The organism is Streptococcus sp. 2022WUSS083 (assembly GCF_044427155.1).
Classification (GTDB): domain Bacteria; phylum Bacillota; class Bacilli; order Lactobacillales; family Streptococcaceae; genus Streptococcus; species Streptococcus hashimotonensis.
Map to the genome: position 1 here is coordinate 230,687 of NZ_JAOTGK010000002.1, position 57,671 is coordinate 288,357.

Consider the following 57,671-nt stretch of genomic DNA (forward strand, 5'->3'; position numbering starts at 1 on the left):
TTTTTGCATCTTAGTATCCTGGTACTCTCTTGCTGACTGAAATGGTAAGTATGAACGGTCAATCATTTTAATCCCTCCAATCCACCAGCGGAATGACCGCCGATAAGTTTACTACGTTCAATATTTCTGGAACCTTCAGTTAGGACGGTTCCTTTTTGTATGGCTAAAAAGCCAAACTGTTCTCTGACAACATCAATAGCTGTCTGAAGTCTATTTTCTTTTTCAATTTGTTCTACATCATCAAATAGTGATAGTAGGGTATAGTTTTCATCTACAAAGCCGCTATAAGAGACACCGATTTGTCTCACTGCACCAGAGGTGTATTTCTTCCGGAATAACTCAAGTACATGACCAATCATTGTTTTTGGAAGATTTGCGGGGTCAATTTTTTTCTGAGCATTTATAGATTTTTTCATCTCAGTCCTAGAATAGCCAATATGAATTGAGACGACAGTAGCTTTCTTATGGGCTGAACGCAGTCGATTAGCAACCTGATCAGCCATTTCAGCTAATACGATTTCAATTTCTTTTTGGGTTCTGTAATCTCTAGGAAGTACTTGTGAGTTACCCAATCCTCGTGATTTTGGTTTATAGGGTTCATGGACGTTGCTCTCATCAACACCGTTTGCGTGAAACCATAGCTGAACACCAACTTTGCCGAATTCTTTTTTGAGAATATCAGGATTGAAATTGGCCAGTTCTTTGATTGAATGAATACCAAGTTTTTGTAAATGAATCTCGGTTTTACTACCAATCCCCCAAAAGTCTGTTAAATTTGGAATGGCCCATACCTTGGTTTCTACATCTTCGTATGACCAGTTCGCTCTCATTGTAGCAGTTTTTTTAGCTTCATTATCTAGAGCTAGTTTAGCTAGAAGTGGATTGGAATTGCTCATTCCAACAGTTGAGATAATACCTGTTTTACGGTAAATATCTCTTTGAATCATAGCCGAAACATTATCTAACTTATCTTTCCTTGACATTGACTTATCAGAAATAAAGTAAGAAAGTGAGCTAGTAAGGTCAATAAAGCCTTCATCGATTGAATAGGGGAGAATGTCATCTGGAGCAGCATAGTCTTGAAAGATATGTTGAATCTCTAAATTCTTCTCAATATATCTGTCCATTCTAGGAGGAACGATGAGTGTACGCTTTGCCCAGTGTTCGATAAAAGATTTATACCTCGGTGTTACCTCAATTCCTTGTTTCCATGCATTTTGATAGCTGAATTTTCGAGTGTTGATATCAAATGGCAAGTCGTAGGAACGACCTACATTTGCTTTACCGAAGACTTTCTTAAACATAGGAGAGGAAGCAAGTATTAATCCTGCAGAGTTATCTGCTCGGCTCATGACGCATAATGATGTATAGAGCGGATGTAAACCTCTATCTACACACTCAACCGAAGCGTAAAATGACTTCATATCGAGGAAGGCTATGTCACTTTGAGGTTCTATAGAGTAGTCAATATAGCCCATAAGATTATCTCCGTTTGAGTTTCTCTAGCTCTTCGATAAGTTCACCGATGTAATCAGTGATGTCGTATTCGAACTTATCAGGAGTGAAGATAATGCGTTCATCCTTTATGTAAATCATTTCTTTAACATTCATTGGAATTGTCATCCTCCTCAGTCATTGCAATCAAAATAGAATCCTCTATTAAAAAAGCGTAGGGATAGATTTTGGCATCCTCATTTTGAGGAATCAGAATCTCATCGAATCCTTCATTCTCTAGTCGCTCTTCAAAGTTGTCCATATTGAATATTTCAACTTTACAATCATGGTTGAAGCCATACGTTCCAAGTTCTAAAATATCTTTTAATTTCATAACTATACTCCCTCGACAGGCATAAAATGACCTACAACGAGACCGACAATTCTTGGTTCATCCTCATAAGGGATGAACTTTTCAGGATAGTCCTTATTCAAGGAAACCATTCTGAACCCATTTACTTCACGGTAGAGTTTTTTGATATAAACTGAGTCATTCCATGATAATGCATAGACAGCCCCATCGTAGTCGAAACCGTTCGAGCGTATAAGTGCGACTTCACCGCTCTTATAGACAGGCTCCATAGAATCTCCATCGATCCATGCGGCAATATCGTAGCCGTATTGTTCCTCATCAGAGTAGACAGTTTCAGTTTCAAACTCATCAAAGAATCCTTCTCCTAGACCAGCAGAAAGCTGAACATCTGCCAGCACTTGTACTGAGAAGAGGGGAGTGACATTTGTGGTTTGTTCAGAAAGTAGAAGCCCCTCAACATATTCCTCTGCCTTTACCTGATTATCAGGAGATAACTGAAGATAGTTATTGACGATATTGTATTCAGATTCAAAATAAGTGACTGGGACATCTAGGATTCTTGCTAGAGAGGTGAGGTTTTTTTGATTAGGTATATTTCTTCCGTTTTCCCAATTATGGTAAGCGGAACGATGAACATTTAATTGATTAGCGATTGCAGTCTGTGATAACTTTATTTCAAGTCTTCGTTGTTTTAATCTTCTGTGAGAAAACATTTTGTCCTCCTTTTTGTCTAGTTATAACTCAACAAAATTATATCAGAATATTTATATTTTGCAACTAGATTAAAAAAAAGCCTATCAATTCAATTGATAGGCTTTATATATTAACTGTTTTTGAGGACAGCCAGTATTTGTTTAGCGATTTCATGAATTGCTGGTACACATACAGAATTTCCAAATTGTTTGTAGGCTTGTGTATCAGAAACTGGAATTATAAACTCTTCAGGGAAACCTTGGAGTCTAGCAGCTTCTCGTGGAGTAATTTTACGTGGGTTTTTTCCTTTTTGTTCTATTAAAATTTCACTTCCATCTTTGTAGTATCGAGCTGAAAGTGTATTTGTATACGGACTATCAACGTTAAAAAGTGAGTAACCAAATCCATTTCCTTTTGTTTTATGTTCAGCTTTCCTTCTTTGATGACCTTCCCAAAGTTTATCGGAGATAGTATACTTTTCATCAACATCAGTTTGTAGAATATTTCCTAGTTTAGTTTCTACATGAAACGGTTCAGGGAAACGGAATTCACTAAAATTATTCACACAAGTTTTATCAAATCCAACTATATAAATCCTTTCTCGATTTTGAGGTACACCAAAATCTCTGGCCTTAAAAAGTACAGTAGATGTACTATATCCTAAATCCTCAAGAGTTGAGATAATTATCTTGTATGTTTTACCTTTATCATGTGTCTTTAGGTTTTTGACATTTTCAAGTAAAAAAGCTTTTGGACGTTTAGCTTTTATTATTCTAGCAACGTCAAAAAACAAAGTCCCACGAGTATCTTCAAATCCTAGACGTTTACCTGCTTGGGAGAAAGCCTGACAAGGAAAACCAGCAACGAGTATATCATGATCTGGTATAGTATTTTCATCAATCTGTGTGATGTCACCTTCTGGAGTATCTCCAAAATTAGTAATGTATGTTTTTTGAGCAAATTTATCCCATTCACTTGTAAATACAGTCTCTACTTCATTTGTTAATTGGAAACCTAATCTAGTTCCACCTATTCCAGCAAAAAGATCAATCATTTTGAACGGAAGATTTTCACTAATAATAAAAGGCGGATTCTTTAGAGAATTAAAAAAAGACTGAATACTGGACTGTTCGAGTTTTGAAGGATGTGTTTCTTCTGCTTCCCAACGTCTAATGGTTCTATCTCCAAATTTTTGAAGACCGAGTGCATCTGCTAATTCTTTTTGAGTGAGATTATATTTTTTTCGTAGATATTTTATATCATTTCCCGAAAGATTTTCTGCAATTGGAGTTTTTTTTGATAAAATATTGGTAGTAGTCAATTTTCTATTACTTTCTAAAATGTGTCTGTTAAAGGTCAAATTGTCCTGTAATTGACACTCTAACATATTTTATAATATTAGTCAATCTAGGAGGCCTAATTATGCTAAATGATTTAGGATTTATTTTTGATGAACAAAGCAGAATAGCATCGGAATTTCTATCAAAAAATGACACTGAGGTAATTCTCTCTAATGAATTTAAAGAGAATTATAAAGAACATATTGATACGGTAGGTGATGAAATTTATTTTGAACAGTATAATTCAAAATATCACACTAATGGTAAGTTTATAATAATTCCGAATCAATGGTTTTATCTTGCTTTTATAGCAGCTCCATATTACAAAGAATTTCTTAAATATAAATCCATCCTGTTGGACGGACTATCTGGCGATGATTTTAAAGAATTTTGCCAATCAGCTAGAAATGGTGAATTAGATGAAAATGTATTTGATACTATCTCAGTAGGTCTATCTGAAACTGAAACGTTATTTCTAAAGAAATTTGTTACCGATTATCATTGGTGGCATGGAGGGAAGGAAATCCACAGGGGTGATAGTTATATATCACCAATTTTAGCTTTATTAAAGTTAATTAATGCTTCCTCTGAACATGTAGCAATAATTGTAAAGAATCTAGTTGATGCAGATTTTGATTTAAGTGATGTGAATAAGTACTTTGAACTTGTTGAAATGGAAAGCCAAAGTATAGTTACTACCACTCATGACAATAGAAACCTTGTGGGTGATAATATTCTTCTCTATGGGGTTCCTGGATCCGGAAAAAGTTATAAAATTGCTACTGAATATTGCAATGATGAAAATAGAATGGAGCGATTAGTCTTTCATCCAGACTATATGAATACTGACTTTGTTGGTCAAATAATGCCTACTGTAAAAGATAATGGAGATATTACCTACCTTTTTTCACCAGGGCCTTTTACAAGAATTGTGAAAAAAGCAATTGCTAATCCTAGTGAACATTATTATCTTGTAATTGAGGAGTTAAATCGAGGTAATGCTCCCGGAATATTTGGAGAAATCTTTCAATTATTGGATAGAAGTGCTAGTGGTGAGAGCGTGTACGGTATTAACAATTCAATACTTGCTACGGAAATTTATGGTGATAAGTCTCATCAAATTAAAATCCCTTCTAACTTAACGTTACTTGCAACAATGAATACCGCAGACCAAAATGTATTCACTCTTGATACAGCATTTCAACGTCGATGGACAATGGAAATGATTGAAAATGATGTTGATTTATCGGAATATGGTAATTATTTTATTGCTGATACACAATATTCTTGGAAAGTATTCAACAAAGTTATCAATAAAAAAATTCTTGAGACTAGTAGTCAGACTCTAACTTCCGAAGATAAGCGAATGGGAGCATATTTTATTTCCGGTAATGTATTGAATATTGAAAGGATACGCCAAGTACCAGCAGGTGATTTTGGTAAAGAATTCAATAAAAAAAATAAACGCTTTGCTGAAAAAGTTTTGAAATATCTTTGGGATGATGCCTTCAAATTTAATCGTGAAGATATCTTTGATGTTGCTTTGTATCCAAGTTTAGAGGCAATTATTAAGCGATTCACGGATAATGATAATCCTGAAAATGGGCGTTTTGATGTTTTCGCAAAAGATATCAAAGAGGAGTTAGAAAATCTTAGGGAAGCAACTTTAATAGATAATAACATCGACACAGGAGAAGAAGATGCTGACAGTACCGAATAAATCCTTACTGGATATGTGTCGTGTTGCAACAAATATGGAAGGTGATACGTTTGTTGGTATTAAAGCTGAGATAATAGAAGGTGTACAAGAAGTTACTGTCAATTTTCCATTAGGTTTTGAGATTGCAAAAGATGCAGAATCAGCAAGAAGAGATATAATTGCCCTTGTTTCCGTCTTACAAGCTCATAATGATGAAGAGTCTCGCCTAAGAACTGTAGACGTGAATCAAGCTCTAAAAACGTTAAACTTTCCAATGGAGGCTTATACATTTGTTATACATGATTTTATTAATCGTGGTACATATTATAAGGAGACTGAAGAGTACTATATTCAAACTTTGGGAGGCCGAATTAACTGGTCGAGGACTATAAAACGTGTTCAACCAGTTGTTCAAGGAAATGGATTCAAATTTTTGAAAATGGAATCTAAAAAGCAAAGTGATACTGACATTACTCTTTTAACGGAAATAAACAAATTCTGTGTATATGAAGCGTTTCTAAATATGGGGTGGCTGTATCAGCTTCCTCTACCTGAAAAAGCTCGTATAAACTATAATAGATCTCAGTTTGAGTCTATTATCAAAAAAAAGATGGCTACAACTTTTAATGATATGGAGAGAAGACTTTTCCAAAGTATGATTGACATACTTAATTATAAGGATAGGCAAGAGGAACCGGATAAGTTTTATTTTGGAACTAATAATTTCCAATTTATCTGGGAAAATCTAATAGATTATACATATGGAATTGCCAATAAAACTTCATATTTTCCTAGAACAAAATGGGATTTAGTTTTTGAGACAAAAACTTCAAAAGGGTATGCACTAGAACCGGATACTATTATGGTTTACAATGATAATGTTTTTGTATTAGATGCAAAATACTACAAGTTCGGTCAAACTAACTTAATGAAAGATTTGCCTCCGTCAACAAGTATTAATAAGCAAATTACATATGGTGAGTATGTGGCAAATCAAGATTCGTTAAAAAAAATACATGGACATAATTCAAAAGTATATAATGCATTCTTAATGCCATTTTCGAAGAGTCACGAAATTTTTCAAACAGACGGAATGTATCAATATATCGGTGAAGCTCTTGGTGAGTGGAAGGGTCAGGATAAAACTTATGAGCGAGTTCAAGGTATTTTAGTCGATGTAAAAACTTTGGTACATAATTCTGCTAGAAATCGGACTCAGTATATCCAAGAATTATCCGATTTAATCTCCGAGAAGGTTGATGAAAAATTAGCAAATATGTAATAAGACTTTCAGTGATAATTTTCACTGAAAGTCTTTTTGTTTATTTCTATATCTTCTCTGAGAAGAAGCGTTCTTACAACTTTCAGAGCAATATTTTTTTATTGTATTTGACCTTTGAACATAAAATGGGGTGTTACATCCTATATTCTCGCATATTTTATACATAGCAATTTTAGGGTTTGAGTAAAATAAAGTGAAGTAAAATGCTGAAATTAAATCTGGTAAATTCCAATCAGGTAGTAAAGTATCTAAATTTATTTTAGGTTGGACTTTAGCTAATCCTCTATTAATTTCCAGTGCAAGTATTTCCTTTGACAAGATTAATAGTGCATTTTTCAAATCACTTGATTTCATAAAATTTGATAAGTCATCATCTTCAAAATTTAAATTCGCATTTGAAATATCGCAAATACCAACTTTACTGAAGAACAAATAAATGAAGTCAATAATGTGTGCAGTTATAGGTTCAAGATTTGCAGGCTTGTTTACATATAGATAAAAAATATCTTTTATAAAATCATCGTATTCTGAATTTTCAATTATGTCTTGATAAAATAAAAAATCTAAATCACATGTGTATCCGTTTTCGGAAAATTTATTCTCCACTTTTATGTACGTTGTTATTTTACCATTTGAAGAGGTATGTCTGGTTGTCATATCACTTAAGTTTTTTTCTGGTATTGAATTGCGAAGCACATGAAATGGAAACAAAGAGGGGAATATGAATTTACTTTTTCCAAGATTTAGCTCTAATTGTGGCTTACCAATTAATAAGAATGTACTTAATAATAATTCTTTGTATTCAATCGATTTGGCGATATTGTTAAAGATTGATAAAAGAAGTTTAAGTCTGCTTTGAAATTCAAGAATGTAATTAAACTCAATGCTATCAAAATTTTCACTACTTTCCCAATCAAATAAAAATCCATATTTATTTAAATAATCTACAAAGGTACTTTTGTTAATGGACAAGAACTCACCAAACGGATTATTTTTTTTTGAGTCTACATTACTTGTAACAAGACCTGTTAAGCTATCAAAATTATACTTTGCATAATCAGGTTTAGGTAAATGTGAGCAATATAATGTAAGTATCTCTTGACCAGAGTTCGGATCAAAAGTGTCTGTTAATGAATATTTTTCAATCTTATTTTTGAATGTAAATTTACTTTCCATTTATAGATTACTTTCTGGATTATTATAAAGTAATTCTAACCTAAAATAATTAAAAAAACAATAACGAGTTGTAATAATAATCGTTTTAATCGTGAACTTCAATTACGGGCTGTTTTCTATTACAATTTAGCTATGAGATGAGATATCTCTAAACGATCATCATTACTAAAACTGAGTCGTGACGACGACCATAATTTCAGACGTTTTGGTATTGATTACTTTTTCAGCTTGTGAAATTGGCTGACCGATAACATAGAGGAAAGTAACTATGCGGTCAAGAATATTTTTTGCATGCCTTGATTTGTCATGTGTACTTTCGGTATTAACTGGAAAGCCAATCAATCATGACAATCAATGTCAACTTTTTCAACTACTGCCAAGCTCAATCTTCATCGACTGGGGTACATCCAACTGAAGGTGAAGTACTAGCTCCCATGTTCGTACAGGATTACTACATGACTTCACATCATTCAGGTTTGCTACGTGGTACGTTTCGTCAATGTCGAATTATGGGTATTCCAATATTAACTGCCTTTGTTCCAGTCGCAGAAGAGGAATATGAACAGATGGTCTGGTGGTATAACAACTCAGTTAATGATTATCTCAAAGATTTTCGTAAGCCAAGTAAAAATGCTCCTAAGATTTCATCTTGGGAAGCATTCACAGAGAAACAAGATTTACCAGTTATCGATGATGGGATTGAGCTTTATCTATTCATGGATCAATTTGAGTTTTTGAAATCAAAACTTGCAGAATCAAACTTTCAAGCACCAGAAATTTTGGAAATGCTATTTGATGGTTATGAGAATAAGGAAATCTTTGAAAAACTAGGAGTACAGAAATCAGCAGGCTATAAAAAAGTCAATAATACTAAGAAAGAAGGGATTGAGCTTTACAAAGAATTAAATAAATAACAGAATCGCCATCTCAATTGTGAGGTGGCGATTTTTTGCTAATCTTTCTGATAGAAAAAGCATTCGTATCCATCGGCACGAAGGTTGATATCAGACAACCAATCTGGTGCAATTCCCATCAACGATGCAATCTCATCGAGTTTTTGTTCCCTTTGGCATTCGATTATTACTTCATCGTGGACATGGCCTACAATTTTAAACTCTTTTAGTTGCTTCAAAGAGTAAGCAAGGATGTCACGGCTGATAGCTTGTACAATGTTCTCCACAAATTTTGGACCGTAGCTTTCTAGCCTTTCCCAACGTTTGGCAGTTCCAGTTCCTTCGTAAGTGACGGACTCTCCACCGAACTGGTTCTCGCCAATTCTTGGCTTGATATACGCTAGTTTGCGACCAGAAGGAAGGGTGATGAACAATATGCCACTTTTGACTTCAAATTGAATACCGTGAGTAGATGTTGGAATTAGTTCCTTTACAGCAGTCTTTACAGCATTATCGACATCCCACCATAGGAGAACGATATTCGGATTAGCTAGTCGCCATGAGTTTACTAGTGGTTGGAGTTCTTCCTCTGAAAGTCCCATATCAAGTGCTCCCATGGCTTTAAGTGCACCAACTGACCCGCCATAGCCACAAGCCAACTCGGCAATCTTTCCTTTCTGACGCAGGTCGGAGTTTTGTCCATGCTTCTCAACTGGAACTCCAAACATCTGGGAAGCAGACATACAGTAGATGTCTTTGCCTTGTTCAAAGACTCTGCTCCGCCATTTCTCACCAGCTAAGTGAGAGAGCACTCGAGCTTCAATGGCAGAGAAGTCACACACAATGAATTTCTTTCCTTTACTAGGGACAAAGGTCGTTCGGATAAGTTGAGATAAGGTATCTTGTGTGTCGTAGAGTAGCTCAGTAGCTTCTAAGTCACCTGTTCTGAAAAGTTCTCTAGCTTCCTCTAGGTCAGGAAGATGGTTCTGTGGTAAATTCTGAAGCTGTACCAAACGGCCAGCCCATCGACCTGTACGGTTAGCTCCGTAAAATTGAAACATCCCCCTTGCTCGACCGTCCTTACAAACACAGTTCATCATGGCTTGATATTTGGATACACTTGATTTGGCGGCTTGCTGACGAAGTTTAAGAACTTGAGCAGTCGTATGATCAACCATTTTGAGAAGTTCTTTCACCGCTTTTTTGTCGAGTGAATCTGTAGTTACTCCATGTTCACGTAGCCAGCCAATCATCTGTAGAACAGAGTTGGGATTTTCAAGATCTGTTAATGCTTTTAGTTCTTCTTGGATTTTAGCTTTGCTTTCTGAATCAATTTTTATAGCAGCTTTGACAAAATCAATATCTATGCCAATACCACGGTCATTGATAATCTGATCCTGGTGGTACTCATCCCAAACAAAATCTGGTACTGGGAAGTTTTTTATCCTCTCCTTGATGGCCAATTCGACCTCAACATCACGTCTGTTGTAATCGATAAAGGTAGACCACTTGTGAGGTGCGTGACAAGGGAAGTTGCGAACTCTCCCTCCATTGATCTTAGTAGGCTTACAAGGTACGCAGAAATAGCGAATGAGGTCAGCCCCCTCTCTCATTTTTTGGTCTTTGAGTTTGAGAACTGTTCCAACTCCTTCAAGGGAGAGGGGAAGTCCTAGATAGGCTGACCAAATCATGCTACACCGCCATGAATTAGGCGAGAGAAATCCATCTGATAAGAATTCAGGATGATATTTCTTGAGCCAGTTGGATAGGCAAATTCGCTCAAATGAAGCGTTGAAAGCCCATTTGATGACTCTATCATCCACCAAGGTCTCAAGAATATCTTGTGGTAATTTCTCCTTAGTTAAGTCGTAAACAGTCACTGGTCCATTATCGACAGAAACCGCAAACAAAAGGATTTCAAAACTGTTATCTTCCGCATAGCGATAGACACCAGATTTGCGTAAGTCAATTTCGCAATAGGTTTCGATGTCAATACTAAGTTCTTTAATCGGCATAGTTTGTCCTTTCTGAAAAAGGTGACAGAAGTACTGCCACCTAAAGTTTTATTTATTTTTCCGACTGAGTGGCGTTTGGCTAAGTTTTTCTTTATTTTGCTTTGCCCTACGATCAATTTCATTTCGAATGTCATCTCTTATGGTCATATACCCGAAGTATAGTCCGATTAGCACCCAGAGGCCCATAATAGTACAAGTTAAAATAGTATACATCATCAATTTAATTCTCTCTTTCTAGTTCAAAAAGTCATCATCGTCTTCTGTCGCAAAATCATCCTCAGCACGAGTGCGTCCTCCGAGGGGTTCACCATCACGCAATTTTTGCAAGTTATTCAAACCGCAAGCAATACCTTTGTTGCCGTTAGAATTGAAAGCATAGAAGGTAATAGAAGCACGACCATAGATACCAGAGTACAATTCTGAAGTATCAATAATTTCTTGACGATTGCCATCAACCACACCAGGTTTATGCGGAGAGTTAGCATTTACGAAGTAAGCATTTTTGTACGCTTCATCATCAGGGCGTTCAAGATCACCGTCACGTAGAGGAGTTTTTAGAGTAGATAATGCAGGTACAGATTTGCCATTGCCTTTGAGTTTTGACTCACCTTCTTTGTAAGCTTGCTCAATGGCGGATTTGATTTTGTTAATGGTGACAGTATCCTCTTTTGGGATGATGAGTGAGGCACTGTACTTGGGAGTGCTACCGTTAATTGACTTTGGCTCATTGGCATTTAAGTAGCTGAAGCGCGTGTTTGGTCCTGTAATTACTTTAGTTGTCATATAGTTAATCCTCTTTAAATTCATGTTTTGCTAGGTTCATCTCTTGACGGCTATCGTCAATTGGAACGAGTGTTGGTTTTCCACTTGGTTTTATTACGAGACCACCAAGTAGGTCGTTAAAGGTTTTCTTGCCGAGGAGTTTGGTCATGGCAGTGATAGTCAAGAGTTTCTTTTCGTAAGGGTCATAGCCAGCATCCATCACAGCTTGACTCACGGCTGACTCATCTGAGAATTTACGAATAGAGCGACCTTCAACCAGTTTGTATCCTGGGATGTGATGTCCTTCGGTAGCTTCTTTCAAAGCATAGGCTTTGACATCATTTGCCCACGAAACTAGCAAGTCCAGTTTAGGCAAAATCTCTGCAATGTCCTCGTTATCAAGAGTAGCTGGATTCGCAAACTCCATCTTGGCAAGAGCCAAATTATCCTCCGAACGTTTGCGACAGATATTCTTTAGTTTACAGAATTGGCAGTGTTTACCAGACTGCATATCCCCCTCACCTTTGAATGCAAGTTCAGCTTTTGGAGCGAGTTCATTTTCAGCCCATTCAAGCAACTCAGTCTTTTCTATCTCAAAGGTAGATATGTTATGTTTTCGTGGTTGAAAGATGGTCATGGTGACTTTATCAAAATCATAAAGCCCATCAAACATCTCAAGAGCACCGAGGGCATAACACATCATTTGTGGGTTATGGTCTGCATCAACTAGAACACCAAGTCCGTGCTTATAATCAATAACCTGAAGAAGTCCATCTGCCACAATAAGGCAATCTCCAGTTCCAAATCCTTCAGGTACCCACTTAGAAAAGTCCAGTCGTTGTTCGATAAGAACTGTAGGGTCACGAGAGTAGCCTCTGGCTTTCTCGACTTGTTCCATGACATAGTTGCGGTATTCTTCAGCGCAATCCTGCATTTCATTGTTATAAAATGCTAAATCCTCTGTCGGATCACGCGCATTCCGACCTAAAGCTTTCTCGACTAGATAAGCACATAACTCGTGAGCATCCGTACCTTCAAGGGCAAACTCAGAGTTTACATCTGGCATATCTTCTGTTAATCGAACGGAAGGTGGACAGTTCAACCAACGATGTGATGCAGATGCGGATAGAATGGCGTGGTTAGTCATTACCAATCCCTCCAGCTTCTTCAAGGACTGCCGCAAAGTGTTTAGGGTCAAGAGTTGATAGAGAAGAAGCACCGTAGGCATTTAGCAGAGAACGAACCTCATTCTTAAAGCCATCTTTTGCCTTTGTAGCAAGGACTGCACGGACATCCTCCAATTGAATTTCCTTTTGTGGTTCATTTTTTGGTGGATTTGATTTAGGTGCTGTTTCCTCCTCAGTAGTGAGGAGTTTCTTGAACTCATCCACCAAGCGAAGGTAGTACTTTGCGGTTTCTTCCATATCATGAATTAGTCTATTCAGTTCTTTCATTTTGCTCATTGATTTCTTCCTCCTTTATTTTACGAGCGAGTTGCTTTGAGATGACGCTGATGGCGGTGAGTGTATCGACCAGTTCATCATTGTGATTCACAGTTATTTCTTTAGTCATTTTGTGACCTCCTATCTTATTAGGTAGAGATGTGAACAGAAATTCCGGTTTTTAATAAAAATTTTTTGAATCGATGTTTTTCATCTCTTACACCTATATAGGTAATACTGGGGTGAAATTTTCCGCTTTTTTATAAAATTTTTTTTATTTGGTAAACATGAAAATAATCTTCCTCTAGCTATATAAAGGAAGATTATTTTTTTTTGAAAAAAATTTTATTAAGGTGCGGAAAAATGAGCCGTAGTTCTACCTAATAAGGTAGGAGGGAAAAATCTCCACACATCATTAATTACATTTGGAGGGTGCATAATGCAATTTACCTTATCTCATTCTGGACAGACTGGGGTTCAGACAACCACGGTTTATCCCAATCAAGTAACTGTTACAGATGAAATATCGCTACAAACTGTTGCGCAATTCGACCATGTGGCAGGGCTGTTTTTAAACAATACACGCTCAAATACCAATTTCATCCAGTCGGACGTTTTGGTCATGGATATTGATAATGACCATTCTGAAAATTCAGATGAGTGGATAACTGTAGAGCGATTAAAAGAAATCTTTGCGGATTATAACTTCGCTTTGGTGACAAGCCGTAGTCACATGCAGACTAAGGCAGGAAAAGCACCTAGACCCAAGTTTCATATCTACTTCCAAATTAATGAGGTAACAGATAAAGACATCTATGTAGCAATGAAGGAAGAACTCTGTAATCAATACAAGTTTTTTGATGATAATGCCAAAGATGCGGCACGTTTCTTCTTTGGAAATCCGCAAGCAGAGGTAGTTTGGCATGATTCATGGCTAACTATTGATGAAGATATGTTTCAAGCTGTGTCTATTGATGACGAGGAAGATTTCGATGCAGACTTCTATACTCCTCCAAGTGGACCGATCCAGCAAGGGAGTCGTAATTCAACGATGTCTGTATTTGCAGCTAAGATTGTCAAACGGTTAGGCGTGACCCAAGAAGCTAGGGATGGTTTTGATGAGCAGGCACAGAAATGTGTACCACCACTTGATATAGCAGAGTTAGATTCCATCTGGGGAAGTGCAGTCCGATTTTACAATCGAACCATTAAGCAGTCACAAGATTATGTATCACCTGAGGCCTATAACCGAGAAGCCATGCGACCTGATGACTATACCGATATTGGTGAAGCAGGACTGTTAGCTCGTGAATATGGAGACCGAATTGCTTTTACTCGTGAGACTGACTATCTTGCTTTCAATGGGAAACACTGGGTGGAGGATGAGCAATTGGCCATGCGACAGGTTCATGTTTTCTTGGATGAGCAACTAGCAGTGGCAGATGCCAACCTAGAGGATAAGACAAAACGGCTCATCCAAACAGGTATTTCAGAGGAACTGATTTTTAAGGGGGTTAAAGCCATTGAAAAAGCCCTTGATGGACCAAGTCAATTATCAGCCTTTAAGGAGTACAAGAAAGCATTTGACTTCCATAAATTTGTCATGAAATATCGTGATTATCGCCATCTCTCAGCTATCGTTAAAACCGCTAAACACATGGTTCGGATGAGTGTGTCTGAGTTTGATAACAATGAAATGTTGCTGAACACACCTAATGCCACAATCGACCTGTCAAAAGGACTAGCTGGTGTTAAAGACCATGTGTCATCAGATTATTTGACTAAAATGGCGACAGCCTCTCCAAGTGATAAAGGAAAAGGTTTGTGGTTGGAGACGCTTGCCACCTTCTTCTGTGGGGATCAAGAATTGATTGACTACGTTCAGATGGTGGTTGGTATGGCAGCCATCGGTAAGGTTTATCAAGAGCATCTCATTATTGCTTACGGCAGTGGTGCGAACGGTAAGTCTACCTTCTGGAACACTATCGCAAGAGTGCTTGGGAACTATTCAGGCAAACTGTCTGCCGATGCGCTTACTATGAGTGTTCGTCGTAATGTCAGTCCAGAAATGGCTGAACTAAAAGGCAAACGCCTCATCATTGCATCAGAGATGAGTGAGGGCATGAGGTTAAATACCTCCATGGTGAAACAGCTCTGTTCTACTGATGAAATCTTGGCTGAGAAGAAGTACAAAGCACCGTTTCATTTTGTCCCATCTCATACGCTAGTGCTTTACACTAACCACCTTCCTAAAGTTGGAGCGAACGATGATGGGATTTGGCGACGTCTGATTGTCATTCCTTTCAATGCCAAGATTACTGGTCGTAGTGATGTCAAGAATTTTGCGGACTACCTTTACGATGAAGCAGCACCAGCCATCATGACTTGGATTATTGAAGGGGCAGAAAAATCCGTCAAAGCTCACTTCAAGTTTACTTTGCCAAAGGTCGTTCAAGAATCGGTAGCTGCCTACCGTGAAGCAAACGATTGGATGGGGCAGTTCTTGTCAGATTGTTGCGATGTTGACGCTACTTTCACGGAGAAGTCGGGAGAACTATACTCCACTTACCGTACTTATTGCTTAAAGGTAAATGAGTACACGCGCAGCACAACAGATTTTTATACTGCCCTAGCTAACGCTGGTTTCACCAAGAAAAAGACAAGTAAAGGAATGATTGTTCAAGGTTTACGACTGAAAGAAGACGATGATTTTCTTAATTAAGGCGTGACAGTCGGTGCAGATCGTCATACTCACCCAAGGAATAGTAGTGACGGTCGTGATAGGCGAAAAGTAAACTCATTTCAAAATCTTATTTTTATTCTTTTTGAAAACTGTAGAGAGTTTTGAAATGGATTGTCACGACCTGCATTAATGGTCAAAAGTGCAGGTCTAGAAGGTCACATACAAAAGTTGCCATAGGGGATTTTCAAAGTGCAGGTCTAGAAGGTCATTTCTATAACTTGTATATAAGAAAAAATAAAAAGAATAAAAAAATATATAGGAAAGTTAAGGAACTGACTACCTTGACCTGCACTTTTACCTTGGCGATGTTTTGACGAAAGGATCAGTTATGAGAGAAAAAATTGTTGAACAGAAGTTAGTAATTGAAGTGAAAAAGCGTGGAGGGATTTGTCCTAAGTGGGTATCACCATCCTTTTCTGGTGTGCCAGATCGCTTGGTGTTTTTACCCAATGGCAAGTTTGGCTTGGTGGAAGTAAAAGCTCCTGACCAAAAGCCAAGGATGTTGCAAGTGTCAAGGCATAAACTGTTCGAGCGGTTAGGTTTCAAGGTTTACGTTATTGACCGAATTGAGATGATTGGAGAGGTGCTAGATGAAATTGACATTACATAACTATCAGGTAGTCGCCAAGGACTTCATCATAGGTCACCCTTATGCAGCAGTCATCCTAGACATGGGGATGGGAAAGACAGCTACAACCTTGTCTGCAGTGAACGAGTTGATGTTTGATCGGTTTGAGGTGACAAAGGTTTTGGTCATTGCCCCACTTCGTGTTGCAAACACGGTCTGGAGTGACGAGATTGAGCAATGGGCGGAGTTGCGTCACTTACGGTATTCGAAAATTGTGGGAACTCCCAAGCAACGAAAAGTAGCTCTTCAGAAAGATGCGGATATCTATATCGTCAATCGTGAAAACCTCCCTTGGTTGGTGGAACAATGCAGTCCCTATTTCAAGTGGGATATGGTGGTGATTGATGAATTGAGTTCCTTCAAGTCATGGCAGTCCAAACGCTTCAAAGCCTTTATGGCAATGCGACCTTACATGAAGCGAGTGGTTGGACTAACAGGAACACCAAGCTCGAATGGACTGATGGACTTGTTCGCAGAGTTTAAAGTCATTGACGGAGGAGAACGTCTTGGTCGCTTCATCGGTGAGTTTCGTAGTCGCTACTTTGAAGAAGGTCGTCGCAACGGAAACATTGTCTATGAATACATCCCCATGGACTATGCGGAGTGTCAAATTCAAGACAAGATTAGTGATATTACCATTTCCATGAAAGCATTAGACTATCTGGATATGCCTGAATTGATTTCAACCAAGAAACTGGTGCGTATGTCAGAAAAGGAAAAAGAAAAGTACAGTCAGTTTAAGAAAGAGTATGTATTGTCAGAGTTAGATGGACTAGAAGTAACTGCCGCAAATGCTGCAAGCCTTACGAACAAGTTAGTTCAGTTATCTAATGGTGCTGTATATTCTGATGATCATACAGTCGTGCCACTTCATGAACAAAAACTAGATGCCCTTGAAGATATCCTTGAATCCGCAAATGGAGAGCCGGTTTTAGTTGCCTATTGGTTCAAACATGACTTGACTCGGATTATAGGTCGTTTAGAAAAACTCAAGGTAAAGTGTCGGGTATTGAAAACAGAAGAAGATATTCGTGAATGGAACAAGGGCAATGTACCAGTTGGCTTACTTCATCCAGCTGGAGCAGGTCATGGTTTGAACCTCCAAAAAGGTGGTCACAACTTGGTCTGGTTTGGTTTAACGTGGTCTTTGGAACTATACCAACAAACCAATGCTCGTCTGTGGCGACAAGGTCAGGAGGCTGAGACTGTTGTTATCCAACACATTGTAACTGAAGGAACGATTGATGAGGAAATCCTTAAGGCATTAGAAAACAAAGATGCACAACAAGAACGGCTGATTGCAGCTGTTAAAGCACAAGTAGGAGGGGCAGATGGATAAGGCAGAGCACATACTGACGAATTACAATGAACTCAAAAGTGACTTGGAGATGTTAAAGTATCGTTTGGAACATTTCAAACCAGTGACAGAAAATGAGGTTATTGGTTCACTCGTTTTTGAAAAATATGATGAACCTAGAGTTAAAAGTACACCAACTAATCAACGGTCAGAGATGATTGCGCTGAATTTTCGTGAGAAGATGATACAGGAAAATGAGGAACAATTGGCGGATTTATCGCAACGGTATATCCGATTGGCTAATGACCTTGATAATTTTGAGATGGCTTTAAAATTTCTAAAGGGAGATTTGTATGATTTTGCGCAATCCATGCTTAAGACAGATAGTAATTGGGATAGTTTGATGAGAGAGTTTCATATTAGTCGAAGTACTGTTAGAAATTGGCGTCGTAAGGTCTTAGACCATGTTAGGGAAGTGTATATGAAAATGGGATTTTCTTTGGAAAAGTAACCTCTCCCTGACCTACCCTTGACCTACCAGTAACCTACCCCTGCACTAAGTGTGACCTAACATTGACCTCACTTTGTCAAAATTTGTGGTAGAATTGTAAGTGTCAAAAAAGATAAAAAATATCCAGTAATGACTGGATATATCTCCTTTTTAGAGTTAATATGTACACAACAAAAGAAGAGGAGAACAATACAATGACAAAACGCCAAGAAGAAAAACTCAATGCACTTTTAACAGAGATTGCTAAAGAAGAACTACTAGTTGAAACCTTGGAAAAACGTTGGAGTGACAACCTCGATTTCTACGATGTTTCGGTTTGGGGAATCAAAAGAGCATTGGAGAGAGCCTACGAAGCAGGCCGACAATCAGTAAAATAAACCAAAGCCTAGCCCGAGGGTTGGGCTTTTTGCGTGGAGGAATTATGATTATTACTAGTGAACAAGTGTCGGTTGGACACCCAGATAAAATCTGTGACCAGATTTCAGATGCTATTGTGACGGAGTGTCTCAAGTATGACAAATCAAGTCGAGTGGCAGTTGAGACTTTAATAAAGGATAACCATATTGTAGTAGCTGGTGAAATTTCGACAAGACATTTCTTTAATCTCGAGGACATTGTACGCCAGGTTGTCGAGCCACTTGGTTTGAAGAATGTTCGGGTAACTAACCTACTTGGACTCCAAAGTTCTGATATTGCCCAAGGTGTTGATAATGGTGGTGCTGGTGACCAAGGAATGATGTTTGGTTATGCGACAGATGAAACACCTGAGTACCTGCCACTTCCTTATGTCTTAGCAACTCGAGTCCTTGAGAAACTGATGTCACTCGGTCACCCCTTACTTGGAAAGGATGCAAAAGCACAGGTATCCTACGACTATGAGAAGAATCGAATTGATACATTTTTAGTTTCCATCCAACATACCGAAACGGCTGACCTTGCCAAAGTGAAACGAATTGTGACTGAAGCTATGATGGCTGTAGCTCTTCGTTACCGTCAGAATCTAGATTTCAACGTTCTAGTCAATCCAACTGGTCGATTTGTTCTTGGTGGCTCATTTGCGGATGCAGGAGTGACTGGACGTAAGATTGTGGCGGATACCTACGGTGGTTTCGCACATCATGGTGGAGGTGCCTTCTCTGGAAAAGACCCAAGCAAGGTGGACAGATCCGGTGCCTACATGGCACGAAAGATTGCAAAGGATATTGTTAGAGAAGGCTATGCGAAACGATGTGAAGTACAATTAGCCTACGCCATTGGAGTTGCAGAACCTGTGTCGGTGTATGTAGAAACCTTTGGTACCAGTCGCTACACCACAAAACAACTGGAAGGAATGATTCGTGAGCGATATGATTTAACACCACGAGGTATCATTAAGGAACTTCATCTCTTGAATGTAGACTACACCAAAACATCTTGCTTCGGACATTTCACGAAAGAAAATCTTCCTTGGGAGAAGTAAAATGCCAAGAAGACCAAGCACACCTTGTAAACAAAATGGTTGTCCTAACTTAGTATCCTATGGTCACAAGTATTGTGACAACCATAAGGGAAACCATCAACTGGATGCCAAGTCAACCAAAGCCAAAGGATACAATGCCCAGTGGAATAAAGCACGACTTCGTTACTTAAAAGTTCATCCACTCTGTGTTGAATGTAAAGTCAAAGGTCGATTAACCAAAGCAACAGTGGTTGACCATATCACACCCCACCGAGGTGACCAAGAACTCTTTTGGAATCAATCAAACTGGCAAGCACTTTGTAAGTCTTGTCATGATAGGAAGACCATGACGACTGACCGATATGTGGAGTATACGTATCGATTTTAGTCTTGGAGTTTCGTTACAATAGTATCCAATTTTTAACCCTTTGGGGGAGGGGGGATGGAATCTCTAAACCCTTGGGAGACTAAGACCGACGCCCCCTCAAACGTGCAATTTCGCAAAATTCGCAAGCGGGTACATTAAAATCGCTTCATTTTGACGTTCCTTCCCACCGTTATCACGTTTCTAATGTGGGGATGTAGCGTTCCCAAGTATGTCATTTTGGTAATAAAATAGTGAAAAAGGCTAGAAACAATGTAGAAAATAGTTGTTTTTAGTCCTTTTTTGCTGGAAAGGAAAACAAATGGACGAAAGTCAACGCAAACAAATCTGGAAAATGCGAGCAGAAGGTCTTGGCTATGGCTTAATCGGTAAGGCTACAGGACTGTCTAGAGATTCTGTTAAAAAATACTGTAAACGAAATCCAGCATTGCTTGGTCATGGAGCGGCGACAAAGCAAATGGCAAAAGCCGACCAGAATGACGGACTCCGTTGCCCACAGTGTTATCAAACACTTAAAATTCATAAAATAGGAAGACCAAAGAAGTTCTGTTCGGATAAATGTCGTAAAGTCTGGTGGGCCACTCATTCTGACGAACACGACAAATCAAAAACTGCATATGAAGATTTGACTTGCCAGCAATGTGGCAGGTCATTTTTATCTTATGCCAATCCAAATAGGAAATTTTGTAGCCATTCGTGTTACATTCAATCACGCTTTTATAAAGGAGAAACCAATGACAAGCCAACCAACAATGGAAATTAGAGAGATTCGATTATCTGAACTACACCCAGCCTCTTACAATCCTCGGAAAAAACTCAAAAAGGGTGACAAGGAGTATGAAAAGATTAAGCAAAGTCTACTCAAGTTTGGCTACGTTGACCCCATCATCGTCAATAAAGACTTGACGGTAATTGGTGGCCATCAACGATTAACTGTATTGAAGGACTTAGACTATGAAACCGCCAAATGTGTCATTGTCGATTTATCCAAAGAAGATGAAAAGGCACTGAACATTGCCCTTAACAAAATCACCGGTCAATGGGACGACCAACTTTTGGCGGACTTGCTTTTGGATTTACAGGAATCGGATTTCAATCTCGACCTGACTGGTTTTGAACCACCAGAAATTGACGATATCCTGTCGAATGTTCATGATAAAGACCTATCAGATGATGACTTTGATGTTGAAGAGGAATTGAAGAAACCCACCTTTTCAAAACGAGGGGACATTTGGCAACTTGGTAAGCATCGAGTGATTTGTGGAGACTCTACGAAAGCTGAAACTTATGACCAACTTTTAGGTGATAAAAAGGCAAATTTGGTTGTGACAGACCCTCCCTATAATGTTGATGTAGAAGAAACAGCTGGAAAGATTCTCAATGACAATATGCCTGATAGTGACTTTTACCAGTTTCTTTTTGATATGTTCACTCAAGTAGAAAAACATATGGAGTCTGATGGTTCAATCTATGTATTCCATGCGGATACAGAAGGACTGAACTTCCGAAAGGCATTTAAAGAGGCGGGATTCTACCTCAGTGGGTGTTGCATTTGGAAGAAGAACTCCTTAGTTCTTGGACGTAGTCCCTATCAGTGGCAACATGAACCATGTCAGCCAGCAGGTACGATTGTTCAAACTATAAATGGTCCCGTTCCAATAGAAGACTTAAAGGATGGTGATAGGGTCATTAGTTACAATTCCTATTCAGGAACAATTCTGGGGATGCGTAATGGTGGCTATGAGATAAAAACAGCTTCTCGATATTATAATGGCACCTTATACGGTATAAAAATTGGAAATAAAATAACGTGGGCTACGGATAACCATCAGTTTTCGGTTCGTTTTAATGAATCAACAAAAAACAATTATTGTACCTATCTTATGCGTAAAGGAGACCGTTGGCGTGTAGGGATTACTGAACTCTATAACTCGAGGGGATTTGGTTTGAAAACGAGACTTCGTGGAGAGAAAGGTGAAGAGGCTTGGGTCATTGATGTATTTGATGATAAAGTAACAGCCCAGTGCCACGAACAGTTATTAGCCCTCAAGTACGGTATTCCTTATACTCATTGGGAAATGGATAGAGGACTTCCAAAGAAAGAAACTCAACGCACATCTCATCATGTCGATATGATTTATGATAACTTGGATAGCCAAATTCAATTAGATAATGCTAGACGTTTGCTTGTTGACTATGGTCGAAATATCAAATACCCACTCATTCACAAAGGAAATGGACATGAGGCATTTAGTAAACGAGTAACTGCTCGCATCAATGCTTGTAATCTGATCCCTCAAATTATGCAAGTTCCAATTCCAAAAACTTATGAAAAGGAAACGAGAGAAAATTTTTACTGGGGCGTAATTGATGAGGTTCTTACAAAAGGATTCAGTGGACCTGTTTATTCTCTTGCTGTTGAAAAATATGAACATTATATTGCAGATGGAATTGTTACTCATAACTGTCTTTATGGCTGGAAACAAAAGGGAAAACATCAATGGTTCAGTGACCGTAAACAAACAACCATTTGGGAATATGACCGTCCAAAATCTAGTAAAGACCACCCAACAATGAAACCAATTCCGCTCATGGCCTATCCTATTCAAAATTCATCCATGCGTGGGACAATTGTTCTTGATCCATTCCTTGGTTCTGGATCAACCCTAATGGCCGCAGACCAAACAGGTCGGGTTTGTTACGGCATTGAGTTGGATGAAAAATTTGTGGATGTTATTGTCAAACGTTATGTAGAGTCAACAGGAAATGACAACGTGACGGTATTGCGCGATGGACAGACTTTGACCTTTGATGAAGCCTATTCAATGATGGAGGAGACGGTATGACCTTAACCTTTCTTGACTTCTTCGCAGGAGTGGGTGGTTTTCGTCGTGGTTTGGAACTAGCAGGTTTCAAATGTATCGGTTACTGTGAAAAGGATAAGTTTGCACGAAAATCTTATGAAGCAATGTATGACACGAAAGGAGAATGGTTTCATGACGACATCACAAGCATTGATCCAACACAACTTCCAAAAGCAGATCTCTGGTGTGCGGGAAGCCCTTGTCAAAATGTGTCTATCGCAGGAAAGCGAGCAGGCCTATACGGTGAGCGAAGTGGACTCTTTTTTACATTTGTTGACATCATCCAAAGCCAAGAGGAAGAAGATAAACCCGAGTGGATACTCCTTGAAAATGTTAAGGGACTTTTATCAAGTGGCGGGGGACGAGATTATCTCGACTATCTCTCTATCCTGGATGAAGCAGGGTACGACCTTGAGTGGCAAGTGTTCAATTCAAAAGACTACGGAGTTCCCCAAAATCGAGAACGCATCTACACTATCGGACATCTTAGAAGTAGAGGTCGACGAAAAGTACTACCTATCAGCGGAGAAAGCGGTAGCCATCTTAAGCAACTTGTAGGTGGTATGCAAAGCTATCGTGTCTACGACCCTAGTGGAATTGCCACAACCCTTGTTGGTGCGGGTGGTGGACTGGGAGCTAAGACTGGTCTTTATTTGATTGACCAATCTTTGACAGAACCAAAGTTGACAGATGAGGCACGTTGTATCACTGCACGATATACTGCTGGAGCTACAAAGCGGACGGCTATGAATTCTGGAGTACTCGAAATTCAACCTATTCTGACACCCAATCGAATCAATAAGCGTCAAAATGGACGTAGGCTCAAGGAACAGGATGAGCCAATGTTCACATTGACCTCTCAAGACCGCCATGGTGTTCTTGAAGGTATCAAGGTCAGAAATGGTACAAAGCAAGGTTATCAAGTTGCTAAGGTTGGAGATTCAGTGGATTTATCTTATCCCAACTCTCCAACGAGGCGAGCAAGAGTTGGGAGAGGAATCGCCCATAACCTCTCCTGTGGTGGTCAAATGGGTGCTGTGGTTTGGAATGATCGAGTGGTGAAAATTAGACGTTTAACCCCTAGAGAATGTTTTCGACTACAAGGTTTTTCGGATGATTTATTCGAGAAAGCTCAGGCGGTGAACTCGGATGCTCAGCTATATAAACAAGCTGGAAATGGAGTGACTGTAACAGTTGTCTATGCCATTGGATGTGCCATTCTAGCAAGTGAAGAATTATCGAAAATATCTTCAAAATAATCGAGAAATGACTGGATATAAGTCTCCTTTAGAGTTAATATGTACACAACAAAAGAAGAGGAGAACAAAACTATGACAACAACACTTGAAAAACTTTACGAAATCTATCCAGCAACCGCAAGCATCATTCCTTACAAAGATTGGGTCATCGTTGCATCCAAAGGAAACAAAGAAACAGTAGTTGAGATTTACGAAATCGTTGATAGCCTTGAAGAATTTGAAATATTTGAATGCCGACTTAACCTAATATACAAGGAATCAATAATTGTTACGGATCTTGGTCACGCTGTCAAGTGGGCATTCGATATGTTTGGAGAATAACATGGACGCAAAAATTTTCGACAACCTAAAGACAATCTATCCGGTCGGTACAAAGGTTAGATTAGTAAAAATGGATGATCCACATCCAGTTCCTAAAGGAACACTTGGTACAGTTATTGGAGTGGATGACATTGGTTCACTCTTAGTTAAGTGGGAAAACGGCAGTTGTCTGAATGTTTTGTATGGAATAGATATCGTGGAAAAGGTAAAGTAAGATGTGGGAAATAATGACTCGAACGGTTGGAGAAAGACATTACGTTTGTGAGTTTCTCCGTGAAGACACAACAGACCCAAGGAATATAGACGGTGCTTGGATTAGAATACTGACTATCAAGCGGGATGGTAACTATATTTACCAATACCGATACGGAAACGAAATAGATAACATGGACGACATTGACAGAACTGTCTGTCAGGCTGTACTTGATAACTTTAATGAACTGTAAGAAAGAACTCGAATTGAGTTCTTTTTTCTTACACTAAAGGAGGTGAGACTGTGGCAATCAGGGGGCGAAAACCAAAGCCTACGAATATGAAAATACTTGAGGGAAATCCTGGTAAGCGACCACTTCCTACGAATGAAGTCAAACCCAAACAAAAAGCCCCACGTTGCCCTCAGTGGCTTGAAGATGATGCAAAGAAGGAGTGGAAACGGATGGGAAAAATTCTCGAACAGATGGGAATTTTGACCGAAATGGACATGACTGCATTTGCAGGTTATTGTCAAGCATACGCTCGATGGAAGGAGGCGGAAGAGTTCCTATCCAAGCATGGCTCCATTATCAAAACTCCGAATGGCTATCTCCAACAAGTCCCTCAAGTCTCTATCAGTCAGACCAACCTCAAAATCATGCTTAAATTCTGTGAACAATTTGGTTTGACACCTTCAGCACGAAACCGTCTAGCAACGATGGATTCAGAAGTTGGTACTGGTAATGAAATGGAAGATTTGTTAGGAGGAATTTTATGAGGTATCATTATGAACCAAGTCCATTCATGCTTCCAACCTCACACTATGATAAGGCAAAGGCTGATAGGGCAGTAACATTTATCAATAACCTCTCCCACACCAAAGGCAAGTGGGCAGGAAAGCGATTTGATTTGTTGCCGTGGCAGGAACAGATTGTCCGTGATCTATTTGGAATTGTCAAGGAAGATGGTAATCGCCAATTCTTAACAGCCTATATAGAAATTCCAAAAAAGAATGGCAAGTCTGAGCTAGCGGCAGCTATCGCTCTTTATCTACTATATGCGGATAATGAAGCTAGTGCAGAAGTTTATGGTGCCGCTTGTGACCGAAACCAAGCGTCAATCGTGTTTGATGTAGCCAAGCAAATGGTGCAGATGAGTCGCCCTTTGGAAAAGCGATCAAAGATAATGGGAGCAACCAAGCGTATTGTAAATTATTCTAATGCGGGGTTTTACCAAGTTCTTTCTGCAGAGACTGGGACAAAACATGGATTAAACGTATCTGGCTTGGTCTTTGATGAAATCCACGCTCAGCCTAATCGTCATTTGTATGATGTATTAACCAAGGGGTCAGGAGACGCAAGGGAACAACCCCTCTTTTTTATTATCACGACAGCTGGAACGGATAGAAACTCTATCTGTTATGAGTTACATACCAAAGCATTGGATATTCTGAATGGTAGAAAGAAGGATACGTCTTTCTATCCTGTGGTTTATGGTTTATCTGATGAAGATGATTGGAATGATGAAGCCAACTGGCTCAAGGCCAACCCTTCACTAGGGCATACAATTGGGATTGACCGTGTGAGAGAAGCCTACCAACAGGCACTTGACAATCCTGCAGAAGAGAATGTCTTTAAGCAGCTCCGTCTAAATATGTGGACAAGCTCAAGTGTTGCTTGGATTCCAGAACATGTTTATGCGAAGGGAAATGATCCTATCCAATATGAAAGTCTCAAGGGTCGTAGCTGTTATGCAGGTTTAGACCTTTCTAGTACGTCAGATATAACGGCTTTTGTTTTGGTATTCCCTCCTAGATTTGAAGAGGAAAACTATATCGTTCTGCCTTTCTTTTGGCTACCTGAAGATACATTGGAACTGAGATGTCGACGTGACCATGTTCTATATGATGTTTGGGAGCGTCAGGGATACATCAAAACTACAGAGGGGAATGTTGTTCACTATGGGTTTATCGAAAAGTTTATTGAAGACTTATCGGAAATCTATCATATCAAGGAAATAGCCTATGACCGTTGGAATGCGACGCAGATGGTTCAGAATCTAGAAGGAATGGGCTTGACCATGGTGCCTTTCGGTCAAGGGTACAAGGATATGAGTCCACCATCAAAGGAACTCTATAAACTTATGATGGAAGGCAAGATTCAACATGGTGGGCATCCAGTTCTGAAATGGATGGGACAAAACGTAGTCATGAGACAAGACCCTGCTGGTAATATCAAGCCTGACAAGGAAAAGTCAGTCGAGAAGATTGACGGTATTGTAGCACTCATTATGGGACTGGACCGTTGTATTCGTCATCAAACCGATGAAGGAAGTGTTTATGATGAACGCGGAATATTGAGTTTTTAGCTAAAAATTTATTCAAAAATAATGCAGAAATGACTGGATAATACTTCTCTTTAGAGTTAATATGTACACAACAAAAGAAGAGGAGAACAAGACAATGGCAACAAAAGCGCGGATTGGATTATTGACTAAAAACCATACAGCACAAACAATCGAGGTAGCGTATGAAGGATATCCAGAATACACTGGGGAACTTCTAAAGAAACACTTTAAATCAAGCAAAGAAATTCGTGCATTACTTCAGAAAGGTGATATCATTCAGCTTGAAGATAGTCTTGATAAGATCGAACACGATGACTTACAGGGGAATGCCCAGCAACATCGTTTTATCGGTGACATCAGTCAATTGGCAGAGGATACCCTGGCAGATTACATTTATCTATTTCAAGAAAGTGATAGAACATGGTATCTACTTGAAGAAGGAGAGATGAAAAACATCTAAGAACAAACGATAAGTACTTCAATCGAGGTGCTTTTTTCGTACTCAAAAGGAGGAAGTATGGGACTACTAGATTTACTGGGACGTAAGCGTGCTAGGGATAAACCACGGAATAGTTATGAAGGCCAGGACTTTTCCTATCTGTTTGGACGAACGACCAGTGGGGAGAATGTGGATGAGTTTAAAGCTATGCAGACGACTGCTGTTTATGCTTGTGTCCGTATCTTAGCTGAAGCGGTAGCCTCACTACCCATACATGTTTATGAGAGAACGGCAACTGGAAAGGAGAAAAAGGTGGAACATCCCCTTTATTTTCTCTTACATGATGAACCTAACCCTGAGATGTCATCCTTTGTTTTTAGAGAAACCTTGATGACCCATTTACTGATATGGGGCAATGCCTATGTCCAGATTATCCGAGATAGGAGTGGACAGGTTATCAGTCTTTACCCACTTTTACCAGATAAGATGTCAGTTCATCGAGATGAGAGTGGTAGGCTCTATTACAAATACAAGCGTCAGTCAGAGGAAAATCCAAACTTTAAGGAAAAAGGTGATGCTATTTTGAAAGCTGAGGATGTTCTCCATGTTCCTGGTCTGGGTTTTGATGGCTTGATAGGTTATTCTCCAATTGCCCTTGCAAAAAATGCTATCGGTATGACATTGGCTACGGAAAACTATGGTGCATCATTCTTTAAAAATGGTGCAAATCCTGGAGGTGTTTTGGAACACCCAGGTATTCTCAAGGATCCCAAACGAGTGAGAGATTCATGGAATGCAGTCTACAATGGGGTAACCAATGCCCATAAAGTGGCAGTTCTTGAGGAAGGGATGAAATACACTCAAGTAGGCATTCCACCTGAAGAAGCCCAGTTTCTCCAAACTAGAAAATTCCAAATCAATGAAATTGCAAGGCTCTACCGCATTCCACCTCATATGGTTGGTGACTTGGAGAAATCCTCATTTTCAAACATTGAGCAACAATCTCTAGAATTTGTTAAATATACCTTAGACCCTTGGGTAGTTCGTCTCGAACAGGCTTTCAAGAGGTCTCTTTTTTTACCTGAAGAAAAGAAAACCTACTTTGTAAAGTTCAATGTGGATGGTCTTCTACGTGGAGACTATCAGAGTCGAATGAATGGCTATGCGATTGGGAGACAAAACGGCTGGCTCTCGACAAATGATATTCGTGAACTTGAGGACTTAAACCTTCTTTCAGATGAGGAAGGAGGTAATCTCTACTTGATTAACGGAAACATGACGAAACTGAAGGATGCAGGTGGCTTTATGAAACAAGCACCGCCAGAACAAGATACTCAATCTGAGGAGGAAATAGATGCGAAAGTTTTGGAATTTTACAGAAGATGATAGTGGTCGAACCCTTCGAATAGAAGGACAGATTGCTGATGAGACCTGGTTTGGTGATGAAGTCACACCACAGGTATTTAAAAATGATTTACATGCAGGAAACGGAGACATCACCCTCTGGATTAATAGTCCAGGGGGTGATGTTTTTGCGGCTGCTCAAATCTATAACATGCTGATGGATTACAAAGGTGATGTCCATGTAGTGATTGATGGATTAGCCGCAAGTGCTGCGAGTGTCATTGCAATGGCAGGTACAACAGTTTCTATGAGTCCGGTTGCCATGATGATGATACACAATCCTTGGACAGTGGCACAAGGTGAAGCCAAAGATATGCAGAAGGTCATTGAAATGTTGGGCGAAATCAAGGAATCCATCATCAATGCCTATGAATTAAGAACAGGACTTTCAAGAACCAAGCTATCACACCTCATGGACTCAGAGTCTTGGTTCAATGCCAAAAAGGCTGTTGAACTGGGCTTTGCAGACAAGATTCTCTTTGACAAACAAGAGGAACATGGAATGGAGACTGAGAGTTATTCTTTCAGTCGAACTGCTGCCCAACAAGATTTACTTGTCAAAATGCAGGCGAAACTTGGAGTCCAACAACCAAAGAAAACAATTCCGATCAATCAGTTGGAAAAACGATTGAATTTGCTCAAATAACGAAAGGAAAATGAACTGATGTCTAAATTACTTGAATTGAAAGAAAAACGTAACCAAGCTTGGCAACAAGCAAAAACCTTCCTTGACTCTGTTCGCTCAGAAGACGGACTGGTATCAGAGGAAGATTCCAAACGCTATGATGATATGGAAGCAAAAATCAACCTCTACAATCAAGAGATTGCTCGATTGGAGCGACAAGAAAAGATAGACCTTGAACTTTCTCAACCAGCCTCACAGGCTCTAATTGGGCAGCCCACTACAGTTTTGAATGACAAGACTTCTGAAGAGGAAAAGAAAGGTGTGGCTTCAGATAGCTATGCCAAGACATTTTGGACAAGTGTCCGTAAGCGTCACTTCTTTGATGTTAAAGACGTCCTTCGAGTAGGAGAAGATACCGAAGGTGGTCATCTTGTTCCTGATGAGTATGAGAAGAAATTGGTTCAAGGATTACAAGAAGAGAATTTCTTCCGTAGCCTTGCGACTGTCATCAAAACATCTAGCGGTGAGCGTAAGATTCCTGTTGTGACAGGACATGGTTCAGCATCATGGATGGATGAAAATGGTCTTTATCCTGAAACAGATGAAACCTTTGGTCAGGTGACACTAGACTCTCATAAGATTGGTACTGCCATTCGTATTTCAGAAGAGTTGCTTAACGATTCAGTCTTTGACCTTGAATCCTATATGACTGCTGAATTTGCTCGTCGAATTGGAACGGAAGAAGAAAAGGCATTCTTGATTGGTGACGGTTCTAAGAAACCGACAGGTATCTTTACTCAGACAGAAGTTACAGGTCCAACGACTGCTACAAAGGATATTACCTTTGATGACATGATTGAACTGTATCATTCTCTACCAGCACCATATCGTAAGAATGCAGTTTGGATTTTACATGATACGACTGTCAAAGCTATCCGTAAACTCAAGGACAATAATGGCAATTACATCTGGCAGCCATCCACTCAAGCTGGACAACCAGATTTGATTCTAAATCGTCCATACTATACATCAACCTTTGCCCCACTTCCTGAAGCAGGAAACAAGGCTATTGCATTTGGTGATTTCTCATATTATTGGATTGCGGACCGTCAAGGTCGGACCTTCAAACGTCTGAATGAACTCTATGCCAATAATGGACAGATTGGTTTTCTTGCTTCACAACGTGTGGATGGTAAGTTAGTCCTACCTGAAGCCGTAAAGACCCTAACTGTAAAGGCTAAGTAATGATGGTTAGTTTAGCAGAAGCAAAACAGTATCTCAAAGTGGAACACGATGATGAGGATGGACTGATTGAGCAATTGCTTGAAACCAGTCAACAACTCTGTGAAGATATTTTGCGTCAATCAACTTATTCAGAAATTCTAAAGACGGCAATCCTATACGGGGTTGCCTATCTTTATGAACATAGAGAAGATGCAAATCATAAGGAGTTGAAGGAGACTCTCTATCACTTGTTGTTGGCTGAACGAAAGGATGTGTTCTGATGAAGATTGCACCTCTGAGAGAACGCTTGTCATTTCATGTTCGACAGATTGTTCAAGATGAGATTGGTAATGAAACTTCGACATGGCTCCCTTTATTTGAACGGTGGTGCTCTTGTCGTCCTCTCACCTTGACCGAAAGGGACGGTAGTGTGACGAAACTGGATCAAGAGAAAGTCCAGTTCACCCTCAGGTATGAAAAGGCAATTCTTGGACTTCATTCCTTAACGACTCGCATTCAATTTCGTGGTCAAACCTATGAGATTGAGTCGATTGATGGAGATACAGTGCCACGACAACTAATTTACATCGTCGCCATTAGGGAGGAGAGTTATGACTAGAATTGAACTAGATGCACTAGAAACTGCCATCGCAAATGAGCTGGCAGAATTTGTTGAGGATACAACAGAGGTGATGCGTGAAGTTGTAGAGGAAGTCACAGATGAATCCATTGAAACCTTGAAAGCAATGTCACCTAGAAAGAGTGGTTCCTATGCCAAAGGGTGGAAGAGTAAAGCAACGATTGATACCAGTACAGGTCTAACCAAAACCATTCATAATCGAACGCCAGGCCTGACGCATCTATTAGAAAATGGTCATGCAAAAAGCTCTGGCGGGCGAGTTGAGGGAATTAAGCATATCGCTCCCGTTGAGAAACAAGCGATACGAACCTTAGAAGAAAAGCTGAGAAAGCGAGTGTGATAAGACATGTTACTGAGCGAAATGTACTCCATTCTCAAAGAATTACAGCTCCCCCTCGCTTACCATCATTTTGAAGAAGGGAGTCGTCCAAGACCACCGTATCTGGTTTATTTAGTGACTGAATCAGAAAATCATGGTGCAGACAATTGGACCTATCATAAGCAGAATAATCTGCAAGTGGAACTCTATACTACTAAGAAAGATTTAGCAACTGAACAAAAGGTGGAGTCATTATTTGACAGCCACCTTATTTATTTTGAAAAAGTAGAGACCTATATCTCATCTGAGAAACTCTATCAAATAACCTATTACATCACATTACATGGAGGATAATATGGCTGAAAAGAATAAGGTCACCTTTGGACTACAAGATGTCCATTGGGCAGAAGTTACAAGCGAAGGTTCTGATGGTGCGTTGACATACGGCAATGTAGAACGCCTTCGTGGTGCTGCAGAATTAACCCTAGAACCAACAGGCGACAAGGGTTCTTATAAGGCAGACAATATCAATTTTTATACTACTGAGTCAAACGATGGTTATGAAGGAACGCTAAAAGTTGCTCTTTTAACGCAGGAATTTTTGACTCGAGTCCTCGGAGAACAGTTGGATGCGACGACAAATACCATCTCAGAAATCGCAAATAGCGAAAAGAAAAATTTTGCGTTAATGTTCCGTTTTGAAGGGGATAAAAAAGAAACATTACACGTTTTGTATTATTGTTACGCATCTCGTCCGACTGTTGGTTCAAAAACCAAGTCAGGTTCGGATATCAATGAGGTAGAGTTGACCTTTACTGCCAGTCCTCGCCCTCTTGATAAGGTTGTACGTAGACGAACAACGGAGGAAACGAGTGATGAGATCCGTCAAAACTGGTTCAAGGCAGTTTTTGAACCTCGTAAGTAAGGGAGAAGGCAATGAGAGAAAGTATTACCATAGCAGGCACGACCTACGAGTTAGCAACCAATGCCTACACTCCAATTGCTTATAAAGAGCAGTTTGGTAAGGACTATTTCCAAGATCTCTTTTCTATGGTCAATAGTCAAGCTATCTTGGATAAGCTAGACCAGTTGGAAGAAGGAGAAGATTTACAGGCACATCATATTGATGTTTCTATTCTGTCTGATTTCGATATGACATTTTTCCATCGGATTTTTTGGGTCTTTGCAAAGTCAGCCAATCCACGAGTGAAACCATTTGTGGATTTTTATATGGAGATGGAAGAATTTCCAGTGCAGGATATTGCCCCGGTCTTGATGAATATGTTGAACCAAGGGATGTCAACTAGAAAAAAGCAGATGAAACAGAATCAGCGAGTGAGGAAATCTTCACAGTAGAGAGCTATTTCTCCTGTTGTAAGGAGACTGGATTGACCATTGACGATTTAAAACATATCTCTATTGGGATGGCACTTGACTACCAAACGGACTATGTGGAGATGCGTACTCGGGAAACTTCTCAAACACGCCCAGCAACTCAAGCTGATTTTGATAATTTCTGATGGTAGAAAGGAGGGACTATGGCTGGAAACATAAAGGGAATTACGATTGAAATTGGTGGCGATACCCAACCCTTACAAGATGCACTTAAGGGTGTAAACAAACAAGCCTCTGAAGCTACCAAAGAACTAAGACAGATTGATAAGGCTCTCAAGTTTGATACAGGCAATGTCACCCTCCTTACTCAAAAGCAGGAAGTCTTGGCAAAACAAGTCGAGACAACCAAAGAAAAATTGGCAACGCTCCGTCAAGCCCAATCACAGGTGGAAGCTCAATTTAAGGCTGGGGATATTGGGGCAGACCAGTACCGTGCCTTTCAACGTGAGGTGGAAACTACTCAAAGGCTGCTAACGTCCTATGAAACTAAGTTAGCTGATGTGTCATCAACACTTGAGAATCACGGTCGAGCCAGTAGTTCAGCGGCTCAACAATTAGATAAACTCCAAGTGGAGCAGGGGCAGTTAGCAAGTGAGATGAACAAGGTCACGTCTCAATTTGAGCTACAAGAAAGTGCTTTGTCATCCAATAGTTCTGAAGCAGAACGCAATGCCATAGCCCAACAAAAGATTGGAGCACAGTCAGAAATTGTTTCTAAACAAATTTCCAATCTCGAAAAGCAACTAGCCTTGACAAAGAGGGAATATGGTGAGAATTCCATTGAAGCCAATAAGATGGAAGCTGAGTTGAATCAAGCAAAGACCGCTCTCAATAACCTGAACAACGAGATGGATGAGACCAAATCCTCTGCCGATGGTGCTCAAGATGGCATGAAAGCCATGTCTGACACCATTCGGGCTGAGGCACTTCAAGCGACCAGTGAGAAGCTTGCAGACATCTCTCAGAAAATCTTCGAAGTCGGAACAGAGTCCATGTCTGCGGCAGCTCAACTTCAAGCCAGCAATGCCCAATTCTCTACCGTCTTTGGGGATATGGAGAATGCTGCTAAGGATGCACTCAATAAGATTGGGGAAGAGATGGACATTGTTCCAGAGCGTCTTCAAGGCTCCTTCACTCAGATGGCTTCCTTTGCCAAAACCTCTGGGATGGATACGGCTCAGGCTTTGGATCTGACCACTCGTGCCACCAGAGCAGCGGCTGATGGGGCAGCATTTTACGACAAATCCATCGAAGAAGTCACCGAAAACCTGCAATCCTTCCTCAAAGGAAACTATGAAAATGACGCAGCTCTAGGTATTTCTGCGACAGAAACCACTCGTAATGCAGCGGCGAACAAGCTCTATGGAAAGTCCTTCAATGAACTATCAGAAGCTCAGAAGCAGTTAACCCTCCTTCAAATGGTAGAGGACGGCAATGAACTCTCTGGAGCCTTGGGACAAGCTGCAAGGGAATCAGACGGACTGGAAAACGTTCTGGGTAACTTAAGACAGTCTGGAACTAATGCTCTAGCAGCAATCGGTCAACCGATTCTGGAGATGCTTATTCCAGTCTTCCAAAGTTTGGCAGACATTGTTAGTCAACTAGCGACTTGGTTTACCAACTTATCCAGTCCCATCAAGGAAGTCGTCATTATCTTCACAGGTATTTTAGCCGTGGTAGGGATGTTACTTCCAGTTTTCTTGGGCTTACAGGTTGCGGCAGCCGCTATGGGGACAACCGTTGTTGGAATGATAACGGCATTTTTGCCGATTGTGGGGATTATTTTTGGTATTGTAGCTGCCATTACCTTACTGATTGTTGGGTTAAAAGAACTCTGGACGAATCACGAAGGCTTTCGAACGACTGTGATGGAAATCTGGAATAGTATCCATGCCTTTCTGACCATGATCATCCAGCAGATTTCTAGTTTTGTTATGTCCATCTGGGGAACGCTAACCACATGGTGGACTGAAAACCAGCAATTGATTCTAAATGCTGCAACCACGGTATGGAATGCTATCACTACGGTTATTCAAACTGTGATGACTATTCTTGGGCCGCTCATCCAAGCAAGCTGGGAAAATATCAAACTTATCATCACAACTGCTTGGGAGATGATAAAGATTGTGGTTGAGACTGCCATCAATGTGGTGCTTGGTATCATTAAGGCAGTCATGCAGGTTATCACTGGTGATTGGACTGGAGCGTGGGAAACCATTAAACAAGTCCTAGCTACGGCTTGGGAGGGAATAAAGTCCCTGATTTCATTAGCTTTAAACTTCATCGCCCAGTACATCACAACTGCTTGGACAGGTATCAAAAATACCATTGCAAACTTACTGTCCGCCATTAGTTCAGTTGTTTTTTCCGTCTGGACAGCAATCCAATCGACCATATCCAGTATTTTATCTAACATCGGCTCAACAGTCTCCAATATTTGGAACAGTATCCGAAACACGGTCTCTAGTGTCTTGAATGGCATTTCAAGCACGGTGTCATCCGTTTGGAATGGTGTCAAGAATACCATTTCCAATGCCATCAATGGGGCAAAAGATGCCGTGAGTAATGCCATCAATGCCATTAAAAATCTCTTTAACTTCCAAATCAGATGGCCACATATTCCTCTTCCTCATTTTCGAGTGTCAGGTTCAGCCAATCCACTCGATTGGTTGAAGGGTGGAATCCCAAGAATCTCCATTGATTGGTATGCCAAAGGAGGAATTTTAACCAAACCAACCGCATTTGGTGTAAACGGTAATAGCCTAATGGTAGGTGGTGAGGCTGGAAAAGAAGCAGTCTTGCCTTTGAATGAACAAACGTTAGGCGCAATTGGTCGAGGAATCGCAAAGACCATGACAAGCAATCTACCAACCATTCATATTACCATTACTGGAAATACGGTAAGAGAAGAGACTGACCTTCACCGACTTGCGGAGATGGTTGGAGAGAAACTCGTTTATGAATTACAACGTCAGCAAGGATTGAGAGGAGTGAAACCATGATTAGACATAATGCATTAACCATTGGTGGAGTGTCCACGGCTAGTTTTCCTTTTAAGGTAATCGTGGAAGATAGCCCTTCTATCACAGTAAGTGAAAGTAAGACGCAATTGATCGAACACCAAGGTCTGTCAGGAGCGGTTATTCAAACCAATCCTCGCAGAAGTGTCATGGAACTGAGCTATACACTCTATCTTGTTAAACCTAGTGAAGAACAGTTATTTTCCTTTTTGAAGCTATTTTTGAAAGAAGAATTTTGGCTTGAGAACGCTAGTTTCAAGACCATACGCTTTTGGTGTTACAAGGTTCACCATACTCCAGTTCAAAAGGATAAGCTGGGGGTGTATGAGCTTAAGGTTACCTTTTCTTGTCACCCAACCAAGTGGTTCAAAACGACGACTTCGCAGGTGTTTAGAACCAGTGGTGTTATGCGATGTCAAGGTTCAGCCATCGCTTTTCCAAAGATTACCATAAGTGGCAACTCGACTAGTGAAACTAGCTTTACAATTGGGGAAGATGTCATCCGCTTGGAGCGATTACAAGAAACACTCATTATGGATAATAATCCTAGTCAGCCAAGTTTTAAGACACAAAGAGGTCAGCCTGTAAAATGGTCTGGTGATTTTCTTTCTATAGATGCAGGTAGGAATGACTCAGTTGGAGTTGTCTTAGGTGCGGGCATCACATCATTAACAATAGAAATGAATTGGGGGTGGGCATAGAGTGCTATCATTATTAGACAAAACGGTTCGAACGGCAAAATGGCATGGGAAACCACTCCCAGAGACTATAAAAGCAAGCGTTAAAGAAACCTTGAATGGGGATTTTGTCCTGAATTTTACCTATCCAATCACAGACAGCGGTCTATTTCGAGAGCTAAAAGAGGACTACCTTGTTCGTAGTCCAGTTCCAGTATTGGGACACCAGTTGTTTCGGATAAAGAAAGTAATCGAAGGAGACACCAGTCTTGAAGTTGTGGCCTATCACATATCAGATGACATCATGACTAGGTTGGTATCTCAATTTAGGTGTGAACAGGTTCCCTGTGCAACAGCTCTATCAAGCATGGTCATGGCAAGCAAGTCTCCACTGGGAGATTTTTCATTTACCAGTGACATTGTCAAGAACAGAACCTATACAACGGACAAGGAACAGACGCTGTACTCCAGCCTGATGGATGGTAAACATTCTATTCTTGGAACTTGGGAGGGTGAACTGGTTCGTGATAACCTTGCCCTAACTATAAAGGGTGAGCGGGGACAAGACCGTGGGGTAGTCATCTCTACTCACTACAATTTGAAGAAGTATCAACGAACCAAAGAAAGTACACAGATTATCACTCGTATCCATGCCACTTCAAGCTTTAAACAAGAGGGGCAGGATAGGGAAACTGTACTTCAAGTCACAGTAGACAGTCCGTTGATAAACTCCTATCCTTTCATCAATGAAGTAACCTATACCAATAATAATCTCAAAACTCGACAGGAGTTAATAGAGTGGGCTAGTAGCAAGTTTCGCTTAGAGGGAATTGATAAGCCAAAAGACGCCATCATCATTGAGGCATTTGAGTTAGATGGTCAAACTGTTCATCTAGGCGATACAGTGACTTTAAAAAGCAAGCTACACGGCATTGATGTGAGGAAGAAAGCCATCGCTTATGATTATGATCCTTTAGCTAAGAATTACCGCTCTATCACTTTTGATGATAAGGCAAGTATTGGCACAGGTAAAACTGGTGGGAGCATAACTACACTAGCAAATAATCTCATTGATGGGAATAAGCGGAGTGAGGATGTTGCCGTTGAAATTGCTCTTGAGAATGCCAATAAAGCCTTTGATGCAGAATTTGAGAAACGTCAAGTAGCCATTGATAACGCTATTGAACAGGCTCAAAGTCATGGGGAGGTTTATGCGGATCGATTAAAGGCCAGCATTGATAATGAACTTAGTTCTATTCACCAACAGATGCGGCAACATGAAGAGGAGCAGCAACGCACAACTCGTGATTTATTGGCGAAGGCTGGTGTAAATAGCAACCTAACCACAGAAGCCAAACTGAAGGCAGAACAGGCTCAGACTGGGGCAACTGAAGCCCTCAGAAGGGCAGAACAAGCCAAGCTTGATGCCATTCAAGAAGCTAACCGCTTGACTTCGACGGAGCGTAGTCAAACTGAGACAAAGATTGCGACAGCGAAATCACAAGCTATCACTGAAGCTAGTCGATTGGTTGATGTAGCAAAATCACTATTAGGTGGACAGTTGGCTACAGTAAGTACCAATCTCTCACAAACCAAGGAAGATATAAAACTTCTTGCGAGTAAGCAACTGGTGGATAGTCTGACTGGTCGAGTAACGGGTGCAGAATCCATGATTCAAGTGCAAGCAGACCAAATTTCTCAGCGAGTAAAGACTAGCGATTTTAACCAAGCAAAACAGAGAATCGAAACTGCAGAGTCAACGATTACTCAATTGGGGAATCGTATTACAACTGAAATCAGTCAAGTGGATGCGAAAATTCCAACTAGCCTAGATGGCCTAAATTTGATGACTGGTACTCGTGATTGGTCGAATAAAGGAAATGCCTGGCATTTAGGAAACAATTGGTTTACTGAAACAGAGAATTTCAGAGGACTGGTAGTTCGTTCGACCCAAGCGGGTTATAACGGAAGTCATCAGAATATTGTTGTGAAAGCAGGAGATGTCATTACTTTTAGCTTTTATGCCAAAGCAAATCAGCCACTTTCTTCCATCAAAGTTTCAGCGATTTGGTCCGGTTCGAGTGTCTATCGTGCTCCAGTCGCAAGAGTGAGAGAGTCTGACGATATTATTTCTGTCACCAGTGACTGGAAACGCTACTGGAAAACAGTTCATGTATTATCTGATGGTTCACTCCAATTTCGGACAGAGTACAATGGCAGTACTATCCCAAATGGCAATAAATTCTATGTGGCAGGATTGAAAGTTGCAAAGACCTCACTAGACACAGGTTATTCAGAAAATCCAGCAGATATAGCTGGTGAATTGACCACCCAACGGACACTCATCACTCAAACGGCTTCTGGTGTAGAGCAGGTTTCTACAAGATTAACCGAAGCAAATGGAAAGATTTCTAGTAGTGAAACCCATATTCGACAATTAGTTTCGGATGTATCCTCAAAGGTCAGTCAAACGGATTTTAATAACTTGAAACGGACTGTTGAGGGACATACTACATCCATCCAACAAACACAGCAATCTATTTTGCTTAAGGCTGATAAGACAGTTCTTGAAGGTGTAAAAACAACCGCTGACAATGCCTTGGCTAAGGCCAACACAAACGCTAGTCAGATTACCCAAACCAAGGCTGATTTACGGATTGCCAATGATGCCATCTCACAGAAAGTCGCAAAGACGGATTTTAATAGCTTGACTAGTCGAGTAGCAAATGCAGAAACCACTATCCGCACACAGGCTGGGCAAATTGAGCAACGACTGACGAGTACGCAAGTTGAATCTGCTATTAACTCAAAAGGCTACCAAACTAAGTCTCAGGTTGATTCCAATATTGCGGGTCGTGGCTATCTTACGAGCAGTTCGTTACAACCCTATGCAACGACAACTAGTGTGCAGAATTTGGTCAAAACAACCTCTGATAGTTTTACCCAGCGAATTAGTCAAACGGAAAGCAGAATCCCTACCTCAGTTTCGCATCGCAACTTGATAGCTGGTACTTCGGATAGATGGAGTCCTTATCAGACGATAAATGCCACAAGCAACTGGGTAGCCTCTTTAGGAAGGGTGCAATTTGGAGATAGTAGTGGTATCTATGTTGGGTCAAAAGTGCATTTATATGTTCATGTCTCAGCGGATGAGATTACTTTTGACCCTGCTGTAACTACTCGTACTATGAAACTTCAAGGTCCAATCTTGGATAACCAAAATGCTTGGACATGGACCAACTGGAATTTGTATCACCCTTTCTACAATAAGTGGAGCAGCAATCTGACGACGGGCAACAATTATCGGTTAATCAAACTAACCTCTACCATCACTCAAGAGATGTACCAACACTCTAAAGGTTTTGAACTTCAAGTCAGAATTGATGGGGTTAAGACAGGTAAGTTTCATGTGAGAGCCTTAATGGTATCAACTGGTGATATCTTTCCAGACTATTGGACACCGTCATTAGACGACTTTACGACTGTAACTGACTTTCATGAAGTGCGGGATACTGTAAGCAGTCACACTCGGACCATTGGAGATCACACCAATCAAATCAGTCAGGTTGTTCAAACGGCTACTGGGATTGTGACACGAGTTGGCAATCTAGAAACAAGTCGAGCAACAACTGCCACAGTAAATGCCATTCAAACGCAGGTTTCAACACTTGCAGGGGCGTGGTCGGTTCGAAATCTGACCAGTGCAGGGACAGTCCTGAGTCAGCTCAATCTTAATAAGGATGGCACAGTCAAGATTGATGGAAAACTCGTTCAAATTACTGGCACTACCTATATCCAAGATGGTGTGATAGCGAGCGGTAAGATTGCCAGTCTTGATGCAGGCAAGATTACGTCAGGCATCATCTCAGCAGCTCGAATTGGAGCAGAAGCTATCACTGCGGATAAGTTAAAGGTTGACCAGGCATTCTTTACCAAGTTTATGGCTACAGAAGCTTACCTCAAGCAGTTGTTTGCCAAATCAGCCTTCATAACCCAAGTGCAGTCAGTGACCCTATCGGCCAACAAAATTTCTGGAGGCATTTTGTCAGCAATCAACGGAGCTATGAAAATCAATCTATCACTTGGAAACATCAAGTTCTATACCAACTCTCCATCCATTTCTCGTGAGGTTAGTGGATATCCCCACCAATGGGTTTCCTTTGAGACAGGAACATCAAACGGTAAACCATGTGGTGTAACCATTATCGGTTCGAATCGATGGAACAACTGGAATGCAAATGACGGTGGCTTTGTAGGGATTCGAGCGTGGAACGGTACTGATACTGACCAAATTGATGTGGTAGGTGATAAAGTTCGCTTAGCAAGTGCTCCATATACCAATCCAGATGGGTGGGAGATTGTAACGTTGCCTAACCGGCTGAGTATTGATGCCTTTAAAGCATCCGACCGACCAAGTTCTATTTTGAATATCGGAGATATCCGCATCTATCGAAATGGGACAACCATGTCAGCTTGAAAGACGTACTTCATCAATTCAATCACAATTTTAAACACTTAGTAAACATCACAGGTCGAGGTGACGTCATCTTGACTTGGGATACGATTAAATAAAGGAGTTCACAGATGAATCTAGAACAAATCAACCAATCACTAAAACTAACTATCCAGGAGCTTGTCACAAAGCTATCTGATGAAATTACCGCTAAGAACCTCATTGCCATCCAATTGGTGGAAAGGGATGAGGAACTTAGCCTATTGCGTAAAGAAAAACAGGAATTGACTGAGCTATTAGAAGTTCAGACAAAACCTGAAGAAAGGAAAGGAAAATAGTTATCATGGCACTTCTCAATATTGACAAAGTAACAGAACCATTTGATTTGGAAACAGCTCTCGCTTACATGCGTAAGAATGGAGAGTTCATTCGTTGTAAGACAGCAGAGCAGGATTTTTACATGTATCTTGAAGAGGTAAGGCGACCTGCCATAAAAAATGGAAAGCGGCAGTTGGTTACAACAGAAACAGTTTGGGCTTTTAATCAGTGGGGTAGTACGACATTAACTCTGAACCTTTCTGATTTATTCCATGAATGTTTTTACCTGATGCGGTTTGATGAGAACGGTCAACCGGATTGGTCAGACCCTACCATTGTGCAGGAAGGTTCAGTAGAAAGTGAGGTGACCGATGAAGGAACTGTTAACTCTTAATAAGATTTTATTTTCCATGATTGGAGGCTTGATTGGTAGTCTATTTGGAGAGTTGGATGGTATCCTATATGCCCTACTTGTCTTCATTATTATTGACTATCTAACAGGAATTTTTGCGGCAGTTGTAGAGAAACAATTGTCAAGTAGTATCGGCTTTCGTGGCATCTTTAAAAAGATAGCCATTTTATTTTTAGTTTCTCTAGGTCATCTGATTGATACTGCAATTATCAAGCAGGGTGGAACCATTCGAACCATGGTCATTTTCTTTTATCTCAGTAATGAGGGGTTAAGTATTCTAGAAAATACCGTTCGAATTGGTTTACCGATACCTGAGAAACTACAAGCAATCTTAAAACAAATCAACGAGAGGTGAGAAGATATGGGAAAACATCTAGTCATTTGTGGTCATGGGCAAGGGCGAACTGGCTATGATCCTGGAGCAGTGAATGCCAAACTAGGTATCACAGAAGCAGGAAAGGTTCGAGAATTAGCCAAGTTAATGTCTAGGTACAGTGGACAACAGATTGATTTTATTACCGAACAAAATGTTTATGATTATCGGAGTATTACTAGTATTGGTAAGGGATACGACTCGATTACTGAATTGCACTTCAATGCCTTTAATGGTAGTGCCAAGGGGACAGAAGTCTTGATTCAATCTTCCCTAGAAGCAGACAAGGAAGATATGGCTATCCTCTCTCTCCTTTCACGTTATTTCCAAAATCGTGGCATTAAGAAGGTAGATTGGCTCTATAATGCCAACCAAGCAGCAAGTCGTGGATACACCTATCGTTTGGTGGAAATTGCCTTCATTGATAATGAACAAGATATGGCGATTTTTGAGAACAAGAAAGAGGACATTGCGAGAGGTCTTGTATCAGCTATAACAGGAGTTGAAGTCAAGACCATTGTTCCCTCGCCCCCCAGTTCAACCGTTGGGAGTTCAGGAACTCCTTCAAAACCAATCTATCTTGTTGGTGATAGTCTTAGGGTGTTGCCTCATGCGACTCATTATCAGACTGGTCAGAAAATCGCTAACTGGGTCAAGGGGCGTACCTACAAAATCCTCCAAGTAAAAAATGTTCACCAGTCCAACAGTAAGAGAGCTTATCTACTTGATGGAATCAAGTCTTGGGTGCTTGAGCAGGATGTAGAAGGAACTACTAAAGGCCATAGTGAGCAGACCTATCAAGCACAGAAGGGTGATACGTATTATGGAATCGCTCGGAAGTTTGGTTTAACAGTTGATGCTCTTCTAGCGGTTAATGGCCTGAAGAAGACGGATATTTTAAGAGTTGGACAAACTCTAAAGGTTAACGCAGCTTCACGGATAACAACCGCTATTCCAACCAGTGTTGCAAGCCGTGTGGTTGCGTCAGCTTTATCTAAGGTCGGTCAAAAGGTGACCGTTCCTTCTAACCCTTATGGTGGACAGTGCGTTGCCTTGGTGGATAAGATTGTTCAAGAACTTACGGACAAGAATATGTCCTATACTAATGCCATTGATTGTTTGAAGAAAGCAAAATCAAATGGTTTCCAAGTAATCTACGATACTTGGGGTGTGAATCCTAAAGCAGGTGATTTTTATGTCATTCAGACGGATGGTTTGGTATATGGTCACATTGGTGTCTGTGTGACGGATTCAGATGGAAAAAGTATTGATGGTGTGGAACAGAATATTGATGGATATTCTGACCATAATAAGAACGGTATCAATGACCAATTGGAAATTGGTGGTGGTGGAATTACTCGTCGTGTGAAACGTCAATGGATGGCGGATGGCTCACTCTACGATTCAACTGGAACAATTAAACTCGGTAAAGTTGTAGGTTGGTTTAGAATTTCATAATTAAGATATAAGCCTGGTGGAAACATCAGGCTTTATTTTTTTGCTTTTTTTCAATAAGTGCGGAAAAAATACTCCCAAACCTACCTAGTAAGGTAGGAGGATAATATGGACGTTCAAAAAATTAATAATGAGATGACCTATCAACTTACAATGATACAAGCAAAGGTACTTCTAAATAAAGGAGCAATCACAATTGAGGAATTTGAACTTTTTAGGCAATTGATGCTTGAAAAATATCAACCATTTATAAGTCAATTATCGACCTAATAACTGGATATTTTTTTCTTTTAGAGTGATATATAGTAGCGAAAGGAGTGTATTAAATTGAGAACTATTAGAAGAATACAACCCATAAAATCGCCCTGCAAGCCAAAATTAAAAGTTGCGGCATACGCAAGGGTTTCTGATAGTCGTCTTCATCATTCTCTGTCAACACAGATTAGCTACTATAACCGTTTGATACAAGCACATCCAGACTGGGAATTGGTAGGGATTTATTATGATGAAGGCATAAGTGGTAAAGAACAAAGTAATCGACAAGGCTTTCAAAATCTTATAAAGCATTGTGAAGATGGAAAGATTGATAGAATAATCACTAAGTCAATCGCTCGTTTTGGTCGAAATACAGTTGAATTACTAACCACTGTTCGACAATTACGTCTGAAAAATATTGGTGTTACTTTTGAGAAAGAAAATATAGATAGTCTTAGCTCAGAAGGAGAATTGATGTTAACCCTCCTTGCCTCAGTAGCTCAAGAGGAGTCTCAAAACATGAGTGAAAATATAAGGTGGCGAATCCAAAAGAAGTTTGAAAAAGGGATTCCGCACACTCCACAGGATATGTATGGATACCGTTGGGATGGAGAACAATATCAGATTGAACCTAATGAGGCAAAAGTTATTCGTAATGTCTTTAAATGGTATCTGGATGGAGATTCGGTTCAGCAGATAGTTGATAAACTCAATCAGGAGCATGTCTTAACAAGACTTGGTAATCCATTTACTGTAGCAAGTATCAGAGAATTCTTCAAGCAAGAAGCATACTTTGGTCGCCTTGTCTTACAGAAGACCTATCGTGAAGCATTCTCTAGAAATCCGAAAAGGAATAAAGGTCAACGAAATAAGTACATCATTGAAAATGCACACGAGCCAATTGTTACAAAAGAGTATTTTGATTTAGTACTTCATGAGAAGGAGCGAAGATATCAGTTAATGAGTCAAGAAAGCCACTTAAATAAAGGTATCTTTCGTGACAAAATTTTTTGTTCAGAATGCGAATGTTTGATGATTGTTAAAGTGGATTCAAAACAAGTTAATAAAACCGTACGATATTATTGTAGGACACGTAATCGTTTCGGAGCATCATCATGTTCATGTAGGACGCTAGGAGAAAAACGACTTTTGGCATCGTTTAAAAGCAAGTTAGGTATTGTTCCAGATAAAGAGTGGGTTGAAAATAATATTAAACACATCGAGTATGACTTTGGTCAACGTATCATCTGGGTTATACCAGTAAAAGGAAGGAAATATACCATAGAAATTAGAGAGGGGCGATATTAGTGAAGAAAGTAATTACTATTGAAGCTACACCAAGAATTATTAGGTCAAGTTCAGATGATTTCTCTTTGAAAAAGCGTAGAGTTGCAGGCTATGCTAGGGTATCAACTGACCATGAAGACCAAGCAACAAGCTATGAGTCACAGATGCGGTACTACTCTGAATACATTAATGGGAGGGATGATTGGGAATTTGTTAAAATGTACTCTGATGAAGGTATCAGCGGGACAAACACAAAATTAAGAACTGGTTTCAAAGCTATGGTGGAAGATGCACTCAATGGCAAAATCGATTTGATTATTACAAAATCTGTTAGTCGATTTGCGAGGAATACCGTAGACTCACTGACTACGGTTAGGCAGTTGAAAGAGGTAGGTGTAGAAATCTACTTTGAGAAAGAAAACATCTGGACATTAGATTCAAAAGGTGAACTACTCATAACTATCATGTCTAGTTTGGCACAAGAAGAAAGTAGGAGCATATCCGAGAACGTAACTTGGGGCTTAAGGAAACAATTCGCAGAAGGGAAGGTTCATTTTCCTTATACCAATGTTTTAGGCTTCAAGGCAGGTGAAGATGGGGCAATTGTAGTTGATCAGGATGAAGCCATAACTGTTAGGTACATCTTTCAGCAAGCACTTATTGGAAAATCACCATATCATATCGCAAAGGATTTGACTGAACAAGGTATACCTTCTCCTAGCGGCAAATCTCAATGGAACGCAACCACAATCAAGCGAATGCTTAGAAATGAGAAGTATAAAGGGGATGCCTTACTACAGAAAACTTTTACAATTGATTTTCTGACCAAAAAGAAGAATATCAACAGAGGTGAGTTGCCTCAGTATTATGTGGAGAATAACCATGAAGCAATAGTTGATAGAGAGACCTTTGATGCAGTTCAACAAGTGCTCGATAATAAAGGAAGAAAGTCGAGTACAACAATCTTCAGCTCAAAACTAGTATGTGGAGATTGTGGTCATTTCTTTGGTAGCAAGGTATGGCATTCAACCTCAAAATATCGTAGAGTTATTTATCAATGTAATGAGAAGTATAGCGGAGATAAGCGATGCAATACTCCACATGTCACTGAAGAGGAGGTCAAAGATTGGTTCGTTACAGCCATCAATAAGGTCATTGTCAATAGAGATGAGATTATTGGAAATCTTGAAATCTTGCTTGAAATTAGTGGGACTGATGCTTTAGAACAACAGATGAAAGAGTTGGAGAATGAAGTTGAAGTTGTCTCACAGATAATATTAAAACTTGTCACAGATAATGCAATGAAGCCACAAGACCAAGATGTCTACCAGGAAAAGTATAGGAACTGGGTTTGTAGATATAATTCTTTATTAACAAATCAGGAATCAATGGAGAAACAATACTTAGAGAAAAGCAAGAAAAATAAGGATCTTCAAGAATTTATTAACATCTTGAAAAGACAAGTGGATTTGATTTCTGGTTTTGATGAATTACTCTGGTATACGACAGTCCAAGCAATTACCATTGATTCAGAGAAAAGAGTATCATTTTCGTTTAAAAATGACACAGTCATAGTTATATGAAATCGCGGCCACTTTATTATTGTTTATTGTTGATCAGATTTATCTAAGTAATTCTCTAATGAGATACTTGACATGATATACTTTTCAGTTTATACTTGATGTAACTTAAAAATACCCTGCAGACGGTAAAGAGGTTCGATTCCTCTCCCCATCATACTTTGCTAACCGGAAATGCAGGCTCTCCCCAACTTAGTTCGGTAGTTGCACCTGCAGCTGCTGAAGTACTTATAGACTTAGTAAGTAATTGGTTTGCCACATGGCTAGAAAATAAGGAGAAAAAAACTATGGTCACTGTAATTAGTTTAATTTTTAAGTTTTCGTGCCTCGTTGTAGCGGTGGGGGCTTGCATGGTAGCGGTAGCGAATACGAGGCATTACAAAAGGGCATTTCTAAATGAAGTGCCTTTTTGTAATGCACGCATCAATCCAACCATATTTAAATTGTATCAAAATGACTACTCATACCGATACGGACCATGTGGGCGATGTGCTGGAAGTGGCTAAGCAGGTCCAAATTGGTCAAATTTACGTGTCGCCTGGAAGCCTGACGGTGCCTGACTTTGTAGCCACATTGAAAGAAATCAATGTCCCTGTTCATGTAGTGAAAGTGGGCGACCGCTTGCCGATTTTTGACTCTTATCTGGAGGTCCTCTATCCAGACGGGACAGGCGACGGTGGCAATAATGACTCTGTTGTCCTTTACGGTCGCTTGTTGGAAACTAATTTTCTCTTTACAGGGGATTTGGAGCAGGGGGAGCTGGATTTGATAGAAAGCTATCCGCAGCTACCTGTTGATGTCCTCAAAGCTGGTCACCACGGCTCCCAAGGCTCTTCCTATCCTGAATTTCTAGACCATATCGGAGCCAAGATTGCCCTGGTATCAGCAGGAGAAAACAACCGCTACAAGCACCCTCACCAAGAAACCTTGGACCGCTTTGACAGTCGAAATATCCAAGTCTATCGCACCGACCAGCAAGGAGCCATTCGCTTCCGAGGTTGGAAAGAGTGGAGGATTGAAACGGTGAGGGAGTAGATTTTGGTAGTAAGCTATATAATTATAGTTTGTTTAGTTTCCTAACAACTATTGTTAGGAAATTTTCTTGTTTTGGTGAGATTGCTAGCGTTTTCTTTGCATTTCACTCTTCTTACTTATATAATTGTAGTAGAGTTTTTATTTGGCTCAAAAGGAGACTATATTTTAATGAATTTAAATTTTTTACAAAAGAAGCACCATTTTGGTATACGTAAGTTTTCCATCGGTGTCGTGTCAGTTGCTCTGGCCATTAGCTTTAGCGTCCTTGGAGGGCAGGTTGCGGCTGCGCAAGAGGTAAGTCAAGTGCCTACTAGTAGTCAACAAACTAGTCAGTCAGTAACAGATGAGCCAAGTCAACAGCAGGAAACCAATGAAGTAGCTGTTCAAACTCCAGAAACCCTTGGTTCCCTACTAAACGAAGCTACACAGGAGAACCTAGCTCAAGAAAGCCAGCTTGTAGAAGTAGAACCAGCTATTCAGAAGGAAGTGGTCTCTCAAGGCATTTCAGCACCCCAAGCAGCACTTCCTGCAGAAGAGCAGTCAAATCCAGCTGGTGATGAGAACATTCTCCCAGCCGAAAATTTTCATCAGGTTGCTGAGCCAGTAGAACCAGATCCTATTCAAACGAAACAAGAACCAGCAGGTTCAACGGACGAGGCTACTCAACCAGTTCAACCAACTGAAACAGCAGCAGTAGAATCTGCTCCGACCGACCAGCTAGCAGAAACATCAGCAGTAGAATCTGCTCCGACTGACCAGCTAGCAAAAGAAGTAGTCCAACCCGTACTTCGTTCAGTATCCATGGCTCGTAGTGTAGCTGCCAATGAAGTTGCTAAATTGCCACTAGATGACCAAGGGGAGCTTATGACCTCCGTCAATGGAAAAACAGTTCAGCAGTTTCAAGTGGTTTATTCGGATGGTAGTAGTCAGATAGTCCCTGCGACGACTCAGCCGACGACAAGCCAGACCAGAGAGGCAGTTGCGCAGCAGGTTGCTTCGCTGAAAAATGATTTTGCGGCTGTGACCTATGACTCACTCTATCCTTACTTGGGCCATCAAGAAAGTTTTCTTGAAAAAAATGCTCTAGAGACGGCCATTCGGAAGGAAAATGGGGGAAATGCTCTGTCAGCCGACCAGCTGCAGTCTCTCAAGCAGACAGCTTATATGGATATGCTGGATATGAGGGAGAGTTTTGAGCGAGTAAAGGCTAAGATTGAAACGAGTCTGACGGGTATTTTTGAGAAATCAAGCCAAGTCAATGTAGAGGATATCCGTCGTAATAAGGAGAAGATTTTAGCAGGTCTTTCCTATCTGGATCGTCAATATTCCTTTGAATTTGGTCAACATCAGGCCCAAGATTTAATCTTGTATCACCCTCAGGTTTTTGGTGGTGGCGGGAGTCCTCTTGGAACTCTTACTATCTTGAATACCCTGACCTATCGTGATTTGACCTTGGGACAGTCAGCGACTACTTACCAAACCAAACTAGCTCCAATTACAAATCAAGCTGATATTTTCTCCTTTGTGGAGAAGGGAGTTAGCCTTTTTGAGCCAAGTAAAACAGGGGAGCAATGGTTTAAGGAGACCAGTAAGGCTCATCTGGCAGAGTCCCAATCTCCTTACGGCGATTCTTCACTCTATCAGAAATTAAAGAGCAATGCACGTCTAAATAACCACCTCATTCCTCTCCTGACCCTACCTAGTGATCTCATATATGCCATTAGCACTTCAAACACAGTCAACTACGGTTTGACGGAATCCTATGTTCGACCAGGTGACCAGACCGGCTTGGCAACATTTAAAGCTAACTTACAATCCTATGCTGATGACCAGGAAAGCTTTTTGAAATTCTGGCATCGTATCAGTCAGAACAAGGATATTCTAGCCAATCATGAAACCATTATTGTGATTGATAGTCCGCAGAAACTAGGGACAGCTACTCAGCGCGTTCAAGAACTTTATTCACCAAAATATGGTTCAAGTGTTTTAGAAGGGGTCGAGAAATTTATCAGACCGCTCAACCTTTATGCCAACTTTTTACAAGCTGATGGTCAGGCCAATGGAAAGACTTCTATTAACCTCTTCTTGAAAAAATCCCTGTCTGAGGCAGGTCAGTCTGTCTATACCCATGAATTGACCCATATGTTTGATAAGAACGTTTGGTTAAATGGCTATGATAGACGAGCTGGCCAGTTACAAGAAGTTTTTGCCAGAGGAATGTTTGAGTCTATGGATGTTGCCAAAACACCCTATCAAGACCCGAGCTTTATTATCAATACCGCCTTTCGCATGGGAGACAATCGGACACAAAATGCTAGTCCAGACCGTTTCCAAACAAGTGATGACCTCAAGACCTATATGCAGGGTATCTTGGACGTCTTGTACACTTTAGACTACGCAGAAGCTCAGTCTATCTTGGGTCAGATACCTGAAGACAGGGCGGTCCTACTTAATCAGCTGAGCCTTGTCGCAAGTGCCAATGGTGGTCAGACAGATCAATCTCAACCGATTTCGAGAGATTTAGCAGCAGGTTTGCAATCTGTCCATGATTTTGTAGATAATCAATTGATTTCCGGTCGCTACAAGTTTGATGGTCTCAATACCACAGGAATAGCTCGAACCAATTCTTACTACACCATTCCTCTCTTTGAGCCTATCTATGCAGGTCTGCAAAACAATGCAGGAACAGTAGGTGATATTAGCTTTAGAAGAAATGCCTATGATATTCTAGGAGAATATGGTTATGAAAAAGGAATGGTAGCCTATGTTTCTGGCCAGCATGCCAATGATCAGGCAGCTTTGAATGCCATTATGCCAGAATATGGAGGAGACCTAGCAACCTTTAAGAAAGCTATGTTTGACCGTCGCATCGCCAAGGTTACCGAACTAAAATCCACTAGTGTAGCCAGCGATTTCGCTGCTATTCAGAGTTTGATGGATGCAGCCATTGCCAAAGATTTGCAACAGATGAAACTTAATGCAACCAACAAGGTAGCCTTGTCAACCAGAGTTTCAGCTGTTCAAGAATTGAAAAAGAGCATCTTCCAGGCTTATTTGAAGGATACAGATGACTTCCGTTCAAGTATTTATCAAGAAGTTCAGGCGCGTGACCTGTATGTCACTCAGGGAGATGAGCAATCCAGAGACGGTCAAGGAACAGAAGGTAATCCATATCATAGCTTGACTTATGCACTTTCTCAAGCTAGGGATGGTGATACCATCAAATTGGTAAGTGATGTTCAACATCGTCAAGAAACGCCTTTCCTTATCAATAAGGCGGTCACAATTGATGGTCAAGGGCATCGCCTCACCTTCCGAGGTCCAAATGTAGAATTGGGTAATGATGTAACCTTTGCCAACATGACGCTGAATATGATTGTAGATGCCAGTCAACAAGCAACGCTCTATGCCAATGGTTACCATTTGACCTTTGATAGAGTTTCTACAACCATAAGTCAAGCTCAAAGCAATCTCCGTCCAAGCCTGGTTGCCGGCTCTCGTACGGGCGATCCAGCAGGAAGCCATGGGCAAATTACTATTACCAACGGAAGTTCAGATACACGATTTAACACAATCTACGCAGGAAATGCAGATTCAGCAAGCAGCATTCCTGTGACAATTTCAATCCTGTCGGATTTTGTCAATGCCGATCAAGGTATTAAACTGTCAGGTGTTAATGGGGAGCTTGTTGAGGGACCAGTGTCTGTTATTTCAAAATCTAGTAGTTTGAAATCAATTGACGGTAATGGTAGTTTGGATAATAAGGTTACGATTGACACTGCACGCATTCACGGATTGAATGTACAAAATATCCAAACTTTAGAATTGGTCAATAAGGCAGATGTTAGTTTAGCCAGTCAGGTATCTGAGATTTCAACAGGTGTAGAACTTGCAACTGGCACGCAGTTGATCATTGCCAATGATCCAGTAACTCTGGGAAATCTATCTGGTCAAGGAAAAGTCATTGTCCCAGCTACAGCTAGCCTAGCAGTAACAGGTAGCATTGAAGGTACTGTTGAAGTTCTTGTTAGAGGATTTGAGCATAATCTAAGTCCTCATGTTGATAAGGTATTCGTGACTGCTGAAGGTGGCTTTGCAGATACTATTCGAATTGCCTTGGAAAACCAATCGGACCGTTTTAGCTTGAGCAATGAGGGAATTTCCTATCGTTTGGTAGAGCCGACTCAGACACCACAGAACCTCCAAATCAACCTTCGTTTCAAAGAAGGTGAAACAGTAGTCAAAGAAGAAAACTTGACCTTGCAAGTAGGTTCCTCTGTGACAGATTTGGTAGCACGTTTGCCTCAACCAGCCCAAGGACATTATGAAATTGCATCAAGTTTTGACCAGACTCAATTGAACAACCTGCAAATATCTCAGACAATTGAGATTCCATTGGAATTAATCACCCCTGCCCTACCAGTTAAAGTATTCGATAAAACTGCGGTTACAGGTCTTGAATTGGTGACCCCACCGACTAAGACAGACTATCGTCCAGCTGAAACAGTGGAATTGGTAGGTCTTCAAGTGAAGCTAGTGGACAATCAAGGTCTATCCAAAACCATCACTCCAGACCAATTCAAGGAGTACGGTGTGGAAGTGGCGCCTGTTACCCTGACCCCACAAGTTACTAGTCTGCAACTCCGTAAGGACACTCATGAGGTGGCTATTCCAATTCAGGTTACCCCATGGAAAGCAGATGTTTATTCGGTTACTGTCGGAGATAAGTATGTCTATGAAACAGATGACGATTTGACTGCGGTGGGAACTGCTATTTTGGCCAAGGTTCAGGTTGATGCCCAGGCAGGTCCTGTTGAAAGGAGTCTTGTAAATCCTCTTCCCACAACCCTTGGTGAACATACTATTCCAGTCCTTGTTCGATTTGATGACGGCAGTCAGGAGCAGGTATTTGTTCAAGTGATTGTCCAGAAAACAGAAAATGGCAAGGGAGTCACTCATGAATTGCCAATCGGTGTTCTTCCAAAATCCGATCTCTATCAAGCTCAGGTTACAGGTTCCGCCCAAGCCCTTCCAACTAGCACTAGTGAAGTAATCACGGCTGAAATCTTGAAGCAAATCAGTCTTCCGACCGCAGCCGGTCAAGTTGATTTTGAAGTTGTAGGCTCACTGCCACAGTCCAGCGGTGATTATTCTATTACCGTTCGAGTGGTTTATGATGATCGTAGTCAAGAAGAAGTCGCCGTTCCTCTTCATATTCTCTTTGTAGAAAATGGCAAGGGCGTCAAACATGAACTGCCAGAAGGTGTTCTTCCAAAATCCGATCTCTATCAAGCTCAGGTTACAGGAACAGCCCAAGTTCTTCCAACTAGCACTAGTGAAGCAACTACGGCTGAAATTTTGAAGCAAATCAGTCTTCCGACCGCAGCCGGTCAAGTTGATTTTGAAGTTGTAGGCTCACTACCACAGTCCAGCGGTGATTATTATATTACCGTTCGAGTGGTTTATGATGATCGTAGTCAAGAAGAAGTCGCTGTTCCTCTTCATATTCTCTTTGTAGAAAATGGCAAGGGCGTCAAACATGAACTGCCAGTCGGCGTTCTTCCCCCGCTAGAAGTAGCTAAAGGAACTTTTGTGGTTTCAGAGAAAGGGACAGGAGAAAATAGTCCAAAGCCAGCCGCAAAAGAAATGGCAGTCCCTGTGAGTGCTGTTGAACAGAAAAAATTGTCTAATAGGCAGTTACCTGAAACAGGAGACAAGAATGATCTTGTCCTGGTTGGCTTAATGCTTGCACTCTTTAATCTGGTCTTTTTGAAGCATGGTAAGAAATCTCATCATTCTCTTTATAGAGGAGATGAGAAATAGTAGCAATGAATCCCAGTTTCGACTGAGTATTCATTCCCTTAAATACTACAAATCGAATTCTATCCTAATTTTGAAGGCAGAAGCTAAATGTATTAGTTTCTGCCCTTTTTTATAATTGATAGAAGAATTGATACTTTTCAAAAATCAAAAACAAACCTTGCTAGCTGAAAACAAAAGTTCTATTCGCACATGTCGAAACGAACTGTTCGTTTTAGCTCCAACTTCGAAATGATTCCCCGACCATTGAAAACGGTTTGGTTTTGATTTTAATTGAGTATGACTAATCTATTTTTATTAATGAGTTTGTTTTCTATTTTTATTTCAACATGGTATAATTTATTAAGAATTAGAGGTATACATGTTAGTTATTGAACAGATTGAAAAATTAAAAAAAGAGAAATTAGAGCTTCTGACCGTTTTATGCGGTGAAGACATCGGACAATACCAAATAGCGAAAGACTTACTTCTGAGGAAGCTTGATTTTGATGCGGCAGATTTAGGTTTTGCCTATTTTGATATGTCGGAGGCTGATTATCATCAGGTAGATTTGGACTTAGTTTCTCTTCCTTTCTTTTCAGATGAAAAAATAGTGATTCTTGATTATTTTGCAGATTTAACGACAGATAAAAAACGGCATTTGACGGATGATGAACTCAAACAGTTTGAGGCCTATTTGGAAAATCCTGTCGAAACAACACGTTTGGTCATTCTAGCACCGGGTAAGTTGGACAGTAAGCGTCGTCTGGTCAAACTCCTCAAACGAGATGGACTAGTATTAGAAGCCAATCCCCTGAAGGAGCTGGATTTGAAAAATCATTTCCAGAAAGAGATAATGCGTCTTGGATTGCAGATGGGAGGAGAGGTTTTTCAATATCTTTTAGAAAAGTCCAATTTTGATTTTTCAGAAATCAGTAAGAACCTGGTCTTTCTTCAATCTTATAAGGGAAAAGAGACGATTGAAATTTCAGATATTGATGCGGCTATCCCCAAAACACTACAAGATAATATCTTTGATTTAACACAGTTAATTCTACAATCCAAGGTAGACGAGGCTCGCAACTTAGTTCGTGACTTGCGGTTGCAAGGGGAGGAAGAGGTTAAGTTGATTGCCATCATGCTAACTCAATTTCGAACCTATCTACAGGTGCAAATACTACTAGAGCAAGGCCGAGGGGAACAGCAGATAGTAGCTGAGTTATCGACTATTATGGGGCGTAAGGTGAATCCATACCAAGTAAAGTATGCTTTGCGTGATTCACGCCATCTGTCCATTGGATTTTTGAAAAAAGTCGTTAAGCTCCTAATCGATACAGATTTTCAAATTAAAACAGGCCAATTTGATAAGGATTATTTATTTGATTTGGTATTATTAAAAATTGCGACCACATAGTAAAAAGAGTATTTTTAGACCGAGGGTCAACCGTAGTTTCAGACAAATAAATTGAAAAGGCTCTCACATTGGAGTAGAATAGAACTATCACTTAGTATAGGAGAAAACGAAAATGGCAATTATTTTACCAGACCTTCCATACGCATACGATGCTTTGGAACCACATATTGATGCAGAAACAATGACCCTTCACCACGATAAGCACCATGCGACTTATGTTGCAAATGCTAATGCTGCCCTTGAAAAACACCCTGAAATTGGCGAAGACTTGGTAGCTCTTTTGTCAGATGTGGAGCAAATTCCAGCTGACATCCGCCAAGCTTTGATCAACAACGGTGGTGGTCATTTGAACCATGCTCTTTTCTGGGAATTGCTTTCACCTGAAAAAACAGAAATTTCAGCAGAATTGGCAGCAGACATTGATGCAACTTTTGGTTCATTTGATGCTTTCAAAGAAGCCTTCACTGCAGCAGCAACAACTCGTTTCGGTTCAGGTTGGGCTTTCTTGGTTGTTAATAAAGAAGGCAAGTTGGAAGTTATCTCAACTGCTAACCAAGACACACCAATCATGCAAGGTTTGAAACCAATTTTGGCATTGGATGTTTGGGAACATGCTTACTACCTTAACTACCGCAATGTCCGTCCAAACTACATCAAAGCCTTCTTTGAAGTAATCAACTGGGACAAGGTTAACGAACTTTATAAAGCAGCTAAATAAGAACAGTTCTCTTCCGTTTGGAAGAGATTTTTTAGTTGCGAAGAGTACTTTGGAGAGAATTGTGTAAGGAAGAGGGATGATTTTTCGTATTATGGATAAAAATAACAAGATATTTTCAGAAAAATGATGTAAAAGTAAGAATAAACGAATATTTTTATAATTTTTTGTTATAAATGACTGATTTAATATTGAAAAGCCGTAGGAAAAGGATTATTATAGATATGTCAATATGACAAAAAATAGAAGGAGCATTGATTTGCTTATGAAAAAGAATATTCGGTTGAAAAGCAGTGTACTAGTCCTTGTAGCTGGTTTTAGTGTCATTACAACACAGGCTGTTTTAGCAGATGAATTAGCTGTCCAAATTATGGGAGTTAATGATTTCCATGGTGCGCTTGATACGACAGGGACAGCGCGATTAGAGGGGGAAACAGTTCGGAATGCAGGAACTGCAGCCTTGCTTGATGCTTACATGGATGATTCGCAAGCAGAATTTGAAGAAACAGCAGCAGAAACAGAAACACCTGCAGAGTCTATCCGTGTTCAAGCCGGAGATATGGTTGGTGCAAGTCCATCGAATTCTGGACTTTTACAAGATGAACCAACTGTAAAAGTCTTTAACAAAATGGATGTTGAATACGGTACTTTGGGGAACCATGAATTTGATGAGGGACTTGATGAGTATAACCGTATCATGACTGGTGAAGCTCCAAAAGAAGGTCAGTTTAATGAGATTGTAGATAATTATACTCATGAAGCTGCCAAACAGGAGATTGTTATTGCTAACGTTATTGACAAAGAGACGGGTGAAATTCCGTATGGCTGGAAACCGTATGCTATTAAGACTATTCCTGTAAATGATAAAGAAGCAAATATTGGCTTTATTGGTGTAGTTACGACAGAAATTCCTAATCTTGTTTTGAAGAAAAACTATGAGCAGTACACTTTTTTGAATGAGGCAGAGACGATTGCGAAATATGCGCGTGAGTTAGCTGAAAAGGGTGTAAATGCGATAGTTGTACTGGCTCACGTCCCAGCTACAAGCAAGGATGGTGTGGCTGCTGGTGAAGCTGCAGATATGATTGCTAAGCTAAATGAAATCTATCCTGAACACTCAGTTGACCTTGTGTTTGCCGGTCACAACCATGTCTATACAAACGGTACAACAGGCAAAACCTTGATTGTACAAGCTACCTCACAAGGTAAGGCTTATGCAGATGTTAGAGCTGTTTATGATACAGATATTGCCGACTTTAAAGATGTTCCGACTGCGAAAATTATTGCAGTAGCACCAGGGCAGAAAACACCAAGTCCAGAAATTCAGGCGATTGTAGACGAAGCAAACACCATCGTTAAAAAAGTAACAGAGCAAAAAATTGGTACGGCTAGTCAAGCGACAGATATTTCACGCGAAGTGAATGAATTTAAAGAAAGTGCTGTGGGCAATCTAGTAACATCGGCTCAATTAGCTATTGCTAAGAAATCAGGCTATAATGTTGACTTTGCAATGACCAACAATGGCGGGATTCGGGCAGATTTGAAGGTCCAAGAGGATGGAACAGTTACTTGGGGAGCAGCACAAGCTGTTCAACCATTTGGGAATATCCTACAAGTCGTTCAAATGACAGGTGAGCAGATTTATACAGCCTTAAATCAACAATACGATGAAGGCGAAAAATATTTCCTTCAAATGTCTGGAATTAAATATATCTACACGAAAGCAGATAATCCAACGG

Annotated in this window: 54 protein-coding genes and 4 pseudogenes (2 of these 58 running past the window's edge); 46 read left to right on the plus strand and 12 right to left on the minus strand. The window is 40.3% G+C overall.

Annotation, left to right across the window (positions count from 1 at the left end; translation table 11 throughout):
• The 6 genes from ODU41_RS03120 to dcm form a co-directional block, all read right to left on the minus strand.
• Nucleotides 1–66 carry the 5' end (the start) of a hypothetical protein gene (locus tag ODU41_RS03120; protein WP_014636307.1) on the minus strand. It extends 303 nt beyond the left edge of the window, so only the first 66 of its 369 coding nucleotides appear in the window; the start codon lies at nucleotides 64–66; the stop codon falls past the left edge of the window.
• Nucleotides 63–1,478, minus strand: coding sequence for a Y-family DNA polymerase (locus ODU41_RS03125; RefSeq protein ID WP_398578637.1), 1,416 nt, complete (start codon nucleotides 1,476–1,478; stop codon nucleotides 63–65). Before ODU41_RS03125 ends, ODU41_RS03120 begins: the two co-directional genes overlap by 4 nt.
• Nucleotides 1,479–1,482: 4 nt before the next feature.
• Nucleotides 1,483–1,611: a hypothetical protein gene (locus tag ODU41_RS03130; protein WP_014636309.1), complete on the minus strand. Its 129-nt coding sequence runs from the start codon at nucleotides 1,609–1,611 to the stop codon at nucleotides 1,483–1,485.
• Complete coding sequence (locus ODU41_RS03135; protein WP_015057852.1) at nucleotides 1,601–1,828, minus strand: hypothetical protein; 228 nt, start codon at nucleotides 1,826–1,828, stop codon at nucleotides 1,601–1,603. Before ODU41_RS03135 ends, ODU41_RS03130 begins: the two co-directional genes overlap by 11 nt.
• A 2-nt stretch (nucleotides 1,829–1,830) precedes the next feature.
• On the minus strand, nucleotides 1,831–2,520 hold the full coding sequence (locus ODU41_RS03140; protein WP_204982253.1) for an XRE family transcriptional regulator: 690 nt from the start codon (nucleotides 2,518–2,520) through the stop codon (nucleotides 1,831–1,833).
• A gap of 110 nt (nucleotides 2,521–2,630) precedes the next feature.
• Entirely contained in the window at nucleotides 2,631–3,887 is a 1,257-nt protein-coding gene (dcm, locus tag ODU41_RS03145) for a DNA (cytosine-5-)-methyltransferase (protein WP_398578638.1), read from the minus strand.
• 35 nt (nucleotides 3,888–3,922) lie between these two features.
• Here dcm and ODU41_RS03150 point away from each other — a divergent pair, with 35 nt between their 5' ends.
• A complete protein-coding gene (locus ODU41_RS03150) occupies nucleotides 3,923–5,560 on the plus strand; it encodes an AAA family ATPase (protein ID WP_239654304.1) in 1,638 nt (545 codons plus the stop codon).
• Nucleotides 5,541–6,821, plus strand: coding sequence for an LlaJI family restriction endonuclease (locus ODU41_RS03155; protein WP_095456077.1), 1,281 nt, complete (start codon nucleotides 5,541–5,543; stop codon nucleotides 6,819–6,821). Before ODU41_RS03150 ends, ODU41_RS03155 begins: the two co-directional genes overlap by 20 nt.
• A gap of 21 nt (nucleotides 6,822–6,842) precedes the next feature.
• Here the strand turns inward: ODU41_RS03155 and ODU41_RS03160 are convergent, their stop codons facing one another.
• Nucleotides 6,843–7,997, minus strand: a complete 1,155-nt coding sequence (locus tag ODU41_RS03160; RefSeq protein WP_095456076.1) for a hypothetical protein — start codon at nucleotides 7,995–7,997, stop codon at nucleotides 6,843–6,845.
• Between the two features lie 344 nt (nucleotides 7,998–8,341).
• Here ODU41_RS03160 and ODU41_RS03165 point away from each other — a divergent pair, with 344 nt between their 5' ends.
• Nucleotides 8,342–8,911: a hypothetical protein gene (locus ODU41_RS03165; RefSeq protein WP_095456075.1), complete on the plus strand. Its 570-nt coding sequence runs from the start codon at nucleotides 8,342–8,344 to the stop codon at nucleotides 8,909–8,911.
• 38 nt (nucleotides 8,912–8,949) lie between these two features.
• Here ODU41_RS03165 and ODU41_RS03170 read toward each other — a convergent pair whose 3' ends face one another.
• The 5 genes from ODU41_RS03170 to ODU41_RS03190 form a co-directional block, all read right to left on the minus strand.
• Nucleotides 8,950–10,905 carry a DNA polymerase gene (locus tag ODU41_RS03170; protein WP_398578639.1) on the minus strand — a complete coding sequence of 652 codons (1,956 nt, stop codon included), beginning with the start codon at nucleotides 10,903–10,905 and terminating at the stop codon, nucleotides 8,950–8,952.
• A 234-nt stretch (nucleotides 10,906–11,139) separates the two neighbouring features.
• Nucleotides 11,140–11,688: a DUF2815 family protein gene (locus ODU41_RS03175; protein ID WP_398578640.1), complete on the minus strand. Its 549-nt coding sequence runs from the start codon at nucleotides 11,686–11,688 to the stop codon at nucleotides 11,140–11,142.
• A 4-nt stretch (nucleotides 11,689–11,692) separates the two neighbouring features.
• A complete protein-coding gene (locus tag ODU41_RS03180) occupies nucleotides 11,693–12,814 on the minus strand; it encodes a DUF2800 domain-containing protein (RefSeq protein ID WP_394733879.1) in 1,122 nt (373 codons plus the stop codon).
• A complete protein-coding gene (locus tag ODU41_RS03185; RefSeq protein ID WP_044685914.1) occupies nucleotides 12,807–13,130 on the minus strand; it encodes a hypothetical protein in 324 nt (107 codons plus the stop codon). The genes ODU41_RS03180 and ODU41_RS03185 overlap by 8 nt, the downstream gene beginning before the upstream one ends.
• Entirely contained in the window at nucleotides 13,105–13,239 is a 135-nt protein-coding gene (locus tag ODU41_RS03190; RefSeq protein ID WP_257116605.1) for a hypothetical protein, read from the minus strand. Before ODU41_RS03190 ends, ODU41_RS03185 begins: the two co-directional genes overlap by 26 nt.
• Nucleotides 13,240–13,548: 309 nt before the next feature.
• On the opposite strand from ODU41_RS03190, the gene ODU41_RS03195 reads away from it, so the two are divergent.
• From ODU41_RS03195 to ODU41_RS03405, 43 genes and pseudogenes are all read left to right on the plus strand, one after another.
• On the plus strand, nucleotides 13,549–15,831 hold the full coding sequence (locus tag ODU41_RS03195; RefSeq protein WP_394733878.1) for a phage/plasmid primase, P4 family: 2,283 nt from the start codon (nucleotides 13,549–13,551) through the stop codon (nucleotides 15,829–15,831).
• Nucleotides 15,832–16,180: 349 nt separating this feature from the next.
• Complete coding sequence (locus ODU41_RS03200; protein ID WP_024411454.1) at nucleotides 16,181–16,462, plus strand: VRR-NUC domain-containing protein; 282 nt, start codon at nucleotides 16,181–16,183, stop codon at nucleotides 16,460–16,462.
• Complete coding sequence (locus ODU41_RS03205) at nucleotides 16,443–17,819, plus strand: SNF2-related protein (RefSeq protein ID WP_394733877.1); 1,377 nt, start codon at nucleotides 16,443–16,445, stop codon at nucleotides 17,817–17,819. The genes ODU41_RS03200 and ODU41_RS03205 overlap by 20 nt, the downstream gene beginning before the upstream one ends.
• Nucleotides 17,812–18,288 carry a hypothetical protein gene (locus ODU41_RS03210; protein WP_125065244.1) on the plus strand — a complete coding sequence of 159 codons (477 nt, stop codon included), beginning with the start codon at nucleotides 17,812–17,814 and terminating at the stop codon, nucleotides 18,286–18,288. Before ODU41_RS03205 ends, ODU41_RS03210 begins: the two co-directional genes overlap by 8 nt.
• A 194-nt stretch (nucleotides 18,289–18,482) precedes the next feature.
• Nucleotides 18,483–18,665, plus strand: a complete 183-nt coding sequence (locus ODU41_RS03215; RefSeq protein WP_014638129.1) for a DUF6900 domain-containing protein — start codon at nucleotides 18,483–18,485, stop codon at nucleotides 18,663–18,665.
• A 44-nt stretch (nucleotides 18,666–18,709) separates the two neighbouring features.
• The gene (gene metK, locus ODU41_RS03220) at nucleotides 18,710–19,747 is read left to right on the plus strand and encodes a methionine adenosyltransferase (RefSeq protein ID WP_394733876.1); all 1,038 of its coding nucleotides are present in this window, start codon (nucleotides 18,710–18,712) and stop codon (nucleotides 19,745–19,747) included.
• Between the two features lies 1 nt (nucleotide 19,748).
• Nucleotides 19,749–20,114, plus strand: a complete 366-nt coding sequence (locus ODU41_RS03225) for an HNH endonuclease (RefSeq protein ID WP_029185059.1) — start codon at nucleotides 19,749–19,751, stop codon at nucleotides 20,112–20,114.
• Between the two features lie 298 nt (nucleotides 20,115–20,412).
• A complete protein-coding gene (locus ODU41_RS03230; RefSeq protein ID WP_014638126.1) occupies nucleotides 20,413–20,874 on the plus strand; it encodes a hypothetical protein in 462 nt (153 codons plus the stop codon).
• Nucleotides 20,846–21,724 (plus strand): annotated as a pseudogene (locus ODU41_RS03235) (ParB N-terminal domain-containing protein); the annotation flags it as partial. The gene ODU41_RS03230 and the pseudogene ODU41_RS03235, both read left to right, overlap by 29 nt.
• A gap of 690 nt (nucleotides 21,725–22,414) precedes the next feature.
• Nucleotides 22,415–22,573 (plus strand): annotated as a pseudogene (locus ODU41_RS03240) (hypothetical protein); the annotation flags it as partial.
• A gap of 3 nt (nucleotides 22,574–22,576) precedes the next feature.
• Nucleotides 22,577–22,957 (plus strand): annotated as a pseudogene (locus ODU41_RS03245) (DNA-methyltransferase); the annotation flags it as partial.
• Complete coding sequence (locus ODU41_RS03250; protein ID WP_398578641.1) at nucleotides 22,954–24,234, plus strand: DNA cytosine methyltransferase; 1,281 nt, start codon at nucleotides 22,954–22,956, stop codon at nucleotides 24,232–24,234. The pseudogene ODU41_RS03245 and the gene ODU41_RS03250, both read left to right, overlap by 4 nt.
• Before the next feature lie 72 nt (nucleotides 24,235–24,306).
• Nucleotides 24,307–24,555 (plus strand): hypothetical protein, encoded by a 249-nt coding sequence (locus ODU41_RS03255; RefSeq protein WP_238711445.1) that lies wholly within the window; start codon nucleotides 24,307–24,309, stop codon nucleotides 24,553–24,555.
• 1 nt (nucleotide 24,556) lies between these two features.
• Nucleotides 24,557–24,769, plus strand: a complete 213-nt coding sequence (locus tag ODU41_RS03260) for a DUF4314 domain-containing protein (RefSeq protein ID WP_099809787.1) — start codon at nucleotides 24,557–24,559, stop codon at nucleotides 24,767–24,769.
• Between the two features lies 1 nt (nucleotide 24,770).
• Nucleotides 24,771–25,001, plus strand: a complete 231-nt coding sequence (locus tag ODU41_RS03265) for a hypothetical protein (RefSeq protein WP_398578643.1) — start codon at nucleotides 24,771–24,773, stop codon at nucleotides 24,999–25,001.
• A gap of 50 nt (nucleotides 25,002–25,051) precedes the next feature.
• Nucleotides 25,052–25,525 (plus strand): phage terminase small subunit P27 family, encoded by a 474-nt coding sequence (locus tag ODU41_RS03270; RefSeq protein ID WP_024376938.1) that lies wholly within the window; start codon nucleotides 25,052–25,054, stop codon nucleotides 25,523–25,525.
• Nucleotides 25,522–27,114, plus strand: a complete 1,593-nt coding sequence (locus tag ODU41_RS03275) for a terminase large subunit (RefSeq protein WP_105182483.1) — start codon at nucleotides 25,522–25,524, stop codon at nucleotides 27,112–27,114. Before ODU41_RS03270 ends, ODU41_RS03275 begins: the two co-directional genes overlap by 4 nt.
• 94 nt (nucleotides 27,115–27,208) lie before the next feature.
• Entirely contained in the window at nucleotides 27,209–27,553 is a 345-nt protein-coding gene (locus ODU41_RS03280; RefSeq protein ID WP_014636338.1) for a hypothetical protein, read from the plus strand.
• Nucleotides 27,554–27,610: 57 nt separating this feature from the next.
• Entirely contained in the window at nucleotides 27,611–28,918 is a 1,308-nt protein-coding gene (locus ODU41_RS03285) for a phage portal protein (RefSeq protein ID WP_398578644.1), read from the plus strand.
• Nucleotides 28,887–29,582, plus strand: a complete 696-nt coding sequence (locus ODU41_RS03290; protein ID WP_174854331.1) for a head maturation protease, ClpP-related — start codon at nucleotides 28,887–28,889, stop codon at nucleotides 29,580–29,582. Before ODU41_RS03285 ends, ODU41_RS03290 begins: the two co-directional genes overlap by 32 nt.
• Before the next feature lie 18 nt (nucleotides 29,583–29,600).
• Nucleotides 29,601–30,806: a phage major capsid protein gene (locus ODU41_RS03295; RefSeq protein ID WP_398578645.1), complete on the plus strand. Its 1,206-nt coding sequence runs from the start codon at nucleotides 29,601–29,603 to the stop codon at nucleotides 30,804–30,806.
• A gap of 2 nt (nucleotides 30,807–30,808) precedes the next feature.
• Nucleotides 30,809–31,066 carry a head-tail connector protein gene (locus tag ODU41_RS03300; protein WP_162841135.1) on the plus strand — a complete coding sequence of 86 codons (258 nt, stop codon included), beginning with the start codon at nucleotides 30,809–30,811 and terminating at the stop codon, nucleotides 31,064–31,066.
• Complete coding sequence (locus tag ODU41_RS03305) at nucleotides 31,066–31,404, plus strand: head-tail adaptor protein (protein WP_099809781.1); 339 nt, start codon at nucleotides 31,066–31,068, stop codon at nucleotides 31,402–31,404. Before ODU41_RS03300 ends, ODU41_RS03305 begins: the two co-directional genes overlap by 1 nt.
• Complete coding sequence (locus ODU41_RS03310) at nucleotides 31,397–31,765, plus strand: HK97 gp10 family phage protein (protein WP_044688771.1); 369 nt, start codon at nucleotides 31,397–31,399, stop codon at nucleotides 31,763–31,765. The genes ODU41_RS03305 and ODU41_RS03310 overlap by 8 nt, the downstream gene beginning before the upstream one ends.
• 6 nt (nucleotides 31,766–31,771) lie before the next feature.
• Entirely contained in the window at nucleotides 31,772–32,098 is a 327-nt protein-coding gene (locus ODU41_RS03315; protein WP_044688770.1) for a hypothetical protein, read from the plus strand.
• Nucleotide 32,099: 1 nt separating this feature from the next.
• Entirely contained in the window at nucleotides 32,100–32,669 is a 570-nt protein-coding gene (locus tag ODU41_RS03320) for a major tail protein (protein ID WP_024376948.1), read from the plus strand.
• Nucleotides 32,670–32,680: 11 nt separating this feature from the next.
• Nucleotides 32,681–33,100 (plus strand): hypothetical protein, encoded by a 420-nt coding sequence (locus tag ODU41_RS03325; protein WP_114866577.1) that lies wholly within the window; start codon nucleotides 32,681–32,683, stop codon nucleotides 33,098–33,100.
• A gap of 32 nt (nucleotides 33,101–33,132) precedes the next feature.
• The gene (locus ODU41_RS03330; RefSeq protein ID WP_014638109.1) at nucleotides 33,133–33,264 is read left to right on the plus strand and encodes a hypothetical protein; all 132 of its coding nucleotides are present in this window, start codon (nucleotides 33,133–33,135) and stop codon (nucleotides 33,262–33,264) included.
• Nucleotides 33,265–33,282: 18 nt separating this feature from the next.
• Nucleotides 33,283–36,141 carry a phage tail tape measure protein gene (locus ODU41_RS03335; protein WP_398578646.1) on the plus strand — a complete coding sequence of 953 codons (2,859 nt, stop codon included), beginning with the start codon at nucleotides 33,283–33,285 and terminating at the stop codon, nucleotides 36,139–36,141.
• On the plus strand, nucleotides 36,138–36,860 hold the full coding sequence (locus ODU41_RS03340) for a phage tail protein (protein ID WP_014638107.1): 723 nt from the start codon (nucleotides 36,138–36,140) through the stop codon (nucleotides 36,858–36,860). The genes ODU41_RS03335 and ODU41_RS03340 overlap by 4 nt, the downstream gene beginning before the upstream one ends.
• Before the next feature lies 1 nt (nucleotide 36,861).
• On the plus strand, nucleotides 36,862–41,313 hold the full coding sequence (locus ODU41_RS03345; protein ID WP_398578647.1) for a phage tail spike protein: 4,452 nt from the start codon (nucleotides 36,862–36,864) through the stop codon (nucleotides 41,311–41,313).
• Nucleotides 41,314–41,420: 107 nt separating this feature from the next.
• Complete coding sequence (locus ODU41_RS03350; RefSeq protein ID WP_253215839.1) at nucleotides 41,421–41,627, plus strand: hypothetical protein; 207 nt, start codon at nucleotides 41,421–41,423, stop codon at nucleotides 41,625–41,627.
• Nucleotides 41,628–41,632: 5 nt separating this feature from the next.
• Nucleotides 41,633–42,001: a hypothetical protein gene (locus tag ODU41_RS03355; RefSeq protein WP_024407620.1), complete on the plus strand. Its 369-nt coding sequence runs from the start codon at nucleotides 41,633–41,635 to the stop codon at nucleotides 41,999–42,001.
• Entirely contained in the window at nucleotides 41,979–42,374 is a 396-nt protein-coding gene (locus tag ODU41_RS03360; RefSeq protein WP_014636353.1) for a holin family protein, read from the plus strand. The genes ODU41_RS03355 and ODU41_RS03360 overlap by 23 nt, the downstream gene beginning before the upstream one ends.
• Before the next feature lie 6 nt (nucleotides 42,375–42,380).
• Nucleotides 42,381–43,850, plus strand: a complete 1,470-nt coding sequence (locus ODU41_RS03365; protein ID WP_398578648.1) for a LysM peptidoglycan-binding domain-containing protein — start codon at nucleotides 42,381–42,383, stop codon at nucleotides 43,848–43,850.
• A gap of 105 nt (nucleotides 43,851–43,955) precedes the next feature.
• On the plus strand, nucleotides 43,956–44,117 hold the full coding sequence (locus ODU41_RS03370; RefSeq protein WP_024380991.1) for an SHOCT domain-containing protein: 162 nt from the start codon (nucleotides 43,956–43,958) through the stop codon (nucleotides 44,115–44,117).
• Between the two features lie 57 nt (nucleotides 44,118–44,174).
• Entirely contained in the window at nucleotides 44,175–45,410 is a 1,236-nt protein-coding gene (locus tag ODU41_RS03375) for a recombinase family protein (protein WP_398578649.1), read from the plus strand.
• Nucleotides 45,410–46,972, plus strand: coding sequence for a recombinase family protein (locus tag ODU41_RS03380; protein ID WP_105208212.1), 1,563 nt, complete (start codon nucleotides 45,410–45,412; stop codon nucleotides 46,970–46,972). The genes ODU41_RS03375 and ODU41_RS03380 overlap by 1 nt, the downstream gene beginning before the upstream one ends.
• 456 nt (nucleotides 46,973–47,428) lie before the next feature.
• Nucleotides 47,429–48,004, plus strand: a pseudogene (locus ODU41_RS03385) (ComEC/Rec2 family competence protein); the annotation flags it as partial.
• A gap of 168 nt (nucleotides 48,005–48,172) precedes the next feature.
• Nucleotides 48,173–53,827, plus strand: a complete 5,655-nt coding sequence (locus tag ODU41_RS03390; RefSeq protein ID WP_398578650.1) for a ZmpA/ZmpB/ZmpC family metallo-endopeptidase — start codon at nucleotides 48,173–48,175, stop codon at nucleotides 53,825–53,827.
• A gap of 358 nt (nucleotides 53,828–54,185) precedes the next feature.
• Nucleotides 54,186–55,217 carry a DNA polymerase III subunit delta gene (gene holA / locus ODU41_RS03395; RefSeq protein ID WP_398578651.1) on the plus strand — a complete coding sequence of 344 codons (1,032 nt, stop codon included), beginning with the start codon at nucleotides 54,186–54,188 and terminating at the stop codon, nucleotides 55,215–55,217.
• Nucleotides 55,218–55,329: 112 nt separating this feature from the next.
• Nucleotides 55,330–55,935 carry a superoxide dismutase SodA gene (sodA, locus tag ODU41_RS03400; RefSeq protein WP_013730459.1) on the plus strand — a complete coding sequence of 202 codons (606 nt, stop codon included), beginning with the start codon at nucleotides 55,330–55,332 and terminating at the stop codon, nucleotides 55,933–55,935.
• A 262-nt stretch (nucleotides 55,936–56,197) separates the two neighbouring features.
• A protein-coding gene (locus tag ODU41_RS03405) for a bifunctional metallophosphatase/5'-nucleotidase (protein ID WP_398578652.1) crosses the window boundary here: on the plus strand, nucleotides 56,198–57,671 show its 5' portion. The gene runs 551 nt beyond the window's last position; only the first 1,474 of its 2,025 coding nucleotides appear in the window; the start codon lies at nucleotides 56,198–56,200; its stop codon lies off the right edge, out of view.

Bases quoted from the DNA above. Each gene is read 5' to 3' on its own strand.
- ODU41_RS03125 (WP_398578637.1), bottom strand. From the start codon at position 1,478: ATGGGCTATATTGACTACTCTATAGAACCTCAAAGTGACATAGCCTTC.
- ODU41_RS03130 (WP_014636309.1), bottom strand. From the start codon at position 1,611: ATGAATGTTAAAGAAATGATTTACATAAAGGATGAACGCATTATCTTC.
- ODU41_RS03135 (WP_015057852.1), bottom strand. From the start codon at position 1,828: ATGAAATTAAAAGATATTTTAGAACTTGGAACGTATGGCTTCAACCAT.
- ODU41_RS03140 (WP_204982253.1), bottom strand. From the start codon at position 2,520: ATGTTTTCTCACAGAAGATTAAAACAACGAAGACTTGAAATAAAGTTA.
- dcm (WP_398578638.1), bottom strand. From the start codon at position 3,887: ATGTTAGAGTGTCAATTACAGGACAATTTGACCTTTAACAGACACATT.
- ODU41_RS03150 (WP_239654304.1), top strand. From the start codon at position 3,923: ATGCTAAATGATTTAGGATTTATTTTTGATGAACAAAGCAGAATAGCA.
- ODU41_RS03155 (WP_095456077.1), top strand. From the start codon at position 5,541: ATGCTGACAGTACCGAATAAATCCTTACTGGATATGTGTCGTGTTGCA.
- ODU41_RS03160 (WP_095456076.1), bottom strand. From the start codon at position 7,997: ATGGAAAGTAAATTTACATTCAAAAATAAGATTGAAAAATATTCATTA.
- ODU41_RS03165 (WP_095456075.1), top strand. From the start codon at position 8,342: ATGACAATCAATGTCAACTTTTTCAACTACTGCCAAGCTCAATCTTCA.
- ODU41_RS03170 (WP_398578639.1), bottom strand. From the start codon at position 10,905: ATGCCGATTAAAGAACTTAGTATTGACATCGAAACCTATTGCGAAATT.
- ODU41_RS03175 (WP_398578640.1), bottom strand. From the start codon at position 11,688: ATGACAACTAAAGTAATTACAGGACCAAACACGCGCTTCAGCTACTTA.
- ODU41_RS03180 (WP_394733879.1), bottom strand. From the start codon at position 12,814: ATGACTAACCACGCCATTCTATCCGCATCTGCATCACATCGTTGGTTG.
- ODU41_RS03185 (WP_044685914.1), bottom strand. From the start codon at position 13,130: ATGAGCAAAATGAAAGAACTGAATAGACTAATTCATGATATGGAAGAA.
- ODU41_RS03190 (WP_257116605.1), bottom strand. From the start codon at position 13,239: ATGACTAAAGAAATAACTGTGAATCACAATGATGAACTGGTCGATACA.
- ODU41_RS03195 (WP_394733878.1), top strand. From the start codon at position 13,549: ATGCAATTTACCTTATCTCATTCTGGACAGACTGGGGTTCAGACAACC.
- ODU41_RS03200 (WP_024411454.1), top strand. From the start codon at position 16,181: ATGAGAGAAAAAATTGTTGAACAGAAGTTAGTAATTGAAGTGAAAAAG.
- ODU41_RS03205 (WP_394733877.1), top strand. From the start codon at position 16,443: ATGAAATTGACATTACATAACTATCAGGTAGTCGCCAAGGACTTCATC.
- ODU41_RS03210 (WP_125065244.1), top strand. From the start codon at position 17,812: ATGGATAAGGCAGAGCACATACTGACGAATTACAATGAACTCAAAAGT.
- ODU41_RS03215 (WP_014638129.1), top strand. From the start codon at position 18,483: ATGACAAAACGCCAAGAAGAAAAACTCAATGCACTTTTAACAGAGATT.
- metK (WP_394733876.1), top strand. From the start codon at position 18,710: ATGATTATTACTAGTGAACAAGTGTCGGTTGGACACCCAGATAAAATC.
- ODU41_RS03225 (WP_029185059.1), top strand. From the start codon at position 19,749: ATGCCAAGAAGACCAAGCACACCTTGTAAACAAAATGGTTGTCCTAAC.
- ODU41_RS03230 (WP_014638126.1), top strand. From the start codon at position 20,413: ATGGACGAAAGTCAACGCAAACAAATCTGGAAAATGCGAGCAGAAGGT.
- ODU41_RS03250 (WP_398578641.1), top strand. From the start codon at position 22,954: ATGACCTTAACCTTTCTTGACTTCTTCGCAGGAGTGGGTGGTTTTCGT.
- ODU41_RS03255 (WP_238711445.1), top strand. From the start codon at position 24,307: ATGACAACAACACTTGAAAAACTTTACGAAATCTATCCAGCAACCGCA.
- ODU41_RS03260 (WP_099809787.1), top strand. From the start codon at position 24,557: ATGGACGCAAAAATTTTCGACAACCTAAAGACAATCTATCCGGTCGGT.
- ODU41_RS03265 (WP_398578643.1), top strand. From the start codon at position 24,771: ATGTGGGAAATAATGACTCGAACGGTTGGAGAAAGACATTACGTTTGT.
- ODU41_RS03275 (WP_105182483.1), top strand. From the start codon at position 25,522: ATGAGGTATCATTATGAACCAAGTCCATTCATGCTTCCAACCTCACAC.
- ODU41_RS03280 (WP_014636338.1), top strand. From the start codon at position 27,209: ATGGCAACAAAAGCGCGGATTGGATTATTGACTAAAAACCATACAGCA.
- ODU41_RS03285 (WP_398578644.1), top strand. From the start codon at position 27,611: ATGGGACTACTAGATTTACTGGGACGTAAGCGTGCTAGGGATAAACCA.
- ODU41_RS03290 (WP_174854331.1), top strand. From the start codon at position 28,887: ATGCGAAAGTTTTGGAATTTTACAGAAGATGATAGTGGTCGAACCCTT.
- ODU41_RS03295 (WP_398578645.1), top strand. From the start codon at position 29,601: ATGTCTAAATTACTTGAATTGAAAGAAAAACGTAACCAAGCTTGGCAA.
- ODU41_RS03300 (WP_162841135.1), top strand. From the start codon at position 30,809: ATGGTTAGTTTAGCAGAAGCAAAACAGTATCTCAAAGTGGAACACGAT.
- ODU41_RS03305 (WP_099809781.1), top strand. From the start codon at position 31,066: ATGAAGATTGCACCTCTGAGAGAACGCTTGTCATTTCATGTTCGACAG.
- ODU41_RS03310 (WP_044688771.1), top strand. From the start codon at position 31,397: ATGACTAGAATTGAACTAGATGCACTAGAAACTGCCATCGCAAATGAG.
- ODU41_RS03315 (WP_044688770.1), top strand. From the start codon at position 31,772: ATGTTACTGAGCGAAATGTACTCCATTCTCAAAGAATTACAGCTCCCC.
- ODU41_RS03320 (WP_024376948.1), top strand. From the start codon at position 32,100: ATGGCTGAAAAGAATAAGGTCACCTTTGGACTACAAGATGTCCATTGG.
- ODU41_RS03325 (WP_114866577.1), top strand. From the start codon at position 32,681: ATGAGAGAAAGTATTACCATAGCAGGCACGACCTACGAGTTAGCAACC.
- ODU41_RS03335 (WP_398578646.1), top strand. From the start codon at position 33,283: ATGGCTGGAAACATAAAGGGAATTACGATTGAAATTGGTGGCGATACC.
- ODU41_RS03340 (WP_014638107.1), top strand. From the start codon at position 36,138: ATGATTAGACATAATGCATTAACCATTGGTGGAGTGTCCACGGCTAGT.
- ODU41_RS03350 (WP_253215839.1), top strand. From the start codon at position 41,421: ATGAATCTAGAACAAATCAACCAATCACTAAAACTAACTATCCAGGAG.
- ODU41_RS03355 (WP_024407620.1), top strand. From the start codon at position 41,633: ATGGCACTTCTCAATATTGACAAAGTAACAGAACCATTTGATTTGGAA.
- ODU41_RS03360 (WP_014636353.1), top strand. From the start codon at position 41,979: ATGAAGGAACTGTTAACTCTTAATAAGATTTTATTTTCCATGATTGGA.
- ODU41_RS03365 (WP_398578648.1), top strand. From the start codon at position 42,381: ATGGGAAAACATCTAGTCATTTGTGGTCATGGGCAAGGGCGAACTGGC.
- ODU41_RS03370 (WP_024380991.1), top strand. From the start codon at position 43,956: ATGGACGTTCAAAAAATTAATAATGAGATGACCTATCAACTTACAATG.
- ODU41_RS03390 (WP_398578650.1), top strand. From the start codon at position 48,173: ATGAATTTAAATTTTTTACAAAAGAAGCACCATTTTGGTATACGTAAG.
- holA (WP_398578651.1), top strand. From the start codon at position 54,186: ATGTTAGTTATTGAACAGATTGAAAAATTAAAAAAAGAGAAATTAGAG.
- sodA (WP_013730459.1), top strand. From the start codon at position 55,330: ATGGCAATTATTTTACCAGACCTTCCATACGCATACGATGCTTTGGAA.